Below are 56,861 nucleotides of genomic sequence, written 5' to 3'. Positions count from 1 at the left end.
TGAGCTCGGCCCAGCGCGGCGACCAGCGCCTGATCGCCGTGGTGCTGGGCGGCCAGTCGGAAAAGCAGCGTGCCGATGACAGCCTGGCCCTGCTGAACTGGGGTTTCCGCTTCTTCGAGACCCACCGCCTGTACGAGCCGGGCAAGGCCGTGGCCGAGCACAAGGTCTGGAAGGGCACCACCGACAAGGTGCAGCTGGGCGTGGCCCAGCCGATGCTGGTGAGCGTGCCGCGCGGCCGCTACAACGACCTGAAGCCGAGCATCGACGTGCCCAAGACCCTGGAAGCACCGTTCACCGCCGGCCAGCAGATCGGCACCGTGAAGGTGATGCTGGATGGCAAGCTGGTGGCCGAAGCGCCGCTGGTGGCGGTGGCTGCCGTCGAACAGGCCGGCTTCTTCAAGCGCCTGTGGGACAGCTTCTGGATGTGGTGGGAATCGGAATGATCCACGCCCCGGCGTGGTGAGGGAAAAGGCCGGCAAATGCCGGCCTTTTCTGTTTCGGGATGCCGCTTGCGCATGAATCCTGCCGGATGTGGGTAGTGCCGGCCGCTGGCCGGCTCCTCATGAACCCATCCGGATAAGCCGGCCCCGGTGTGCCGACCAACGGTCGGCACCTACCTACAGCGAGCGGCTGATGGTGAAGCTGCCGAACACCGGCGCTTCTCGCTGGCCGTTGAACTCGCGCGTGCTGTGGTAACGCGCCGCAGCGAACTTCCAGCGTCCGTACATCACCGCCACGCCATAGCCGCCGTAGGCCACCACATGGCGCTTGTCCACACTGTGGCTGTTGCGGAACGTGTTGCCATCCAGCGTGATGTCACGGATCACCCAGGCGGCGTCCGAGGTCGCGAACAGGTGCCAGGACCAGCCATTGCGACGGCCGCCGCGGGTCGGCGCAGTGTTCTCACCGGCCGGGCGCAACGGCGTGCTGCCGAAGTCGTCCGGCAGCTTCCAGCCGAAGCGTACTTCACCGCCAAGGTTGGCCTTGGTTTCCAGGTTGCCGATCGATCCGCCGTAGTGGCTGATCGCGTCCCAACCCCAGCCGTCGGCATTGACGCTGGCATCGCCCGGCCAGCGGCGCATGCGCTCATGGGTCAGCATGAACAGGGGCTCGTTGTGCAGCTGGTTGTCCCAGCCCTTGAATTTCTCGTCGCCCAGCACTTCGTGCACGGCATTCTGCACCTGCTTGCCCTGTGCCCACGGGCCAACCACGCCCAGCGTCAGCTGGGTGGTCTGCAGGCGGTCGCCGCTGCGCGCATTGAAACCGAAGTTTGCGATCAGTACGCCGGCGTAAGGGCGGTCGTCCTCGATCAGGTCCCTGCGGCTGAAATCGGTCGGGGTGAAGATGCCCTGGCCGATGCTGAAGATCATGTTCTGCTGTTCGAACTTGCCCGGATGCAGTCCTTCCAGGTACTGGTTCACCCAGCGGGCCATGCGTGGCAGGCAGGGGTCGTCGGTGTAATCGACCAGATTGGGCGAGACCAGGGTCAACAGTGCACCATTGGTATAGCCCTGGTCCTGGTGGCGGCCGCCGAACAGGTCGTTGTCAACGCGGAAATTGACCTGCGGAGGGTGGTCGCGCATCGCGTCCGGGCCACATTGTTCGGCCGCCTGGGCGGCGAGGGGGAGGGCAGCAGCCAGCAGGCCGGACAGCCCGAGGGCTGCAAGGCGGCGTTGGGAAGGGGGGCTCATGTGGAGGTTTTTTCTGTCTGTCGTTATATGCCGCGACACGGTACTCGTGCGGGCGTGATGGAACGAGCGCGTTCGAATCACTTGTCTGTTCCGAAAACGACATTGTCTCGTGAAGACAATCCTGCACTGTCCTGCGGCGCCCCAAGGGGCAACGGCCAATGCTGAACGGCCGTTCAGCTGCAACGCAGCGACTCACCGGTGCACTGTTTGACGTTGATGAATACTCTTGGGTTTGTTGGCCTGCGGCCCGATAATGGGGACATGGAAATCAAGTCCGACAACCCCGACCACGGCTTCCAGTTCCCCGGCCAGTTCGAGCTCAGTGCCATGGGCCCGGCCAACCGCGGCCTGGAACATGAGCTTCCCCGCCTGCTGCTGGCTGCCGGCATCGATGTGGTGAATGAACGCATCAGCTGGAAGCATTCCTCCAACGGCAAGTACGTGTCCGTGCGCATCGTGTTCAAGGCCGAGAGCCGCGAACAGTACGACCTGGCGCACCAGGCACTGCGCGACCACCCGGAAGTGAAGTGGACGCTGTAGCCGACAGCTGCCCGGCCGAAGCCGCGCCGGAAGACCGCGCGCCGCGCCCGGCGCTGGTCCGCGACCTCGGCCGCCAGGCCTATGAACCGGTGTGGCGCGCCATGCAGCGCTTCACCGACCAGCGCAGCGAGGCCGACGCCGATGAGCTGTGGGTGGTCGAGCACGACCCGGTATTCACCCTGGGCCAGGCCGGCAAGGACGAGCATGTGCTGGCGCCGGGCGAGATCCCGGTGCTGCACGTGGACCGCGGTGGCCAGGTGACCTATCACGGCCCCGGCCAGCTGGTGGTCTATCCGCTGCTGCGCCTGCCACGGCTGGGCATCGGTGTGCGCGACTACGTGTGCCGCATCGAGCAGGCCATCATCGATACCCTGGCCGAGTGGAACATCGGCGCCGAACGCCGCGAGGGCGCCCCGGGCGTCTATGTCGGTGGCGCCAAGATCGCCGCGCTCGGCATCCGCGTGCGCCGCGGCTGTACCTTCCATGGCCTGGCCTTCAACGTGGCCATGGACCTGGAACCTTTCCACCGTATCAACCCCTGTGGCTATCAGGGGTTGCAGGTGACCTCGGTAGTAGACTTGGGCGGGCCCTCCGGGATGGAGGCCGTCAAGCCGGTGCTGCTGGACCACCTGGCCCGCCAGTTCGGCCTGCTGCTGCAGCCCACGCCCGAACTGCCTGATCTTTCTGCGGCCGCCTGACCGCCCCCCGGAACTGCCATGACTGAAACCACCGCCCGTTCCATTCCCCTGCAGATCGTGCAGGGCGACTCTCCGTCCGCCGCGCCGTTGCAGGCCGGGGTCAAGCAGCTGGGCGGTGACAAGATCAACCGCTCGCCGGTGCAGTTCGCCGATGCGCCGGTGCTGCGCAAGCCGTCCTGGATCCGCGTGCGCATTCCCTCGGGCAATGCGGTGCAGAACCTGAAGGCCAAGCTGCGCGAGAACCGCCTGGTGACGGTGTGCGAGGAAGCCAGCTGCCCGAACATCCACGAGTGCTTCGGCCACGGCACGGCAACGTTCATGATCCTCGGCGAGGTCTGCACCCGCCGCTGCTCGTTCTGCGACGTCGCCCACGGCCGCCCGAAGCCGCCGGATGCCAACGAACCGGCCAGCCTCGGCCAGACCGTGGCCGACATGGGGCTGAAGTACGTGGTGGTGACCAGCGTCGACCGCGATGACCTGCGCGACGGCGGTGCCCAGCACTTCGTCGACTGCATCAGTGCCATCCGCGCGAAGTCGCCGGGCACCCGCATCGAAGTGCTGACCCCGGACTTCCGCGGCAAGGGCCGCATGGAGCGCGCGCTGGAGATCCTGGCGCAGAACCCGCCGGACGTGTTCAACCACAACATCGAAACCGTGCCGGACCTGTACCGCAACGTGCGCCCGGGTGCGGACTACCAGTGGTCGCTGAACCTGCTGAAGAACTTCAAGGCGCAGCACCCGGACGTGCCGACCAAGAGCGGCATCATGCTGGGCCTGGGCGAAGAGTTCGAACAGATCAAGGCCACCATGCGCGACCTGCGCGCGCACGACGTGGACATGATCACCATCGGCCAGTACCTGCAGCCGACCGCGCATCACCACCCGGTGCTGAAGTACTGGACCCCCGAGGACTACAAGGCGCTGGAAGACTACGGCTACGAGCTGGGCTTCAGCCACGTGGCCTCCGGCCCGATGGTGCGCTCGTCGTACCACGCCGACGTGCAGGCCAAGGGCGCCGGCGTCCGGTAAGCGGTTGCGCGATGCGCGCTACCGCTTACCACGCTGCGCTGCGCACACCGTGGGCCCCGGCTTACCACCACCCACACCCCCGCCGCTTCGCGGCCGCCCCCTGACTCAGGGGGCTTGCAACCCCATGCCCTCTGCAACCGGACAGACGGCGCCGCTGGGTGCGCCGCTCTTCAGCCATTCACAATTTGCTACACCGGCCCGGCTAGGCTGGTTTTCCACCGAGCGCGGCCGGGTGACAAACCCGGCAACTTTCGGCACTGTCGTGGTGTCTTAACACCCCGCAGTCTCCCCCTTGGCAAGGCGCCTTCGAGCACGTCAATGAAATTCAAAGCCCCCGCATTCCTGATGGCCCTGGCGCTGGTCGCGCCGCTGGCGCTGGCGGCCAAGGCCGATTCGCCGGCATTGCCCGCTGCGGCAACCGCCGATCAGGTGACCACCTCCAAGCTGGTGTACGGCCTGCTGTCCGACAGCCGCTACGCGTACCGCCCGCGTGCGCTGGACGAGGCCACCTCCAAGGACGTGTTCAAGCGCTACCTGGAGACGCTGGACGGCGGCAAGCAGTACTTCACCCAGGCCGACGTGGCGCGCTTCGCGCCGTTCGAAGCCAACATTTCCTCGGCCATCCGTGGCGGCGAGCTGGAGCCGGCGTTCCAGGTGTTCGCGGTCTACAAGCAGCGCGTCGGCGAACGCGTGGCCTATGCGCGCAAGCTGCTCAAGCAGGAGCCGGACTTCACCACCGACGAGCGTTTCGAATACGACCGCAAGAAGGTGCCGTGGGCGGCCAGCAGCGCTGAACTGGATGAGCTGTGGCGCAAGTCGGTCAAGAACGACTGGCTGCGCCTGAAGCTGGCCGGCAAGAAGCCGGACGACATCCGCAAGACGCTGGACAAGCGCTACGCGACGCTGGAGAAGTCGGTCAATGAACTGAAGGGCGAAGACGTCTTCCAGTTCTTCATGAACTCGTACACCAGCGCCGTTGACCCGCACACGGATTACTTCACGCCGCGCACCGCCGAGAACTTCAACCAGGCGATGTCGCTGTCGCTGGAAGGCATTGGTGCGCAGCTGCAGCGCCAGGACGACGTGGTGGTGATCCGCGAGATCATCGCCGGTGGCCCGGCCGCAGTGGATGGCACGCTGAAGCCGGGTGACCGTATCGTCGGCGTCGGCCAGGGCAAGTCCGGCCTGGTCGAGGACGTGATCGGCTGGCGCATCGACGACGTCGTGGCCAAGATCCGCGGCGCCAAGGATACCCAGGTCAAGCTGGAGTTCATCCCGGCTGCTGAGGGCGCCGACGGCAAGCACCACACCCTGGTGCTGACCCGCCAGAAGGTGCGCCTGGCCGAACAGGCCGCCAAGGGCGAGACCATGACCATTCCGGCCGCCAATGGCGAGCCGGCGCGCAAGGTCGGCGTGATCAAGCTGCCGACCTTCTACCAGGACTTCGAAGGCCGTCGCCGCAACGCGGCCGACTACGCCTCGGCCACCCGCGACGTGGCCAAGCTGCTGGCCGGCTTCAAGAACGACAAGCTGGACGGCGTGGTGCTGGACCTGCGCAACAACGGTGGTGGTTCGCTGGATGAAGCCATTGAACTGACCGGTCTGTTCATCGAGCAGGGCCCGGTGGTGCAGGTGCGCGAGTCCGGTGGCCGCGTCACTGTCAACAGCGACCGCAACCAGGGCGTGGCATGGGATGGCCCGCTGGCAGTGCTGATCAACCGCGGTTCGGCCTCGGCTTCGGAAATCTTTGCCGGTGCCATCCAGGATTACGGCCGTGGCCTGGTGATCGGTGAGACCAGCTTCGGCAAGGGCACCGTGCAGAACATCGTCGACCTGGACCGTTGGCCGAGTGGCGAGACCCAGCGCTTCGGTCAGGTGAAGCTGACCATCGCCCAGTTCTTCCGCATCAGCGGCAGCAGCACCCAGCACAAGGGTGTGGTGCCGGACCTGGCGTTCCCGGCCAGCGTCGATGCCACCGAGTTCGGCGAGAGCACCTACGACAACGCGCTGCCGTGGACCCGCATCGCTGCCGTGCCGCACACCCAGTACGGCAACTTCGCGCCGCTGCTGCCGAAGCTGGAAACCCGCCATGACGCGCGCATCGCCGCCGACAAGGAATTCCAGTGGTGGAACGAGGACGTGCAGCAGTTCCGCACCGAGGCCGCGAAGAAGTACATCTCGCTCAACGAGGCCACCCGCCGCGCCGAGCGTGAGCGCCAGGACACCCAGCGCAAGGAGCGCCAGGCGATGCGCAAGGAACTGGGCCTGGCCCTGGACCCGCTGGCCGATGACAGCAACGACGACGGCCTGACTGGCAACGAGCGCGACATCGTCAAGGATGCCGCCCGCGAGAAGGCTGCCGAGAAGCGTCCGGACCCGCTGCTGCGCGAGTCGGCCTCGATCCTGGCCGATGCGGTGAACCTGCTGGCCAATGACCGCCCGCTGTCGGCGCAGGTGCTGCCGCAGTCGACCGGCGCTGGTCGCTGGGCGGACTGAGCCGGCGACGGCATGTGATACCCGAGGGGCCGGCATTGCCGGCCCCTTTCTGTCTGGGGACCTCGTTCACGGTAGCGCCGGGCCATGCCCGGCGAGCGAAGTGCCACAAACGACTTAATCCCCTCCGTCCCCTTTTCTGTGCATGAACCGGCAGCAACGGGGTGGCTCGGTCACGCCGGTTTCAACCTGCCGCACACGGCCGCAGGGCTACCCTTGGCGGTACCGTCCTCGCAGGAGTACCCATGCGGGCCTCCCGTCTTTCCAGTGCTGCCGTGGCGCTCGCCAGCGCCCTGATCCTGTCGGCCTGTGGTGGCCGCGCCGCCGACAGTACGTTGCTGCGCGAATCCTTTGATTCCGGCGACACCTTCTCGCGTACCGTCGATGGCCGCCCCGGTGACGCCTGCGAGGCCGCGCGGCGCACCCTGCTCAGCCAGGGCTACGCCATCGCCCGCTCCGACGAAGCGCAGGTGGAAGGCAACAAGAACTTCCAGCCACGCGAGGATGATCACGAGCAGCTGGTGCTGCGCATCTCCTGTGCGCCGCGTGGCAGCCAGACGCTGGTATTCGTCAGCGCGGTGCAGGACCGCTACGCGCTGAAGAAGAGCCCGACGTCGGCCAGCGTGGGCGTGGGTGCATTGGGCTCGGTGTCGCTGCCGTTCGGCAGCAATGACGATTCGCTGGTGAAAGTGGCCAGCAGTACGGTCACCGATGCCGGGTTCTATCAGCGCTTCTTCCAGCGCCTGCAACAGTATCTACCGGCGGATGCTGGCAAACCCGCACCGCCTGCGCTCGCGCCGCCCGAGCTCACACCGCCCGAGCCTGCATCGTCCGAGCCCGCACCGACCCCCAGCACGGATCAAGGGTGATCGTGCGCGGCAGGTTGATGGGCGTGGCACTCCTGCTGATGCCCGCGCTGGGCATTGCGTCCGCAACACCGGACTGCACGCAGGGCCTGCTGCAGCGGCTGGGATGGCGCTTTGACGTGGTCGCGGCCGGTGCACCACAGGTGCACGGCGGCCCGGTGTGTACACGTGCCTCGCTGGCTGAAGCACAGGCGGCAGGCGATCTGCGCGTGGGGTGGCCGGCCGGAATGTCCCCCGCAGCACGCCAGGCGTTGCTGCAACAATTGCTGGACGATCCAGCCACGGTCTGCGCCTATGCCTTCGAACTGGGCGCGGCCACGCAACGTGCGGCCTCGGCACTGCAGGACAACCCCACCTTCCGCTTCTCCGGCCCGCAGCTGGGCTGGATCGGCTTCGGCCTGCAGGGCCCACGCGCGCAAGGCTGGCAGCGCACACGCAGTTTCGGTCGTGGCTTCGTGCCGAGCGCGGGCAACAGTCATGCACTGGAGGCGTTCTACAGCGGTGCCGTCCGTGCCGAATGCGGGGTCGGCCGCCAGGTCGCGCAGTTGGCCACGCAACGAGAGCTGTATGGCGATGTCGCGTTCGATACGGAGTTCGCAGCGAATGAACTGTCGATCGGCACCTTCCTCGCCCTGCACGATACCGACAGCATCCTGCTCGGCGCACATGCCGGCGATTTCTTCGCCGATGGCAAAGCGGTGCGCACCTCGACGATGGGACGGCAGGCCTTCGTTGGCGTGCCCGGTTTCATCGAGCACGTGTACGACAAAGGCACGCTGGACGACCTGAGCAACCAGGCCGAGAACTTCGTCGTGGTCGAGGTGGGCGAGGGCGCCGCGCAGGCACTGGCTGCGCATGGCGGACTGGCCTGGTACGACCAGCGCAATGTCGAACTCTGGAAACTCGCGCATGGCATCCCGCGCATCGGCCAGCGCTACTTCGAGCGCCTGCTGTTCGAGCGCGATCCCAACCTTCGTGCACGGCTGGAACCGCGCTACCACGACACGCTGGCACGCATGGACCAGCTGCTGGACGATCCGTTCTACCAGCAGTTCGTGATCTATGTGCATCCACGCGGTATACGTCCCATCGGCTACCACATCGCCCGCCTGCTCGATCGCAACCCGCGAACGCCGTTTTCGATCGACCTGGCGGTGCACAATCTGCATACCACGCTCTACCGGCGTTGGCGCGAGGCGCAGCTGCGCCACTGCGCGGCTACCGGCAGGCCAGGCAGCCTGACCCTAGACCCCAACTGAAGGTGAAACAATGGATATTGCAATGATCGGCCTCGGCCGCATGGGCGCCAACATGGCCCAGCGCCTGCATCGCGGCGGCCACCGCGTGGTCGGCTACGACCCGGGCGAAGGCGCCCGCCAGCGCGCCGCCGAGGCCGGCCTGGAGGTGGTCGATTCGCTGGCCGCCGCGGTTGCCGCGCTGCCGGTACCGCGCGTGGTGTGGCTGATGGTGCCGGCCGGCGAAACCGTCGACCAGACCCTGGGCCAGTTGACTCCGCACCTGGCCGAGGGTGACATCGTCATCGATGGCGGCAACTCCAACTACCAGGACTCGATCCGCCGCGCCAAGGCCCTGGCCGAAGACGATCTGGGCTACGTCGACTGCGGCACCAGTGGTGGCGTGTGGGGCCTGCAGGAAGGCTACAGCCTGATGGTTGGTGGCGAAGCATCGGTGGTGGAGCAGATCGCACCGCTGCTGCGCACGCTGGCACCGGCCGAAGATCGTGGCTGGGGTCGTGTCGGCCCGTCCGGCGCTGGCCACTTCACCAAGATGGTCCACAACGGCATCGAGTACGGAATGATGCAGGCCTACGCCGAAGGCTTCGCGCTGATGGAGCGCAAGCAGGAAATGGAACTGGACCTGGCCCAGGTCGCCGAAGTCTGGCGCCACGGCAGCGTGGTGCGTTCGTGGCTGCTGGACCTGAGCACCGAAGCACTCAAGCGCAATCCCTCGCTGGATGGCATCGCCCCGTACGTGGAGGATTCCGGCGAAGGCCGCTGGACCGTGGCCGAAGCGATCGCGCTCGATGTGCCGGCACCGGTGATCACGCTGTCGCTGCTGGAACGCCTGCGTTCGCGTGAGTCGAATTCGTTCACCGACCGCCTGCTGTCGGCGATGCGCAATGAATTCGGCGGCCACGCCATCAAGAAATCGTAAGCACGAAGCCGGGGTCGGATCCCTTTCCGCAGGAAAGGGCTCTGACCCCATGCAGCCAGTCGAGCATGGCTCGACTCTACAGAAAGCCGTCTCCGATCGTTTCCACGTCGATGTGTCGACCAAGGTCGACACCTACCGTCGGACCCACCCCGCCATCTCACGGATAGCTTGCTTTTGACGTTGACGTTGACGTTGATTCTGTAGGTGCAGGGCGCAGCCCTGCCGATCACCCCAACGCGATTCGCCGCCCTTCGCGCGCGCTGTCCATGCCGGCCTGCAGCAACCGCATCAGCTGCAGTGCCTGCACCGGGCTGACCGTCGGCTCGCCATCGCCGTGCATCGCCGCCGAGAACTGCGAATACAGCCGCCGGTAGTCACCCGGCAGGTTGTCTACGGTACTGCGCTGCACATTATCCTCAGCATCGCAGTGCACCAGCTCGCCGTGCCGTGGGTCGATGCCCCAGCTTGGCGCTCCTGGCGCAACACCGCGCCGCAGTTGTGCCTCCTGCACGTCCAGCCCATGCTTGATCCAGCTGCCACGGCTGCCATGCACACTGAAGTGCGGCGTGGGGGCTGCAACCAGCGAACCGGCATGCACGATCGCGCGATGCCTCGGGTAGTGCAGTACCGCGTGGAAGTAATCGATGCCGCTGCCGTCTTCGCGCTGCACGGCCAGATCGGCATCGATCGCCTCGGGCCAGCCGAACAGCACCAGCATCTGGTCGAGCAGGTGCGGGCCGAGGTCGTACCACAGGCCACTACCCGGCCCGTCCTGCTCGCGCCAGCGGTCGCGCACCTGCGGGCGGTAACGATCAAAGTGTGCATGGCACTCGGCCACGTCACCGAGCGTGCCTTCGGCCAGCAGCGCCTGCAGGGTGAGGAAGTCGGCATCGAAGCGCCGGTTCTGGAACACGGTCGCGATGCGTCCGGCATCACGTGCCGCAGCCAGCACCGCTTCGGCTTCAGCGACATCCAGCGCGAACGGCTTGTCGACCAGCACGTGCTTGCCCGCGGCCAATGCCGCGATCGCCAGCGGTGCGTGTTGTGCGTTCGGTGTGGCGATCACCACCGCGTCCACCGCCGGGTCGTCGAACACCTCCTGCGGCGTGGCGCGCACGTGCACGTCGCTGAACGCGCGCAGCAACGTGTCGCGCTGCGAACTGACGATGCTGTGCAGCACCAGGCCCGGCGTGTGCTGGATCAGCGGCGCATGGAAGACGCGGCCGGCGAGGCCGTAGCCGATCAGGGCCAGTTGCAGGTCGGGGCGCATGAGACGGCTCCGGCAATGGGGAAGGGCAGGGTAAACGACACCTGCGTACAGGCCAAAACTGAACCGTTGCCGTTGGAATCGCCTCGATTCACAGCGGCATGACCGCAACGCCACGCCTGCTCTACGGCGGCTTGTCCAGACTGGCAGCACATCCCGAAGGAGTACGACACGATGAGCAATACCACCCGCACGCTGATTGCTTCCGCCCTGACCCTGGGCCTGGCGCTGTCCTCCTCGGCTGCATTCGCCAAGGACCCGGCCGCGAAGAGCCCGCCGACCAGCACCCATCCGGCAAACCATGCTGATCGCCATGACTCCAACGAGCCGGTGACCGATACCTGGATCACCACCAAGGTGAAGGCCGATCTGCTGGCCAGCAGCAACGTTCCCGGCACTGAAATCAAGGTGGAAACCGTGAACGGCGTGGTCAGCCTGAGTGGTGCCGTGGCCACCCAGGCCGAGAAGGACAAGGCGGTCACCACCGCCAAGGGCATCAAGGGCGTGACCCGCGTCGATGCCGCTGCATTGAAGGTCAGCGCTGCTGCCAAGCGCTGACCCCGGAGGGGGCCCCGCATGGGGCCCCCGCTGCCTGGGTAGAGTCGAGCTTGCTCGACTGCCCTTTGGGTTGCAGCCGAGCACGTCCCGGCTCTACCGTGGGTTTCCGCAACCCGTTCAGCCAACCAGGCGGGAAACTCCAGAGTTGTGACCGCCTGCGCTATATTGCCCGTTCCGCCGCAGCCGGGCCGGTATCGGCCTACGCTCCGCGGCTGTGCTGACGAGGAACTATGGCGCTGGTTTTCAGTGATGACATCTGGGACCGTTGGCGGTTGCCGGCCTTGGCGCTGGCTGCTGCCGCGATCATCGTGGTGCCGTGGTTGACCCTGCGCCAACTGCAGCAGGACAGCGAAGATGCGATGGCCTGGGTCAATCATACCCAGGCCGTGGGTGTGGCCCTGCAGCAGCTGCAGGCCGATGTACGCGATGTCGAATCGGCTGCGCTGACCCTGTCCAAGGGTGTGGATGCGCCTGGCCTGCGCGAGCGCATGGCCAAAGCCAATGACCTTCCCGGTCGCCTGGCTGAACTGGGCCGGATGACCCGCGACAATCCTGAGCAGCTGATCCGCATCGGCCGTATCGAGTCGATGCTGGAAGGGCGCATGGCGCTCGCCCGCGAACTGGCAAAGTCCGAACCCAACAGTGATCAGCGCGAGCTGGTGCAGGACCTGAGCACGCGCTATCCGATCCGTGGCCTGGTGGAGGAACTGCAGGCGAGCGAGCAGAAGCTGCTGACACAGCGCGCCGAGCAGGCCGCACGCCAGCGCAAGCAGACCGAGCTGGTGTCGTGGAGTTCGCTGGTGATCCAGCTGGCGCTGCTTGGCCTGGTGCTGTGGCTGCTGCAGCGGCAGATCGGTCGCCGCCTGCATGCCGAACGACAGTCGCTGCGTTCGGCCGCGCGTGCAGCCTCGGTGCTGCAGACCGTGCGTGAGCCGATCGTGCTGCTCGACCGCGACCTGCGTGTACAGCTGCACAACCCTGCCTTCGCCGAGCTGTACGGGCTGCAGGATGAACGCGCCGATGGCCTGTTGCTGGACACTGTCGGCGACGGTGCATGGAAAGACCCCGTGATGCGCCAGCGACTGTCCGATGTGCTGTTGCGCGGCCGCGAACTGTGGGACTTCGAGCATGAACAGCGCGCCGCCGATGGCATGGTGCGCTACATGCTGCTCAACGCGCGGCGCATGCCGCTGCCGGACACCGACGACGAAGTGGTGTTGCTCACGGTCAGCGACGTCACCGTGCAGCGTGCCGTGCAGCTGCGGGTGGAGGAACTGAACCGCCAGCTGGAAGGCAAGGTTGCGCAGGTGTCCGAGGTCAACAGGGAACTGGAAGCCTTCAGCTACTCGGTGTCGCACGACCTGCGTGCACCACTGCGCCACGTGGCCGGTTTCTCCGACAAGCTGTCGCGCCATCTGGGCGACGCCGCCGATGACAAGAGCCGCCATTACCTGGAGGTGATCTCCAGTTCGGCGCGGCGCATGGCGGCACTGATCGACGACCTGCTGGTCTACTCGCGGCTGGGCCGCGCGGCAATGCGCCAGCAGGCGGTGGACATGCAGTCGCTGGTGGCCGATACCCGCGCCATGCTCGATTCCAACCTGCAGGCCGAGGCCGAGAACAGCGGCCATGCGCACCACGTGGAGTGGAGCATCGCGCCGCTGCCGATCGTGGTGGGCGATGAGAACATGATCCGCCAGGTCTGGCTGAACCTGCTCGGCAACGCGGTGAAGTACTCGGGCAACCGCGAACCAGCGAAGATCCGCGTGGACTACCAGCCACAGCCTGACGGCGGTCATCAGTTCACGGTCAGCGACAATGGTGCAGGCTTTGACATGGCCTACGCCGGCAAGCTGTTTGGTGTCTTCCAGCGCCTGCACAAGGCCAGCGACTACCCGGGTACCGGCATCGGCCTGGCCAGCGTGCGCCGCGTGCTGACCCGCCATGGCGGCCGTATCTGGGCCGAGGCCGAACCGGACGTCGGCGCCACCTTCCACTTCTACCTGCCTCCCGCGATCGATGCGGACAAACAAGGGCCTTCTGCATGACCACTCTGCGCACCATTCTTCTCGCCGAAGACAGCCCGGCTGATGCCGAAATGGCGATCGACGCCCTGGAAGAGGCGCGTCTGGCCAACCCCATCGTGCACGTCGAGGATGGCGTGGAAGTGATGGACTACCTGTTGCGCCGTGGTGCCTTCGCCAACCGCGAGGAAGGCCTGCCGGCGGTGCTGCTGCTGGACATCAAGATGCCGCGCATGGATGGCCTGGAGGTGCTGCGGCAGATTCGCGAGCACGAAGAGCTCAAGCGCCTGCCGGTGGTGATCCTGTCGTCCTCGCGCGAGGAAAGCGACCTGGCCCGCAGCTGGGACATGGGCGTGAACGCCTATGTGGTCAAGCCGGTGGACGTGGACCAGTTCTTCGGCGCGGTGCAGACCCTGGGCAAGTTCTGGGCGTTGATCAACCAGGCACCGGAACTCGAGTGAGCCCATGCCCCTGACCGGTCCCGCCCTGGGGGCGCTGCGCATCCTGCTGGTGGAGGACTCACCGGAAGATGCCGAGCTGATGTCCGAACAGATGCTCGACGCGGGCCTGGAGGCCCGTTTCGAGCGTGTCGAAAGCGAGGCCGAACTGCGCCAGGCACTGGTCGCGTTCCAGCCGGACATCGTGCTGTCCGACCTGAGCATGCCGGGGTTCTCCGGTGATGACGCGCTGCGCATCGTGCGCGAGACCTCACCGGAAGTGCCCTTCATCTTCGTCTCCGGCACCATGGGTGAGGAGAATGCGGTGGCGGCGCTGCAGAAGGGCGCCAACGATTACATCATCAAGCACCTGCCGGCGCGCCTGCCGTCGGCGGTGGCGCGTGCGATCCGCGATGCACGCAGCGCCATAGAGCGCGCGCGGGTGGAAACCGAACTGATGCGCGCGCAGCGCCTGGAAAGCCTGTCGCTGCTTGCCGCCGGCCTCAGCCACGACCTGCGCAACATCCTGCAGCCGCTGCTGATCATGCCGGACCTGCTGAAGGCGCGCACCGAGGATCCGCAGCTGCACCACCTGGCCGATGTCATCGCCGAGTGCGGCCGCCGTGGCCACGAGATGGCCGAATCGATGCTGTCGTTCGTGCGCGGCTCGCGCAAGCCGAGCGAGCGCATCGAGATCGATGGCCTGTTCGATGCGGTGGCGCTGCTGTTGCGCAGCAACGTGCCCGATGCGGTGCGCCTGGAGTTGCAGGTGCAGGACGAAGGCTTGGTGGTCGACGCCAACTACACCGAACTGCAGCAGGTGATGCTGAACCTGGCGCTCAACGCGATCCAGGCGATGCCCAACGGCGGTCGCCTGAGCCTGACTGCCAGCCATGCCGGCGAGCGCGATGGCGTGGACTGGATGCAGATCTGCGTGGCCGATGAAGGCATCGGCATGGATGCGGACACGCTGTCACACCTGTTCAATCCGTTCTTCACCACCAAGGCCGATGGCACCGGCCTGGGGCTGATTTCCTGCAAGCGCATCGTTGAAGGCGCCGGTGGCAGCATCCACGTCAACAGCCAGCCGGGGCAGGGCACCTGCTTCGAACTGCGGCTGCCGATGCATGAGGCCATCGATGGCAGCGAGCCGATCGAGCAGCTGGTGGCGCTGGGCAGTGGCCAGTCGATCCTGGTGGTTGACGGCGAAGCCACGCGCCTGTCGCTGCTCGGCAACGCGCTGTCCAGCCAGGGTTACCAGTTGCAGCTGGCCTCCGATGGCCCGGCGGCGTTGCGCTGGATGCAGCAGGAGGCGATGCCGGCGCTGGTGATTGCCGATGCCGGTTCCAAGCTGCTGCCGGCCAGCCAGCTGCTGGGCGAGATGGCCACGCTTGGCTACCGCGGTCCGGCGCTGGTGTTGGAGGACCCGGCGGTGCCAGTCGCGGCGGACGCGTTCCCGGCCGGTGTGGAGGTGCATGTGCTGCACAAGCCGCTGCAGATGCAGCAGGTGTTCCGCGCGGTGGCCGAAGCGCTGGGCTGATGCCGCGGTAGTGCCGGCCGCTGGCCGGCATCGCCGTGCGATGGGATCACTGCGGTTGCCGGCCAGCGGCCGGCACTACCGGTCCAGGGTCTCCCAGGGGAACCGCGGTAGTGCGTCCACCGCCTGTTCCAGCCGCCGCGACCAGTTCTGGTGAATATCGGCATACAACGCCGAATCCGCGCCCAGCCGCAGCTGCTGGCCGATGCGCAGCTCGCCGTCCCGCAGCAGCGCCAGATCGATCGGCAGGCCCACCGACAGGTTGGAACGGATGGTGGAGTCCAGCGAGACGATCGCCGTGCGCGCGGCATCCTCCAGGTGTGTGGCCGGGCTGAGGATGCGGTCGAGGATCGGCTTGCCGTACTTGGACTCACCGATCTGCAGGTAGGGCGTTTCCGGCGAAGCAGCGATGGCGTTGCCGAGCGGGTAGATCATGTACAGCCCGGGCCGCTCGCCGGCGATCTGGCCGCCGAAGATCAGCGTGGCCTGGGTGTTGACCCCGTCATGGCCGTGTTCGCTGTGGCTGCTGTGCACCCGGCTGTCCACCAGCAGCTGGCCGACGTACTCGGCGGCTTCGAACAGATGGGCCATGTCGCGCAGGTTGGGCGTGCGCCGTTCGCCGGCATCGCGCCCCAGGCGCGACACCAGCAGCTGGGTGGTGGCCAGGTTGCCAGCCGCCATCAGCACGTAGGCTGCCTGGCCGGGGTACTCGAACACGTGCAGCTTGCGGTGCACGCGCACATCGTCCAGCGAGGCATTGGTCCGGGTGTCAGCGGCGAAGACCAGGCCCTCGTCCACCTCGATTCCAACGCAATAGGTCATGTCGGTGCCCTATCATGTGCGTCCCGGATTGTAGGCAGGCCGCCGTGACGACGGCATGTCCACGCCCCCCCAAGTGCCGTCACCTGAACCGCATGACCACCGTGCTCCTGAGCCTGGGCAGCAACGTCCAGCCCCGTCGCTACCTCCACGCCGCGGTGGCGGCCCTGCGCGAGCGCTTCGGCGCGCTGCAGGTGTCGCCCGCCTACCGTACCGCCGCGGTCGGCTTCGATGGCCCGGCCTTCCTCAACAATGCGGTGGCGATCGAAACCGACCTGCCGCTGCAGGAACTGGACGACTGGCTGCACGCGCTGGAAGACGCGCACGGGCGCGACCGCAGCGGGCCGCGCTTCTCCGATCGGACCCTGGACATCGACGTAGTGTTCTACGGCGACCTGGTGGTGGAAGGTCCCGGCCACCTGCGCATTCCGCGCCCGGAGCTGAAGCATGCCTTCGTGCTGAAGCCGCTGGCCGACATCGCGCCGGGCTTCATCGACCCGGTCAGCGGGTTGGACCTGGCAACGCTGTGGCGTGCGCACACGCAGTTTGGCGAGGCGTTCGAGGTCGTGGACCTGGAATGAGGGTGGTTGCCGGCCAGCGGTCGGCACTACCTCAACTGACCGTGCGTCCACCATCCACGCGCAGGGTGTGGCCGGTGACGAAGCTGGCTTCGGCCACCAGCCAGTAGACCGCCTCGGCGATCTCCTCGACCGTGCCGATCCGTGCCAGCGGCGTGCGTGCCAGCAGCGCTTCGCGGGCGAAATCGTCCTTGCCCTGTTCCGGCCATAGGATCGCCCCCGGCGCTACCGCATTGACCCGCACTTTCGGCGCCAGCTCCAGCGCCAGCGAGCGGGTGGCCATCTCCAGCGCGGCCTTGGCCATGGTGTAGGCGATGTGGTCGCGCATCGGGTCGGTGCCGTGCAGGTCGGTCAGGTTGACGATGCAGCCCTGCTGGCGGCGCAGGTAGGGCGCCGCCGCCTGTGACAGCAGCAGTGGCGCGCGCGCGTTGACCGCATACAGCTCGTCCATTGCCTCGGCAGTGACCTGTCCGATCGGGGTGGGGAAGAAGTTGGAGGCGTTGTTGACCAGCGCGTCCAGTCGCCCGAAGTGGGTGACGGCCTGTTCCACCAGGTCGGCCAAGGCGTCGGCGTCACGCAGGTCGGCCTGCAGCGCCAGCACGCTGCCCGGGCGCACGTTGTCGAAATCGAACGCGGCCTGCTGCAGCTCCGCGCTGGAGGTGTTGGCGTGCAGCACCACCGACCAGCCACAGGCATGGAACTGGCGGGCGATGGCCGCACCGATCCGGCGCGCGCTGCCGGTGATCAGGACCACGGGGTGGGTGTCGCTCATCGAGGGTCCTCCAAGGCTCGGCTATCCTGTGCACCATTGTCACCGCATTCGAAGACGCCATGCAGCCCACCTTCCCCCTGCCCGAAGCCGATGCCCTGGCCCACAGCGACCAGCTGGCGGCCGCCCTGCGCGCCGAAATCCTTGCGCAGGGCGGGGCGATGCCGTTTTCCCGCTTCATGGAGCTGTGCCTGTACACCCCCGGCTGGGGCTATTACAGCGCCGGCGCCAGCAAATTCGGCGGCAGTGGCGACTTCACCACCGCGCCCGAGCTCGGCAGCCTGTTCGCGGGCAGCGTGGCCAATGCGCTGGCGCCGGTGTTCGCCCAGCTGGGTACGCAGGCGCGCATGCTGGAACTGGGCGGTGGTACCGGCGCCTTCGCCGAGGCGGTGCTGCTGCGCCTGGCCGAGCTCGACGCACTGCCGTCGCGGTACGCCATCCTCGAACCCAGCGCCGACCTGCGCGAGCGCCAGCAGCAGCGCCTGCAGCAGAACCTGCCGGCCGAGCTGGCGGCGCGCGTGGACTGGGTCGACCGCCCGTTCGAGGAGGACTGGGAGGGCGTGGTGTTTGCCAACGAGGTGATCGACGCGCTGCCGACCCCGCGCTTCCTGATCCGGGATGGCGAGGTCTACGAGGAAACCGTCGAGCTGGATGCCGAAGGCAACTTCATCCGCGGCGCGCAGCCGGCCGACATCCTGCTCAATGGCGCGGTACGCCACATCGAGCGCTACCTGGAAAAGCCCTTCGCCGAGGGCTACCGCTCCGAAGTGCTGCCGCAGCTGCCGTACTGGCTGCAGGCGGTCGCCGGTGGCCTGCAGCGTGGCGCGATGCTGTTCGTCGACTACGGTTACAACCGCGGCGAGTTCTACCAGCACGACCGCGACGATGGCACCGTGCGTGCGTTCTACCGCCACCACGTGCACAACGACGTGCATCGCTGGCCGGGCCTGCAGGACATCACGGCGTCGGTGGATTTCACCGCGATGGCCGAGGCCGGCATGCACGGCGGTTTCGAGCTGGCCGGTTACTGCAGCCAGGCCAGTTTCCTGCTTGGCAACGGCCTGGACCAGGTGCTGCTGCTGGCCGAGGAACGCACCGATGAAGTGGGGCGCATCCAGCTGCGCGACCAGGTGAAGAAGTTGACCCTGCCGACGGAGATGGGCGAGCGCTTCCAGGCTATCGGCCTGCAGCGTGGCGTCGACTTCGAACCGGCCTTCGAGCTGGGTGACCTGAGCTGGCGCCTGTGAGCCACGCGTTGCCGGTGATCAAGCCGCTGCGGCGGCCCCGGCTCTGGGCCGCGCTGTGGGCGGCGGCAGTACTGCTGGTGATCGTGGTCTGCCTGATCCCACCACCGCCGATTCCGTTGCCGGAAAACAGCGACAAGGGCGAACACTTCCTCGCCTATTTCATCCTGGCCGGCAGCGCGGTGCAGCTGTTCCGTCGGGGCCGCCCGCTGCTGTGGGTGGGCGTGGGCCTGGTGCTGATGGGCATCGGCATCGAGTTCGCGCAGGGCGCACTGACCAGCAACCGCATGGCCGACCCAATGGATGCGCTGGCCAACACCATTGGCGTGCTGGCCGGCATGGCCACCGCACTGACCCCGCTGCGCGACCTGCTGCTGCGCTGGCGCGGGTGAAGGCGTGCCAACCAAGGTAGGCACCCACCCGTAGATCCACGCCATGCGTGGATGAACTGCCCGGGGTGCCGACCAGGGTCGGCACCCACCAGGACAGACCTGCCGTTACTTCCCCAGCGTGACCTCATCCAGCACCCACATCGCCGGGCGCGTGTCGCCGGTGAAGTTGATGCACAGATCACCCGTGCCCTGGGTGTCCTTCGGCAGCGTCGCACGCAGGGTCACGAAGCCATCGGCATCCGGCTTGGCCGGCAGCGGCACTTCGGCCAGCACCTTGCCGCTGCAGTCCCCACGACGCACCTGCATCTCGCCGTGGGCACGCTTGGCCTTTTCGAAACGGCGCTTGAGTTCGTCGTGGGCCAGCTGGAAATAGTATGGGATGCGGCCGGCACGGACTTCCACGCTGCCGATACCGTCCAGCTGTGCCTGCGGCCAGCGCCAGCACGGCTGGAAGATGTCCACGTTGAACACCGCACGGTTGCCTTCGCGGGGGCCATCGTCTTCCAGGCGCAGCACCAGCCCCTTCTTGCCCACGCAGCTGAGCAGTTCATCACTGCGGCGGCTGAGCAGCGATTGCGCAGTGAAGGCGGCGATGGTCGGCTTCGCGGCCAGCATCTGGCCCTGGTAGAACGCGGCGGCCTGCACGGCGGCGGGCAGCTGCGCCGTCAGCGGCTGCTGGTACAGCGGCGACTGCGCGGTCACCGGCTGTCCGTCGGTGCGGTAGCGCACCTCATAGCCCAGCGGATTGGCCAGCGAAACGGTCACCGTGTTCTTCGCGCGATCATCGGTATAGTCCACGCCTACTTCGAACGGGGTCTGCGCATAGGCCAGGCCCCAGGCACGGTAGCGCTGCAGCTGTGCCGGCAGGCGTGCGAGGAAATCGCGGAAGTCGCGGTGTTCCGGCGTGCTCCAGCCGGTCTCGGCCACGGCGGCCAGGCGCGGGAACAGGTTGTGCTGCAGGCGTGCGTAGTTGCGCGTGTGCTCGGTGAACATGTTGGCCTGCAGGCCGAGAATGTGCCCGCGCTTGTCGGCGGCCAGTTCGGCCGGCACCGGCTCGAAGTTGTACAGCTTGCCGAGGTTGACCTGGGTCGGGCGACCAGGCGGCTCGTTCTGCGAGGCAGTCTGCAGGTAATCCAGGTACAGGTAGCCGACCGGCGACATGATCACGTCATGCCCGGCACTGGCCGCAGCGAGGCCACCTTCGGTGCCCTGCCACGACATCACCGTGGCCTGCGGCGGCAGACCCCCTTCGAGGATCTCATCCCAGCCGATCAGGCGCCGGTCGTGTTCCTCCAGGAACGTCTCCAGGCGCTTGATGATGTGGCTCTGCATGGCCATCTCATCCTTGATGCCCAGTGCACGCATGCGCTGCTGCACCTGCCTGGAGGCTTCCCACTGGTCCTTCACTGCCTCGTCGCCACCCACGTGCACGTACTTGGCCGGGAACAGTTCGATCACTTCCTCCAGCACGTTCTCGAGGAAGCTGACGGTGCTGTCTTCCACGTTGAACAGGTTCGGGAACACGCCCCATTCGCTGATCGGCTTCAGCGGGGTATTGATCGAACCCAGTTCCGGATATGCGGCGATCGCTGCGGTCGCGTGCCCCGGCACATCGATTTCCGGAATCACCTGGATATGCAGCTTCGCGGCATAGGCGATCACTTCGCGGATCTGGTCCTGCGTGTAGAAGCCGCAGTACGGATGCTCCTGGCCGCTGACCGGATCGATGCCGCCATCGCCGGCCGGCAGGCGGCAGCTGCCCACCTCGGTCAGCTTCGGGTAGCGCTTGATCTCCATGCGCCAGCCCTGGTCATCGGTGAGGTGCCAGTGGAAGGTGTTGAGCTTGTGCGCAGCCATTGCGTCGAGCACGCGCTTGATCTCGTCAAGGCTCTGGAAATGCCGTGCCGAGTCGAGCATGAAACCGCGCCAGCTGAAGCGTGGCGCATCCTGGATCTGCACCGCTGGCAGCACCCCATTGCTGCCGCCGGTGGCGAGCTGGGCGAGCGTGGTCGCGCCATAGAACAGGCCGGTTTCGTTGCCGGCCTGCACCAGCACGCCCTGCGCGGTGCTTTCCAGCGTGTAGCTTTCGCCGCTGTCGCGGAAGGTGGGCACGATCTGGAAGCGGATGCTGCCGGTCTTGGCTGCAGCCTTGCCCTTGGCCAGGACCAGGCGCGGGCCACCACTGCGGGCCAGCAGGTCGGCGAACTGGGCGGCGACGCGCTGCGCAGCTTCGCCTTCGGCCTGCAGCACGGTGTCGGCGCGAACGGTGATGCCGCTGCCCTGGCCGGCCTGCACATTGCTGGGGGCGGGAATCAGCATCAGGCTGCCGGCGCGCAGCTGCGGGCCGGGTGCTTCAGCGGCAGGCGTGGGATCGGCGGCGAGTGCCGGCAGTGCCGGCAGCAGAGCGAGCAGGCTGCCCAGCAGCACTGCGCTGCGCATCCGGGCGCGGGAAGGCTTGACCATCGGAACGACTCCTTGGAACGGTGCGATGAACGCTATACATGAAAAACGCCGGGCCCGGAATGACCCAGGCCCGGCGTGCGTGCACGACTCGGCGATGTTGCCGCCGCTGGATCAGTACTTGAAGCGGAAGTTGAGGTAGTACTGGCGGCCGTTGCTGTAGAACGAGGTCGGGATGGCCGCGGTCTGGTAGTACTTGTAGGTCGGGTTGTTGAGGTTGAGCGCATCGAAGCTGATGCTCAGCCAGTCGGTGGCCTTGTAGCTCAGCGATGCCGACAGCGTGCCGAAGTCATCCTGGTAGTACGGGTTGGCACCGGACAGGCCGATCAGGAACGACGAGCGGCGCGTGTAGCTGACGCGTGCACCGAAGGTGTCGTTCTCGAAGTAGGCACCCACGTTGTAGGTGTTCTTCGAGGTGCCGAGCAGGTTGTCGGTTCCATCGGCCCAGGTGTGCTCGGTGCTGCCATCGGCGTAGGTGTAGTTGGCGTTGACGCCGAAGTACTCGCCGATCGGCTGTTCATAGGCCACTTCGATACCGCGCACCTTGCCGTCGGCATTGCGCGGGCGGGAGATGTTGTATTCCTCGAGGCGGTTGGTCAGCTCGCTGAACAGCATTTCCTTCTCGGTGCTGAAGGCCACGTAGTCCTTCAGGCGCATCGAGTACGCACCGATCGACAACATGCCGCGCGGCATGAAGTACCACTCCAGGTTGGCATCGAAGTTGGTCGACACCACCGGCTTCAGCTTCGGATTGCCGCCGCCGCCGGTACGGTTCAGGTCCGAACCGTAGGATGAAGCGCCCAAGGCCGAGAAGTCCGGCAGAGTCTGCGTCTGCGACGCAGCCACGCGCAGCACCAGATCGTCACGCAGGTCGTACTTGAAGTTGGCGCTCGGCAGCACACGGTTGTGCTTGTTCTCGAAGGCCTGGCGGGTCCAGGCACCGAACAGGCTGCTCACGTCCGGCACAGTCGAACCGGTGGCGGCCGCGTAGGTATCGATGTCCTGCTTGATGTTGACGTAGCGCAGGCCGACGTTGCCGCTCCAGCGGTCGCCGCTGAAATTGCCCTGCACGTAGGCAGCGAAGTTCTTCTCCGACACCTTCCATTCGGCGCCGTAGTTGTGGCGGCCAGTCGGGCCGTCATTGCCGGACAGCCAGGTGGAGTTGTTGGTCACTGCATCCTTCAGTGCACCTGGGGTGAAGTACCACAGGTCGCGCGGGAAGCTGCCACCGATGCCGTTGGCGAAGCCACCGGGGAAGTTGGCGGTCGCGCCGTTCTTCAGCGCATTCCAGATCGCGCCCGGGGTTGCGCCTTCCGGCGACTTGGCCTCGCGCTTGTGGTCGCCGAAGCGGGCGCCGAAATCGATCGAGTTCAGTACGCCGGCATCGGCGAAGTACTGGTTGAAATCGAGCGTGGCCCACTTTTCCTTGTCGATCGCGGTGACCTGCTGGTTGCCCCAGGTGCCGAAGTCGGTCACGCCGCCCGGACCGATGTTGCCACCGACGTTCCAGTCGATCGGCGAGCCGTTGCCATGGGTCGACCAGTTGGCGCCGCCACCGCGGGCCAGGTTGACCTCAGCGATGTACTGGCGCGGTGTATCGCCGGTGCCCTTGGTGTTGCCGGCCTGGAACTTCATGCCCAGGTTGTCGCTGATCTGCCAGTCGGCATCGAAGGTGATGTAGTTGGTCTTGGCCTTCGACTCGCGGTAGATCATGTCGTACACCGCGTAGTCGCGGTCGGCCTGGCCGGCGAAGGTGGCGTTGGTCAGTACGCCATCCTTGACGACGTAACCCGGATTGGGGGCCTGGCCCGGAATCAGGATCTTGTTGCCATTGGCATCTTCAACGGTGCGGTCGTTGAGGATGCGGCCGCCCCACAGCATGAAGTTGCGGTTGTAGTTGTTCGCCTTCAGTTCCGAGCTGAAGCCTTCCAGGCCCAGGGTCAGGTTGTCCATCGGCTTGAACTGCAGCGACACCAGGCCGCCCTTGCGCTCGCGGGTCTGTTCGAACAGGGTCGAGCCGAGCAGGCCCGGCGCGTACACGCCGGCCAGGTCCGGGTTGGACTTGGCCACGGTGCCATTCGGATCGATCTGGAAGAAGCCGCCCGGTACTTCCTGCGCTTCGCGGCGCAGCTCGCGCTTCTGGCTGAAGGCCTGCACCATCACGCCGAAGTTGCCTTCATTGTTCTTGTAGTTGAACAGCGCCGACAGCTGCGGGTCGTTCGACTTGGCCTGGTCCGAACGCACCATGCCGACCGAACCTTCTGCTGTGAACTGCTTGGAGAATTCCAGCGGCTTGCGGGTGAGGATGTTGACGGTGCCGGTGGTGCCGCCGTCCTGCAGCTTGGCCTGCGAGGACTTGTTCACTTCCACCGAGCGCACCAGTTCCGACGGCAGCAGCGAGTAGCTGACGCTGCGGCCGACGTTGTTGCCCTGGCTGAGCACGAACCAGTCGGCCGAGCCGACGGTATGGCCGTTGATCAGGGTCTGGGTCAGGCTCGGGCTGGTGCCGCGCAGGCTGACACGGTCGGCTTCGTCGAAGCCGCCTTCGTCGGCGCTGGACGAGCTGATGTTCACACCCGGCAGGCGCTGCAGGGTGTCGGCGACGTTGTGCGCGGGCAGCTTGCCCACGTCTTCGGCGGTGACCACTTCCACGCGCGCATTGGCTTCGCGCTTGGTATCCAGCGATTTTTCCATCGAACCACGGATGCCGGTGACCTGCACGGTATCCAGGTCGGTGGCGGTCTGGGTGGCCTGCTGCGCGTGCGCGCTGAAGGCGAGGCAGCTGACGATGGCGGCCGAAAGCAGGGTCTTGCGGGTGTTCATGATGTCTCTCCTCATCACTCGATTGGATGCCGGCGGCGGTGTTCGATTACGGTTGCGATGACATGCGCGGGGCGGCGGCGAAGTCCCGTGCGTTGGCGTGCCACGTACTGCGTGCTGCGATTGCGTTGAAGCCTGTTGCGGTGTCAGGCGGCCGACTGCTGCAGGTACCAGCCGGCAGCGCCGACCACGCCCAGCTGGCCGTGCTCGACCACCTTCACCGGGATGCGTGCCAGCGCTTCGCCCATCGGTCCCTTCTGCAGGTAGCGTTCGACGAAAGTGCTGGTGTGCAGGTATTCACGGATCTGCGGCAGGATGCCGCCGGCCAGGTAGACGCCACCGTGGGCGCCGTAGAACAGCGCCATGTCGCCGATGGTGCTGCCGAGCAGGCCGCAGAACACATCCAGCGCCTGGCGCGCATGTGCATCGCTGTCGGCCATGGCCGCAGCGGTGACCGCGTCGGGGCTGGCCAGGGTCGGCGCCTGGCCCTGCAGTGCGCACACCGCGCGGTACAGGTTCATCAGGCCCGGGCCGGAGATCGCGTGTTCGATCGACACGTGCGCGCGGTCGCGCTGCATGTGGCGGACGATGGCCATTTCCAGTTCGGTGCTGGCGGCCAGGGTCGGTTGCCCGGCTTCGGTCGGGAGCACGACCGGGCCGTGCGCGGTGGGGATCCACAGCGCGGCGCCGAGGCCGGTGCCGGGGCCGACCACCAGGGTCGGGCCGCGGGCGGCGGTTTCCGGTCCGCACAGGTGCAGCACGCCACTGGCGTCAACCTGCGCGGCGGCGTAGGCCACGGCTTCGAAGTCGTTGACGATGTAGACCCGCTGCAGGCCGACGTCGGCTTCCACCTGGCGCGCCGACAGCGGCCACGGCAGGTTGGCGGTGATCACCGTGCCGTCCTCGCGGGCGTAGCCGGCACTGGCGACCACGCAATGCGTGGGCCGCGGGCCTTCGCCGAGGAAGTCGGACAGGATCGCGCTGAGGCCGGCATGGTCGGCGTTGCGGTATTTGCGGTACTCCAGCACCTGCACCGGATGGGCAGCATCACCGCTGGCCTGGACCCGGGCCACGCGCACATGGGTGCCACCGACGTCGGCGGCCAGGAACGTCGGCGCGACTCGGGACAGGACATGGGCCGGGGCGGGGTGGCTGGCGGTCACGCGGGCTCCTGCTGCAGGTGGGGCCGGCCCCGGGATCGGGGGCGGCGATTGGGGCGGAGTCTGTAACCCCGCTGACAACGATGTCAACGAGTTCGTGACACTTTCGTTGCTGCATCGCAACGAATGCGACATGCAGTAAACGTTTACATGGCGTGAGTGCGGGTTTCACGTGGGAACCGTTGCCGCACATGGGCCAAGGCCTTCGGCGCATTCAGCACGATGCGTTGCGATCGGGTTGCGCAGTGCAGCACGAGGTTCACAGGGCTGCGCGTGGAAGTTGACAAACCGCGGCTGTCCATCGAAAGAATGTGACAACGTTGTTCCCAGCCACTCTCCGACGCCGCGTTCTGCGGCCGTCGCCGCAGGAGCCCTCCTGATGTCCGCCGTCCCCGCTGCAAGCGCGCGCCCGAACGTGGCCACCTCCATCGCCATCGTTGGCGTGTTGTTCTTCCTGATCGGCTTCTTCACCTGGCTCAACGGCCCGCTGATCACCTTCGTCAAGCTCGCCTTTGAACTCAGCGAGGTCGGCGCCTTCCTGGTGCTGATGGTGTTCTACCTGTCCTACTTCTTCCTGGCCCTGCCGGCGTCCTGGATCCTGCGCCGCACCGGCATGAAAAAGGGCCTGAGCCTGAGCCTGCTGGTGATGGCCGGTGGTGCTGCGTTGTTCGGTGAGTTCGCCACCCAGCGCTGGTACCCGGGCGCGCTTGGCGGCCTGTTCGTGATCGGCAGCGGCCTGGCCCTGCTGCAGACTGCGATCAACCCCTACATCTCCATCCTCGGCCCGATCGAGACGGCGGCACGCCGCATCGCGCTGATGGGCATCTGCAACAAGATCGCCGGCATGCTGGCGCCGGTGCTGATCGGCACGCTGGTGCTGCACGGCATCGGTGACCTCGATGCACAGGTGCAGGCCGCAGATGCGGTCACAAAGGCCGCGCTGCTGAACGAGTTTGCCGCCAAGATCCACACCCCGTACCTGGCGATGGCTGCGCTGCTGGTGCTGCTGGCGGTGGCCGTGCTGTTCTCGCCGCTGCCGGAAATCAAGTCGTCCGAAGCCAACGCCACGCCGGCGGCTGCCGGTGCCGCCGAGCGCCGCAGCATCTTCCAGTTCCCGCACCTGTGGCTGGGCGTGCTGTGCCTGTTCGTCTACGTGGGCGTGGAGGTGATGGCCGGTGATGCGATTGGTACTTACGGGCATGGCTTCGACCTGCCGCTGGACCAGACCAAGATGTTCACCTCGCTTACCCTTGGCGCGATGCTGGTCGGCTATGTGGTCGGCCTGCTGTTGATCCCCAAGGTCGTTTCGCAGTCGCGCTACCTGACCATTTCGGCGGTGCTGGGCGTGGTGTTCTGCCTGGGCGCCTGGGCCACCCACGGCTATGTATCGGTGGCCTTCGTGGCCCTGCTGGGCTTCGCCAACGCCATGATGTGGCCGGCGATTTTCCCGCTGGCGATCCGCGGCCTGGGCCGCTTCACCGAGACCGGCTCGGCCCTGCTGGTGATGGGCATTGCCGGTGGCGCGATCATTCCGCAGCTGTTCGCCGTGCTCAAGCAGCACATCGACTTCCAGCTGGTGTTCGTGTTGCTGATGGTGCCGTGCTACCTGTACATCCTGTTCTACTCGGTGGTCGGCCACCGCGCCGGCCTGCCGCAGGACAAGGCCTGATCGGCGATGATGGACGGCAGCCAACCCCAGGGAAAACCCATGCGCAGAGCGACCATCAAGGACGTTGCGGAAAAGGCCAAGGTCTCGCTGAAGACGGTCTCGCGGGTGATCAACAACGAGCCTTCGGTGATGCAGGCCACCCGTGCGCGGGTGCTGCGTGCCATCGCTGAACTCGATTACGAACCCGATCCATCCGCGCGCAACCTGCGCAGCGGCACCACCTTCGTGATCGGGCTGGTCTACGACAACCCGAACCCGTACCACATCATCGGCGTGCAGAACGGCGTGCTGGCCGCGTGCCGCGAGACCGGTTTCGGCCTGCAGATCCATCCCTGCGATTCCAGCTCGCCGCTGCTGGCCGATGAGCTGGCCGACTGGGTGCAGCGTTCGCGCCTGGCCGGGTTGGTGCTGACCGCACCGATGTCCGAGCGCCGCGACCTGATCCAGGCACTGACCGCGCGCGGCATCAAGCTGGTGCGCATCATTGCCGCCACCGAAGACCCGGCCGACGGCGCCTGCGTGTTCGTCGACGACCGCGAGGCCGCCTACGAGATCACCGAGCACCTGATCCAGCTGGGTCACCAGCGCATCGGCTTCCTCTGGGGCGGCATCTCGCACCGCTCATCGGGCGAGCGCTATGCCGGTTACGAAGCCGCACTGAAGGACTACGGCATGACCGTGGACAAGCACCTGGTGGTGCAGGGTGACTACACCTTCGACGACGGTTTCCGGGGCGCACGCCGCCTGCTGGCGCTGCGCGAGCCGCCCACGGCCATCTTCGGTTCCAACGACGAAATCGCCGCCGGTGTGCTGGCCGCCGCCAAGTCGGCCGGCATGAACGTGCCGTATGACCTGTCCATCGCCGGTTTCGAGGACAGCCCGTTCTCGCGCCAGTCGTGGCCGCCGCTGACCACCGCCAAGCAGGCCACCGAAGACATCGCCCGCCACGCCGCGCGCCTGCTGATCGCACAGCTGCGCAGCGACGCCTATGACGATGCGCCGGCACCGCTGCACAACCAGGGCTTCGTGCCGCAGCTGGTGGTGCGCGGTTCGACCGCGCCGATGCGCCCGGCCGGCGCACGCCCCCTTCCTTCCGATCCTGCCTGAGCCTGCCATGTCGCTGTCAGACCCCACGTCCACCCTGATGTTCGCCGAGGCCGCTGAAGCGGCCGACGTGGTCGCGCGCCAGTTCTCGCGCAACCACGCCACCATGGAAACCCTGGCCGCCAGCCTGCGTGCGGCGCCGCCGCCGTTCGTGGTCACCTGCGCACGCGGCAGCTCCGACCATGCCGCCACCTATGGCAAGTACCTGCTGGAAACCCAGCTGGGCCTGGTGGTCGCATCGGCTTCGCCGTCGGTGGGTTCGGTCTATGCCGCACCGCTGCAGCTGCGTGACGCGCTGTTCATCGTCATCTCGCAGTCGGGCAAGAGCCCGGACCTGCTGCGCAACGCGGAAGCTGCCAAGGCCGCCGGCGCGCGCGTGATCGCACTGGTCAACGTCGAGGATTCGCCGCTGGCGCAGCTGGCCGATACGGTCATTCCGCTGCACGCCGGTGCCGAGAAGAGTGTGGCGGCGACCAAGAGCTACCTGGCGTCGCTGGCTGCGCTGCTGCAGCTGGCTGCCTACTGGAAGCAGGACGCAAGCCTGCGTGCGGCGCTGGACCTGCTGCCGGACGCGATGCGCGAGGCCTGGCAGTGCGACTGGACGCCGGTGACCGAGGGCCTGGTCGAGGCGACCAACCTGTTCGTGCTCGGCCGTGGCCTGGGCCTGGGCGCGGCGCAGGAAGCCGCGCTGAAGTTCAAGGAAACCTGCAGCCTGCATGCCGAAGCCTACAGCTCGGCTGAAGTGAAGCATGGCCCGATGGCGCTGGTCGACCGCGGTTTCCCGGTGCTGGCCTTTGCCCAGCCGGATGAAACCGGCGCCGGCACCCGTGCCGTCGTCGAGGAATTCACCGCGCGCGGTGCACAGGTGTGGATGGCCGGTGCCGGTGGCAACCTGCCGGTAGCGGCCGCTCCGCATCCGCTGTGCGCACCGCTGCTGACAGTGCAGAGCTTCTACCGCGCGATCAACGCGCTGGCGCTGCGTCGTGGCTTCAACCCGGATCTGCCGCCGCACCTGAACAAGGTCACGGAGACGGTGTGATGGCCACGGTCCTGCGCAATGCCCGCATCCTGGCAGGCGACGAATTCCGCGATGATCTGGCGGTGGTGATCGAGCACGGCCGCATCAGCGCGCTGCTGCCCGATGCAGCGCCGCAGCTGGGCCAGGCCGCCGAGCAGGTTGATCTGGGCGGTGGCTGGCTGCTGCCCGGTTTCATCGATGTGCAGGTCAATGGTGGCGGCGGCGCGCTGTTCAACAACACGCCGGACGTGGCGGCACTGCGCACTATCGCGCAGGCGCACCGCCGCTTCGGTACCACCGCGATGCTGCCGACGCTGATCAGCGACGACGTGGGCGTGATGCGTGAAGCCATCGATGCGATGCGCGAGGCGATCGCGCAGGGTGTGCCAGGCGTGATCGGCATCCATCTGGAAGGACCGTACATCGCGCCGGCCCGCAAGGGTACGCACGATGCCAGCAAGTTCCGTGTGCCAGACGAAGCAGAGATCGCGCTGGCCGCATCGCTGGACAACGGTGTGACACTGCTGACGCTGGCACCGGAACGCGTGCCGCTGGAGACCATTCGCGCGCTGGTCGAGCGCGGCGTGGTCGTTGCCGCTGGGCATACCGCAGGCACCTACGAAGAGATCCGCGCCGGTCTGGATGCAGGCGTGCGTGGCTTCACCCACCTGTACAACGCGATGTCGCCGCTGCAGGGCCGTGAGCCCGGCGCGGTGGGCGCTGCGCTGGAAGACCGCGACAGCTGGATCGGCATCATCGTCGATGGCGTGCATGTGCATCCGGCCAGCCTGCGCGTGGCGCTGGCAGCCAAACCGCGTGGTCGCCTGCTGCTGGTCACCGATGCGATGCCGCCGGTTGGCGCCGACGATCCCAGGTACGTGCTGTACGGCGAAACCATCACCGCCATCGATGGCGTGGTGCGCAATGCCGCCGGTTCGCTGGCGGGCTCGGCGCTGGACATGGCCACCGCGGTGCGCAACACCGTGCAGCTGCTCGGCCAGCCACTGGCCGAAGCCGCGCGCATGGCCTCGACCTATCCGGCGCAGTTCCTCAACGTCGACGACCGCCTCGGCCACATCGCCGAGGGCTACCAGGCCGACCTGGTGCTGCTGGACGATGCCCTGCAGGTGCGTGGCACCTGGATTGCCGGACAATACGAGGCCGCTTGATGAACAGTATGCCGCCGCGCCGCCTGGGCTCGATCGATGCCCTGCGCGGCATCACCGTGGCGGCAATGCTGCTGGTCAACAACCCGGGTGACTGGAGCGCGGTGTTCGCGCCGCTGCGTCATTCGGAATGGCATGGCTGCACGCCCACCGATCTGGTGTTCCCGTTCTTCCTGTTCCTGGTGGGCGTGTCGATGGCCTTCAGCGTGGCGCCACGCGCGCTGGACACGGCGGCGCGACCCGCGTTGGCGCGCGGCGTTCTGGAGCGCGCACTGCGCATCCTGGTGGCCGGTGCGTTGCTGCACCTGCTGATCTGGTGGGCGCTGGATACCCATCACTTCCGCATCTGGGGCGTGCTGCAGCGGATCGCGGTATGCGCGGCGCTGGTGGGCGTGCTCGCGGTGTATGCGCGTCCGCGCATGCAGGCGGGCGTGCTGGTTACGTTGCTGGTGGGGTACACGGTGCTGCTGCTGGGCATCGGTGACCTGGCGCCATGGACCAACCCGGCCAGCCGCCTGGATACCGCACTGTTCGCACCGTGGATCTATCAATGGCACGCTGACACCGGGCTTGGCCATGACCCGGAAGGGTTGCTGAGCACGCTGGGTGCGCTGGCCAGCACGGTGCTTGGCCTGCTCGCCGGTGGCCTGCTGCGCAACGGGCGTTCGGCGGCATTGGCCGGGCTGGGCGTGGCGACCGCTGTGCTCGGCCTGTTGCTGGCCATCGTGTTGCCGCTGAACAAACAGCTGTGGACGCCCAGTTACGTGCTGTGGACGGGCGGTCTTGCGGCACTGGCGCTGTGGCTGGGCCACGTGCTGATCGACCAGAAGGGCTGGCCCGCGCTGGGCCGGCGCTTCGGGGTCAATGCAATCACCGCCTATCTGGGCGCATCGGTGATGTCGGTGGTGTTGATGGCGACCGGCGCCTGGGGCTGGATCTGGCAGCATCTGGCCACGGCGATGCCGCAGGCGCTGGAACTGGCGTCGATGCTGCAGGCGCTGGTGTTCGTCGCACTGTGGTGGGGCGTGGCGTGGTGGCTGGACCGGCGGAAGATCTATCTGAAGATCTGACCCCATCCGCCAACGGCATCCACGCATGGCGTGGATCTACCAGGTGCCATGAGTGAATCGATTGGCGATGCAGGGTCAGTAGATCCACGCCATGCGTGGATGCTTTGCGCGTGATTCCCAAGTGCCGAAAAAATGAACGATTTCAGCCACGTCACATTGGCGTGAGGACCGGGCGATTTCACATCTGAACTGTGATTCTCCGCACGCAAGTTCACCTGTCGAAACGGTTCACCACACGGCAGACTGCAAGCGCAGTGCCGCACATACGCAGTTCCTGATTTCCCGTCCAGGAGTGCCCCATGTCCCGTGCCGTTCCGCGTGCGTTCCGCCCGCGCCGCCTTGCTGTTTCCGTGTTGCAGGCCCTCGCCGTTCCCTCCCTGCTTCTGACGACCGCCAGCGTCGCCTGGGCCGGCTGTAACAACCCGGCACCGACCGCCGGCCAGACGGTCACCTGTGATGCCAACGCACCGAATCCGCAGATCACTCCCGTTACCGCCAGTGGCGCGGCTGGCGTCACCGTCAACGTCGGCAATGGTGCCCAGTTGCAGCAGAGTGGTGGTGGATCGGCTCTCGCGCTGGTCGGTGCCGGTGGTCACCTGCTGTCAAACCAGGGCGCGATCAGTTCGGTGGGCGGTGTGGCCGTGCAGCTTGGGGGTGGCAGCCGCGTCGACAACACCGGCAGCATCAGCGCCGGCAACAACATTGCCCTGCAGTTCATCGGCGCAAGCGACAGCGTGCTGGTCAATCGGGGAACGATCAGTGGTCAGACCGGCGTGCAGTTCGATGCGGGCAACGATCGCCTCGAGATGCAGGCCGGCAGCATCACCGGAGGCGTACTGCAGGGCGATGGAAACGATGTGCTGCTGCTCAGTGACGGCACGATCGACAGCGTCGACCAGGGCGGTGGCGATGACCAGATGACTGTCACCGGCGGCACCGTCACCGGCGTGGTGGTGCAGGGCAGTGGCCGCGATGATTTCGTCATGAGTGGCGGCACGATCGGCGCGCTGCAGCAGGGCGACAACATCGATACCTTCCGCATGAGCGGTGGCCGCATCGTCGGTGCGTTCGAGGATGGCGACCAGGCCTGGATGACCGCTGGCCGCATCGGCCGCGTCAACATGAAGCTGGACAAGAATCTGTGGGATCAGTCCGGCGGCATCGTTGAGGGCAACGTGGTCACCGGCTTCGACACCGACACCATCATCATCTCGGGTACGGCCTACATCGGCGGCAACATCAGTGTCAGTGGTGGTGCCGACAGCGTGACCATCACCGATGGCACCGTGCGCGGCCAGGTACTGCTCAGTACCGGCAACGACACCTTCAACTGGAACGGCGGCGGCATCGTCTACGGCGCGATCGACATGGGGCCGGACAACGACGTGGCCAACCTCAGCAACCTCAACCAGGGCAACCTTGGTGCAGTGCCGCTGTTCGACGGTGGCAGTGGCATCGATCAGCTCAACTTCAACAACGTCAAGGCTGCGGGCGTGGGACGCTTCCAGAACTGGGAGACAATCAGCCTGGCCAACAGCACCGAGCTGACCTTCGATGGTGATCTGGTGCTGGGTGACAGCGGAACCGGCACCGGCACGCTCACGGTGGATGACACCAGCACTGTCTACGCGGGCAGTGGCGGCTATGCCGTCCGTCCGTTCAACAGTGGCACACTGGTGGAGATGGTCAATGCCGGGCGCATCGACCTGACCGGTACCGGCGCTGGCGACGTGTTCACAGTGCGTGGCAACTACCGCGGTGACGGCGGTGGCCTGTACCTGCGTACCGTGCTCGGCGCGGACAATTCCACCAGCGACCGCCTGGTGATCGATGGCGGTACCGCCACCGGCACCACCGGCATCGGCGTGCTCAATGCCGGCGGCAGCGGCGCGGCCACGCTGGCCGATGGCATCCTGGTAGTGCAGGCGTTGAATGGTGGCCGTACCGCGCCGGGCGCGTTCTCGCTGTTCGCACCGGTCGCAGCCGGTGCCTACGAGTACTTCCTGTTCAAGGGCGGTGTCAGTGCCGGTACCAGCGAGAACTGGTACCTGCGCTCGACCGTGGTGGCCGGCCCGGCACCGGCGCCCAACGGAAGCGGTATCAATGGCGTGCCGCCGCCGCCGACGCCACCCGTCGCACCCCCACCACCGATCACCCCGGCACCGCCACCGCCGCCCGAAGGTGCCACCGATCCGGATCTGACCGCAGGCGAGACCGCGCCGCCACCACCGCCGCCGGAACCCGTGCCGGTGGCGCCGCCCAGTGATCCGGCGGTGCCGGACGTACCGGTGGCGGGTGGCAGCCTGCCCGGTACCGGTGCGCCGCCGACGCCGGGTGCACGCCCCGCCGAGGGCGCAGTGGTGCCGCTGTACCGCGTGGAAACCGCCACCTACGCCGTGGTGCCGCCGCTGCTGCGCGAGACCTCGCTGGCCAGCCTCGGCACGTTCCATGAGCGGCAGGGCGAACAACGCCTGCTGTACAACCAGGGCGCATTCCGCACCGCGTGGGGCCGGTTGGTGGGGCAGAGCAGCGAGATCCACTGGAAGGGTGATGCGAAGCCCGGCTTCGATGGCGATGTGATGGGCCTGCAGGCCGGTCTGGATGTGTGGGCCGCAGCGTCTGACAATCATCGCAACCAGATCGGCGTGTTCGTCGGCCGCACCCGCGCGCAGGGCAAGACCACCGGCCTGGCACTCGGCTGGGAGAACGTGCAGGTGGGGCAGAACCGCTTGGACGACAAGCACGTGGGCCTGTACTGGACGTTCACCGACAGCAGCGGGGGTTACATCGACGCCGTGGCGATGCAGAGCCGCTACGACGGCCGCGTGCGTTCTTCGCGTGGACTCGGCTTCGGGATCAAGGGCGATGGCACCAGTGTGTCGGTGGAGGCGGGCAAGCCGCTGCTGCACCTCGGTCAGTCCGTATGGTGGCTGGAACCGCAGGTACAGGTGATCTGGCAACGCACCGCGCTGGACGACCGCCGCGATGAAGTATCGAGCGTGCGTTTCGACAACGACAATGCCTGGACCGGCCGCATCGGCCTGCGCCTGGCCGGCGACTACCAGTTGGCCGACAACGGCTGGCAACCGTACTTCAAGCTCAACTACTGGCATGGCCGTTCCGGCGAGGACCGCGTCAGCTTCGACAACGACACGATCATCAATTCGCAGCGCTCGCGTGCACTGGAAGCCGGCGTAGGTGTGGTCGGGCGCTTCAACCGCACCATCAGCGCGTACGCCGTGGCCGACTACACGCGCGAACTGGGCAGTGACCGCAACGAGAAGCGCCGCATCATCGAAGGCAACATCGGGCTGCGCGCGGACTGGTAGCGCCGGGTAGGGATTTCATGACCCGCTCTGCGAGGTGTCGACCTTGGTCGGCACAGATTCCACCGGCGCCATGACCTTGCTCTGGTAGGTGCCGACCTTGGTCGGCACGACTCTCTCCGCTGCCATGACCCTGTAGAGCCGAGCCATGCTCGGCTGCTTCGGTCCACTCCCACAGAGCCGAGCATGGGCTCGGCTCTATAGAACAACGGTGCGTGGCGAGATCGATCCCGCCACGGCTATCCTATGGCTTCGATACATGACAAGGAGTCGTCGATGCTGGATCTAAGGAATGTTCGTGCCGCCATGCTCGCCACGCTGCTGCTTTCATCTGCGGCCGCTGTTGCAGAGGAAACAGTGGAGCTGCCGTCGCCCGAAGCGCGTGAGCAGATGCTGCAATTGTTGGAAACCCAGTCCTTGTACCGTGGCCGCGTCGATTGGAACGACGTGCGCGCACGCCTGAACGCCGCAGGCGATGACCGCGCACAACAGCGCCGTGTTCTGGATGAGGCCGCCGCACGCAGCAGCGGAGGCCACGGCCGTTGGTTTTCACCAAGCGAGCAGCGTCAGCGCTCCGAACGTGCTCAGCGCTTGAATGCCGCTCAGGCGACCGACCTCGCTGCCCCCAGACACGCCAATCCCCGCATCGGCGTGCTGCGGGTGAGCCCCTTCGTGGAAGACCTGCAACGCAGCGAAGCGGAACGTTATGAAGCACGCAAGGTCTACGCGCTGGCGTTGCAGGAGCGTATCGCTGGCCTGGATGACGGCATGCGGTGCGGCTGGGTAGTGGATGTAAGCAGCAATGGCGGCGGCAACATGTGGCCGATGTTGTTTGGTTTGTTGCCATTGCTGCATGGAACGCCGGATACGCAGGGAGCGTTGATCGGCGCTTTCCGTAGTGCCAATGGATTGCTGTGGTGGCGGCAGGCGGAAGGTGAAGTCGTGCAAGGCAACGCATCGATGCTGCGTTCACGACAGGGCGCGTATCGGCTGCGTGCGGGCACGGCACCGGTGGCGGTGGTGATGGGGGCAGGCACTGCCAGCTCCGGCGAAGCAGTGGCACTCGCGTTTCGAGGGCAACCAGGGAGTCGTAGTTTCGGTCAGCCGAGCGCGGGCTTTTCTACCGGCAATCGACCGACGACGCTGGTGGACGGTACCACCTTGCTGTTGACCCACAACGTCATGACCGACCGTAACGGCCAGGGCGACGGTGGCAGGATGCAGCCGGATCAGGCTACCCCCAGCGGACCGGCCACCCTTGCCGCCGCCCAAGCCTGGCTGCTGGTCCAGCCTGCCTGCCAGGGCAGCTGATCCATGATCCTGATCGGCCAGCAGGAGCGGGTGGTGGTGGTCGGGCCAGCCGAAGCCCACCACTGCCTGCGCTGCCAGACGGAAACCGAGTTCGCGCCCCAGCTGCGCTACAAGATGGCGCGCATCGACCTGCTGTTTGGCCTTGCCTACCATCGCCGCTACGAGACCCGCTCTGGTAGGTGTCGACCTTGGTCGGCACAGATTCCACCGGCGCCATGACCCTGTAGAGCCGAGCCATGCTCGGCTGCTTTGATCGTGTCCCATGCAGCCGAGCATGGGCTCGGCTCTACAACGGCTATCCGCGTAATGGCGCGGCATGATTCGCCACGGTTATGCTGTGAACCTGACCCAACGACAAGGAAACGTCGCATGCAGATGTGCAAGGGAGTTCTTGGGAATGGCGCGCTCATACTGACCCTTCTGGCAGCCAACGCAACGGCCGCCATCGCGTCCACCACCGAAGTACCTTCGCCGGAAGCGCAGGTACAGATCCTGGATCTGCTCGAGCATGAAGCCTTGTACCGCGACAAAGTGGACTGGCCTGCCGCTCGTAAGCGACTGGCGTCGTTGCAGGCGTACCCGGGTGCGTTGCATACCGCCCTGCGTGAAATCATCGTGGAGAGCACCGGGGGGCATGGTGTCTGGATGACGCTTGCACGCAAGCGTGAAGCCACGGAGCGCTCGAAGCAGGTCGGCGCTGAGGCCGTTGCCAAGGCGAAAGTGGCTGGTGCCGTCGATGCACGCATTGGCTGGGTGGTCATCGAAGGCTATGCCGCCACGCCGGGGGCTACGCGGCAGGACGAGTTTAATCAGGACATCCAGCGCGCGCTGCAATGGCAGGATGTCATCCGTGGCAAGGACAGCGGCGATCGCTGTGGCTGGATTGTCGATCTGCGCAGCAACCGTGGGGGCAACATGTGGCCGATGCTGCTGGGTGTTGCGCCGTTGCTACGCACGTCGTCGACAGGCGTGGAAGAGGTCGGGTCGTTTGCTACTGCCCACGGGCCGCGGCGCTGGAGTCTGGCGCCGACCATGGTGCAGGTCGATGGTCGTCCCAGGCTGGGATTCGGTCGACCGGGGTATTCCCTCAAGCAGCCCGGCGCGCCCGTCGCCGTTCTGGTCGGGTCGAATACCGCCAGCTCTGGCGAAGCGACGATGCTGTCATTCAGGGGGCGCCCACAGACGCGGAGTTTCGGGCAGTCGACAGCGGGCTTCTCGACAAGCAACGATACGCGGCCCCTGGTGGATGGCAGCGTGTTGGCGGTGACGACCGCGGTGATGAAAGACCGCACTGGCGCTGGCGCCGGTGCCAGGATTACTCCGGATGAATTGACGACAGGCGATGCGGCCACCCTTGCCGCCGCCCAAGCCTGGCTGCTGGCCCAACCCGCCTGCCAGGGCCGCTGATCCATGATCCTGATCGGCCAGCAGGAACGGGTGATGGTGGTCGGCCCAACCGAAGCCCACCACTGCCTGCGCTGCCAGACGGAAACCGAGTTCGCGCCCCAGCTGCGCTACAAGATGGCGCGCATCGACCTGCTGTTCGGCCTCACCTACCATCGCCGCTACGAGCTGGCCTGCACCCGGTGCGAGCACGGCTGGGTGCTGGATACCGAGACCATGGACCAGCAGCTGGGTGGGGTGCCGATCCCGTGGCGGCACCGCTTCGGCCTGCCGTTGATGCTGGTGGGGGTGGCCGGGCTCGCCGCGCTGGGCTGGCTGTGGCGGCACGGATACATCGGTTGAGGGCCGGGCCTGCTAAAGTCTGCCCTGCAATCACGTACCGGAACCGACCATGGACCACGACACCCCGTTCGAACCCCTCAACGACCTCGAGGTGCGCCTGCTGCAGGCCCAGGACGGCACGCTGACCGCAGCGCAGTTCCTCGACGGCCTGCTGACCTCGACGGCGTTCGTGCTGCTGGACAAGGCCATTGGCGAAGACGGCGCCTGGGACGAGAGCATCTCGCCGCTGGTGCTGACCAGCGAGAGCGGCGAGCCGATGTTCGCGGTGTTCACCGCACCCGAGCGCGCCGGCCTGTGGCACGAGCAGCTGCCGCAGTTTGCCCATGCCATGCCGATCGCGGTGCACGCGCTGCTGGCCGGTATCGGCGACGGCGTCGGCCTGGTGCTGAACCCGGGCCTGGACGTGGGCATGGAGATGATTCCCGATGCCGTGGCCCAGCTGAAGCAGCGTGCGGCGGCGATCACCCGCGGCATGGCGCACTGAATCCAGGGATTGTCTGGTTGCCGGCCAGCGGCCGGCACTATCCATAGCATTGCGCGCGCGGCCGGTACGGCCGCTGCGGATCAGCGGGCGGCGGCGATGGCTTTCACCCGCGCCTTGGCCAGTGCTTCACCGATGGCCGGGCCCTTCAGATGCGTGGTATCCAGATCGCGTGCCTGCACTGACAGCGCCGCCTGGTGCAGGCGCTTGAGCGTCTCGCCCTGCGGGTAGTCGCTGTCCTCGAAACCGAGCCGGCCGCGCTTGTCGGCCTCGCAGCACAGCGCGATGCGGGCCACGCGTTCCGGCCGGCGCAATGCATCGCAGCGACCCAGCAGTTCCAGGATGGTGGCATCGCGCAGTTCGTCGATGCGGTGCACGTTCAAGTGCTCGCGGCAGACCGCTTCGGCCAGTTGCTGGTGCTCGGTGGGAATCTTCAACCGCGCGCACAATGCCTTCAGCGGTTTGATGCCGCGCTGCTCGTGCATGATGTGGCGCGGCCATTCCTCCGGCGGGGTCAGGCCCTTGCCGAGGTCGTGGGTGAGGGCAGCGAAGCCGACCAGGTCATCGCCCGGCGCCAGTTTCGCGGCCATGTCGCTGACCATCTCCTGGTGGATGCCGGTGTCGACTTCCGGGTGGAATTCGGCACGCTGCGGTACGCCATACAGCGCTTCCAGTTCGGGCAGGATCGGGCCCAGTGCCTGCGCATCGTGCAGCGTGCGCAGGAAGGCGGAGGGCCGTTCACTGACCAGCGCCTTGCGCAGTTCCTGCCAGACGCGTTCCGGCACCAGCGCGTCCAGCTCGCCACTGGCGGCGACCTCGCGCATCAGCGCCATGGTCTCTTCGGCGACGGTGAAGCCCAGTGGCGCGAAGCGCGCCATGAAGCGCGCCGCACGCAGCACGCGCAGCGGGTCTTCCACGAACGCAGGACCGACGTGGCGCAACACACGGTGCTCAATATCGCGAACGCCACCGTAAGGATCGACCAGCGTGCCGGTTTCCTCATCGCAGGCGATCGCGTTGATGGTGAAGTCACGGCGCTGCAGGTCCTCTTCCAGCGTCACCGCCGGATCGGCATCGACCACGAAGCCGCGATAGCCACGGCCGGATTTGCGCTCGGTGCGCGCCAGCGCGTATTCCTCGCCGGTCTTCGGGTGCAGGAACACCGGGAAATCGCGGCCGACGGCGGTGTAGCCCTGCGCTTCCATCTGCGCGGGCGTGGCGCCAACCACCACCCAGTCACGGTCGCCGGCAGGGCGCTGCAGCAGGCGGTCGCGTACGGCGCCGCCGACAAGATAGATCTTCATGGGGGGATGATCGCACGGTAGGTGCATGAGCATCGGTAGTGCCGGCCGCTGGCCGGCAACCCCTGGGCAAATAGCGGTTGCCGGCCAGCGGCCGGCACTACCGACGCAGCGGCATCACGGCAGGCCGCGCCACTCCGGCACGAACAGGCCGGCCAGGAACCACAGGCCGTAGACGATCCACAGGCAGAGGAAGTACAGCTTGATCTGCGATTCGTCCCACAGGCTGCCCCAGCTGTCGACGAAGGCCAGCGACTTCCAGCCTTCCATCCAGGCCGCGCCACCCCAGCGCAGCACCCAGGTGGCGAACAGGCTCCAGGCGGCGAATATCCCGATCCAGGCCAGCAGGCTCATCGCTTTCCCCTCCCCGGGAAACGGATGCCGGGTAGTGCCGGCCGCTGGCCGGCAACCCTTGGATAATGGCCGAAGTCGGCCAGCGGCCGGCACGACCGCAGTGCGATCAATCGCCGCCCTGGTCAGCGTTGGCGGCGCAGCTGAAGCTCTTGCGCTTGTCCACCAGGCGGCCCATCAGGCGGTCGCTCAGCGGCAATGCATCGCCATTGAGGCGCCAGTCGTAGATCACGCTGAAGGCCAGCACGCGTGCGACGTACTCGCGGGTTTCCTTGTAGCTGATGGTCTCGATCCACAGGTCCGGGTCATAACCCGGGCGCTGGCCCTGCCAGCGCGCGGTCGGGGTCGGGCCGGCGTTGTAGGCGGCGATGGTCACGTACGGCAGACCGTCGTACTTGTTCATCAGCTGGCGCAGATAGGCGGTACCGATGGCGATGTTGGTGTCCGGGTCGTACAGGCTGTCGGCGCCGCCGTAGCCGGTCAGGCCGATCGACTTGGCCACGCCGGCACCGGTGGCCGGCAGCACCTGCATCAGGCCCATGGCGTTGGCAGGCGAGCGCGCGCGCGGGGTGAAGGTGCTCTCGGCGCGGATCTCTGCCGCCACCCAGGCCGGATCGATCGCGTTGCGTGCCGATTCGCGGCGGATGGTGGCGTCGTGGTGCAGCGGGAAACGCAGGTCATACAGGCGCTGTTCCTGCGGCTGCTTGCCGAGTGCGAACACGGCGCGGTCGAACCAGCCATTGTCCTGCGCCACGCGAACGGCGAGGCGGCGCTGGGTGTCATCGAAGCGCGACAGCGCACTGTTCCATTCGGCCACGGCCCAGCCGGCGCGGTCGATCTGGTACAGCGCCATCGCGCGCTGGATGGCTGGGTCGCGCGCGATCACCGCCTGTGCCTGCGCGCTGTCGTTCGGCTTCCACGGGCACAGCGTGTAGCCCTGCTGCAGTTTGTCGGCGGCGAGGAAACCATGGAAGGTCGGTGCGCGCGCGGCCTCGCGGAACAGCGGCTGCGCCTGTTGGGCCTGGCCGGTCTTCTCCAGCATGCGGCCTTCGAAGTAGCGCCAGCGCGGGTCGCTGCGCTGCTTGCTGCCCATCTTGCGGATCGCGGTCAGCGCTGCCGGCCAGTCGCCGCGCGACATCGCTTCGCGCACGCGCCATTCGTGCAGGCGTTCGTCGTACGCCGATTCCGGCACCGCATTGAGACGGCGCGCCGAATCGGGCAGGTAGGACGCCACCGTCCACAGTGCGATCTGGTACAGCACCTGGCCCTGCTGGTCGGCACTCAGGCCCAGTGCCTGCGCGTACTGAGGCAGCTGCTGTTCGGTGGCGCCGGGATCGGCCTTGGCCAGCTTGGCCAGGCCATCAGTGGCGATGCGCCGGCTGCGCTCGTTGTGCGGCCAGTTCAATGCGCTGGCATTGGGCTTGTCGACAAAGGCGGCGTAATTGTTGGCCAGCGCCAGGTCGGTGGCAGGCAGGCCCCGTGCGGCGCTGCGCATCACAGCGGGTTGCTGGGCGTCGGCGGCAGCGTCGATGCGTTCCCAGCGCAGGGCGTCGCTCAGGCCACCCTGTGCCTGCAGCACGGCGAAAACGGCATCACAGCCGTCCGGCAGCGACTTGCCGTTCTTGCGCCACAGATCCTGCGCTTCACTGATCCACTGCGGATCAACCTTGCCGGTCACCTGCCGTGCGGTCAGCTGCGCACAGCGCAGCCCGGCGTTGTCGCTGGGAACCCAGTTGGCGAGCAGGGTGGGCCAGTCCTGGCGGCGTGCGACCGAGGGCAGCCACACGCTGCGGAAGGTGGTGGCCACGGCCTGGCCGTCGTAGCGCTTGAGGAAGGCCTGCGCCTGCGCGGTATCGACGGTGTCGATGTTGCGGCGCAGGTTGGCGTACTCCAGCCAGCCGTAAGCCGGATGGCGGCTGAGTGCAGCGGCCTGGCCGGGATCGAACTGGCCGCGTTCGGCGGCAGCGATCGCGGCCTTCAGCTGCGCGTTCTGGGCGTCGAGGGACTGGGCATTGGCGCAGCCGATCAGCAGCGTGGTGGCCAAGGGCAGCAGGGACAGGGCGGTCGAAGAGCGTCGGGTCATGGCGGGAAGCATAGCGGGCAATGGCTGAATTCAGTTTCGCATTGCGTGCACGCGATGGGTCGGCAACGGCAGCTGAATGCTCGTGCTGCAGGCACTGCCTCGCGAGCCTGCGGGCGACGTAGTGTCGAGCTTGGGCGAACGGCCCGGCTGCAGGGAGCGGCACATGGCGTTCAGTAGCGCAGGAAGAAGCGGCCCGCTGGCGGACATCAATGTCACGCCACTGGTGGATGTGATGCTGGTGCTGTTGATCATCTTCATCGTGACCGCGCCGATCGTGGCCCGGCCGATTGCCGTGCAGTTGCCACAGGCCACCGATCGCGTGGTCGACCGTCCCGAACCGCCACCGCCGATCGAGCTGCGCCTGGACGCTGCCAACCAGCTCAGCTGGAATGGCCAGCCGATGGCGATCAGTGAGCTGCAGGCGCGTCTGCAGGCACAGGCGGGCGAACATGCCGGCAACCTGCCGGAGCTGCGTATCGCCACCGATCCGGCGGCCGAATACGAAGGCATGGCGAGGATTCTGGCCGCAGCCGAGGCGACCGGCATGGAGCGGATTGCGTTCGTGCGGTGAGATGGGTGGGGCGCTGTTGCGGGGGGCGGTGTACCCTCAACAGCGCCCACCTTTAGTCAGTATTGCTGGCAATAGACTGTGCGGCCGTCCCAGCTGCAGGAAATCCGACTGCTGGACCCGCGTTGGACCGGCACGCCATACATCTGAGCAGAGCGGGCCCATTTATCGACATCGCCGTCGTGGCGGAAGTAATACTGTCCAGCGTAAGAAGGAGCCGTGACAGGATCTGCAATGGTCTCATCTGGGACCTTGTTTCCAGTGCCGTCCCGGCTCTCACCTTTCTGGTATTTGGCCTCTGCTACGTTATCAGGGGTGATTCGATAGAGGGTTTTTGATCCGTCTCTCCAGGTAATTACTATATTGACTGATCCGCCCCCTTTGATGCTTGCCCAGTTGAGCGAAAATTGCTGTATGGAAAGCGCGAAGCTGTTCCACGCTGGGTTGCTTGTATTGGCTCCTGCGATTTCCAAGGCTAAATACTGGCCTAGTCGCGTCCTCATGGTCGCAGAGCTGACGATCTCGAACGCGTCGGACGATTTGTACGATTCTGGAAATCGCATCCCATTGGAATTCCCCGGGTTGTCGGGGTGGAGAGGGACCATTGCGCCTCCCCCCGCATTTGGAAGAGCGTGGCTCGGCTGATCACTGACGCCAGATACACTTTCCACAATCCGGAGAAATGCCATTTGGATCTGGCTGGGTACGGGGGTCGGAAGGGCTCTCCATTTTCTCATTTCCCGATCATATTCAACATCGAATGCAGTCAGTTGTGCTTTTTCGAAGTCAATTATCACTGTGAGGCCAGATCCAGACTGTAGAGCGACGGATTTGGGCGATACACAATTGTTGCACTCGATGAGGCCGCCTGCTTCGGATTCACCTGCAAATGAAAAGAAGAAAAGTGCGAAGGTCGCTGCTTGCAGTCTGGCAGTAGTTGCTTTCACGATTGGACCTCGCTTTGAGCGTCGGAGGTCTGAGTCTCTGCCGGATTCGTGGTTCAATCTGGCAAAAATCTGGAATTTAAAATAATTCCTAGATGTTGAACCAATTGCGGATGCCGATGGATCATTCGTCAGGATTGCGTGAAAGGGTGTCGCCGGTCACGCCGCGATTTTTACCACTTGTTTACAAAGGAGACGGCGCCGCCATGCAGGGAGGGAGTGCGGCAGCCCATGTCCCGACATTCCTTTGGAGAGAGAGCGAATGAATCACCTGCACCACCGCCCTTTGGCGGTTGCCGTCGCGCTGTGCGTGATGACCCTGGCACCGTTGGGTGCCGCTGCACAATCCACCACCAACCTCGATGCGGTGGAAGTCACCGGTACCCGCATCAAGCGCGCTGAAGTCGAAGGCCAGGTGCCGATCCAGACGCTTACCCGCGGTGATATCGAACGCACCGGCCTGACCTCGATCGGCGAAGTGCTGCAGCAGCTCACCGGTTCCGGTTCCGCGCTCAATGCCAAGTTCAATTCGTCCGGCAACTTCGGCTTCCCGCCCGATGGCAGTGGTGTAGGTGCTGGCTCGGCGCAGGTGGACCTGCGCCATCTGGGCGCCAAGCGCGTGCTGGTGCTGGTTGACGGCATCCGCTGGGTCAATGAGTCGTCCGCCTCCGGTGTGGGCTCGGCCACCGACCTCAATACCATTCCGCTGGCCATCGTCGAGCGCATCGAAGTGCTCGAAGATGGCGCGTCGTCGCTGTACGGCTCCGATGCCATTGCCGGCGTGGTCAACATCATCACCCGTCGTGATTTCGATGGCGGCCAGGTGACCCTGAACTACGGCGAGTACAGCAAGGGCGATGGCACGCAGAAGGGCGTGGACCTGGCCTGGGGCAAGAGCGGTGATCGCTTCAGCCTGTTCCTCGGCGCCAGCTGGACCAAGCAGGATCCGGTGTTCGCCAAGGACCGCGAGCAGTCGCGCTTCCCGATTCCCGGCACCGGCCTGGCCTTCGGCAGCGGTGGCATTCCGCAGGGCCGTTTCATGTTCACCGACCCGAACACCGGTGCGGTGCAGAACATCGTGCCCAATACCGGCGTGAGCAACCCGCGCTACGACGGCAGTGCCGGCTGCGCGCGCACCGATGACTATCACTGCTTCACCAGTGCTGATCGCTTCAACTTCGCCGAATACAACATGGTGCTGACACCGTCGGAGCGTAAGGGCCTGTTCGGTCAGTTCCGCTTCGACATCACCGACAACGTGCAGTGGTACGTCAAGGCACTGGGCAACCGCCGTGAGTCGACCAACCAGGCCGGCCCCGAGCCGCTGTTCTTCGGCCCCGATGGCGCCACCGGCAATCCGCTGGCCGACAACATCACCGTGTCTGCGCTCAACCCGTACAACCCGTTCGGCTTCGACCTGGTCTCGGGTGACAACCTGAGCCTGATCGGTCGCCGTCCGGTGGAAGGCGGCGCGCGCGTGTTCAAGCAGGAAGTGGACACCACGTATTTCGCCACCGGCTTCGTCGGCAACTTCCAGGCGGCTGACCGCAGCTGGTACTGGGACGTCAACGGCATGTACAGCAAGAACAAGGCCGAACAGACCAACTACGGCAGCTACAACATCTACAACGTCAACATGGCGCTGGGCGATCCGTCCGTCTGTGCGGCGACGCCGGGCTGCGTGCCGCTGAACATCTTCGGCGGTGCCGGTTCGATCACTCCGGACATGCTGAAGTGGATCCAGCCGGTGGTGCGTGACCGCAGCCAGAACGAGCTGAGCCTGTTCACCGCCAACCTGTCCAGCGACCTGTTCACGCTGCCGGCCGGCCCGGTGTCGTTCGCTACCGGCTTCGAGTATCGCAAGTACGAGGGTTCGTACCAGCCCGACCCGCTGACGGTGGCGGGCCACTACAACGGCGTGCCTTCGCAGCCGACGTCCGGCTCGTATGACGTCAACGAGGCCTATCTGGAGTTGAGCGTGCCGATCTTCGCCGACTCTTCATTCGGCAAGAAGCTGGACCTCAGCCTGGCCGGCCGCTATTCGGACTACTCCACCTTCGGTGGCGAGTTCACGCCCAAGTACGGCCTGCGCTGGCAGGTGACCGATGACTTCGTGCTGCGCACGACCTATGCGGAAGGCTTCCGAGCGCCGTCGATCGGCGAACTGTATGGCTCGGCGGCGCGTGCCGACCTGCAGCTGTTCGATCCATGCTCGGTGGGCCTGGGCGGTACGCCGCCGCGCGGCAGTGCGGCCAACTGCGCTGCGCTGGGCGTGCCGGCCGGCTTCCAGCAGGCCAACTCGCAGATCTCGGTGACCACCGGCGGCAACCGCGAGCTGGACCCGGAGCGTTCGCGCAGCTTCAGTGCCGGCTTCGTCTGGAGCCCGTGGTTCGGCAACAACACCTCGTGGTCGGAACGCTTCGACGTGGAAGTGACCTTCTACCGCCACGCCATCGACGGCGCTATCCAAGCGATCAACGCGCAGACCCAGCTGGACCTGTGCGTGGATACGTTGGACCCGATTTACTGCGAGGGCATCACCCGTGCCAATACCGGTGCGGTCAGCAGCTTCAACAATCGCCTGACCAACCTCGGTTCCATCAAGACCGACGGCTGGGACGTGGATCTGTTCTGGACGTTGCCGCAGTCGTCCATCGGCCAGTTCAAGCTGGGCTGGAAGAACACCTTCGTCGGCCGCTATGAGGCCACCGGCGCGGCTGGCCAGAAGCAGCCGCAGAAGCCGGGCGTGGAAGTGGCCGACAGCTCGATTCCGGAATGGACCAGCAATGCCAGCATCGGCTGGACACTGGACCGCTGGAGCGCCAACTGGACGGTGCGCCACATCTCCGAGCTGACCGAGAATTGTGGAGATGCCGCTGCGTTCCCGGTGTGCAGCAACCAGGCCGCCGGTACCAATACGCTCTCGGCCACCACCTTCCACGACATGCAGGTGGGCTACAAGATCGACTGGATGAAGGGGCTGCAGCTGACCGCTGGCCTGAACAACGTGTTCGACAAGGATCCGCCGATCTGCCTGTCGTGCTCGTTGAACGGCTACGACGCTTCGACCTATGACATCCCGCGTGGCCGTTACTGGTACCTGCGCGCGGATTTGCGCTTCTGATGTGACGTGGCAGCGCCGGTCAGTTCCGGCGCTGCCTTGCTAGTGTGGAGCCGAGCCCACGCTCGGCTGATTCTCTGATCCGGGCATGGGCTCGGCTCTACAGGAGCGGGGCGGTTGTGCCCCGCAGCTGATCAGAACGCCCAGGTAAACGTCAGCGAGCCGTTGCGGCCATCGCCGTACGCACCGTAACCGGTGATCTGCGAGTAGTACTTCTTGTCCAGCAGGTTGTTGAGGTTGGCCTGCACGCTGAACTCCGGCGAGATGCGGTAGCGCAAGAAGGCACTCACCAGCGCGTAGCCTTCCTGTTCGAAACGGCCCACCACCGGCGCAGCGTAGTAGATGCGGTTCTGCCAGTTGGCGCCGCCGCCGACGGTCAGTGCCTGCAGCGACTGCGGGGTGTAGCTGGTGAACAGTTTCAGCGCGGTCTGCGGCAGGTTGGTGTTGATGTCGGCATCGTTGATGTCCTTGGCCACATAGCGCGAAGCACCGAAGGTGGCATTCCAGCCCGGTGCCAGTTCGCCGTTCACTTCGAACTCGAAGCCGCGGCTGACGGTGCCACGTGCGGCGATCGATGCGAACTCGCCTGGACGGCCGATGATCGGTTCGCTGGTGGCCTGGGCCACGTTGTCCTGTTCGATACGGAACACCGCCAGCGAAGCGTTCAGGCGGTTGTCGAACCAGGCACCCTTGACGCCCACCTCGTAGCTCTTGCCGTCAACCGGATCGAGGTAGCGGTCGTTGCGGTCGCGTGCGGTCTGCGGCTGGAAGATCTCGGTGTAGCTGGCGTAGGCCGAGTAGGTGTCGTTGATGTCATACACCAGGCCGGCGTACGGGGTGGTCACCTTGTGCTCGCGGTCGTCGTTCTCGCCTTCGCTCTTCCAGTTGGTGTAACGCGCACCGAGGATCAGCTTCAGCGGATCGGCCAGGGACAGGCGTGCGGCCGCGTAGCCGGCCTTCTGGGTGATGGTGCCCTGGCTGGCGAGCGCCAGCGGATTCCAGTTCGGCTGGGCGATGTTGCCGGTCCAGTTGAGATAGCTGTCGAACGGTTTCCAATTGGGACCGCCCATCTGGAAGTCACCGTAGTTGGCGAACTGGCGCTTGTTGTAGCTCAGGCCGGCCATGAACTGGTGCTCGCGGCCGAACAGCTGGAACGGCCCATCGATGTAGCCATCGATACCATCAACCTTGCGTTCGGTGTTGTAGAAACCGGCCATCGGCGTGACGCCAGCACCGGTATTCTTGTCGAACGCAGTGTAGGACGGATAGAACAGCTTGTCGTCGGCCTTGGTGCGGTCATGGGTGGCGCCGATCTTGAACTTCCAGCCATTGCTGAAGGCGTGCTGCAGGGTGGCGAACGCACGCTTGCTGGTGGTATCCCAGTAGGTCCAGTCCGGCGACGGATTGAACGAGGTCGGGTAGTTGGTCGGGCTACCGTCGGCGTACCACATCGGGAAGCCGCCCCAGGTCGCGCCGTTGGCACGCTTCTGCTGATAGTCGTAGCCCACGCTGAGCTGCGTGTCCGGGGTCAGGTCGGCGTCGATCACCGCATAGCCCAGTGTCTTGCGCTGGTTGTAGCGGTCCATCTGGCCATCGGTATCCAGGTAGCTGCCGATCACGCGGCCACGCACCGTGCCACTGGCATTCAGCGCACTGCCCACGTCCACGGTGGTGCGGGTGCGGCCCCAGCTGCCCACGTTCACCGAGACGCTGCCGGTCAGCTCGGCGCTGTCGGCGTGCTTGCGGATCAGGTTCACCGATGCGGATGGATTGCCGGCGCCGCTGAGCAGGCCGGTGGCGCCGCGCACGACTTCCACGCGGTCATACAGGGCCAGGTCCAGGCCGGAATCGCCGTAGCTCCAGTTCTGCACCATCTGCGTCGGCAGGCCGTCGAACTGGTAGGCATCGATGTAGAAGCCGCGCGCGTAGAACTCGGTGCGCTCGCTGTCGGACTGGGTGCTGGTCACGCCGGTGGTGTTGGCCAGCACGTCGATGATGTCGTCCAGCTTCTGATCTTCGATGCGCTGGTGGCTGATGATGCTGACCGACTGCGGGATCTCGCGCGGTGCCAGATCGAAGCGGGTGCCGGCCGAGGTGCGGCGCACCGAATAGCCTTCGGCACGTTCGCCCTTCACCACGACCTTGTCCAGCGTGGTCGGGTCGGCGGCAGTGTCGGCGAAGGCGGCCGGGGCCACGGCACAGAGAACAGCAAGCACGGCAACGGACAGCCGCTGCGGCTGCAGGGTAAGGAAGGCGGGACGGGTCATGGGGTTCCTGGACGAGCACGCGCGTTCGGCCGGCATCCAGGAGGCGAGGCGCTACGGGTAGGGGAAGGGCGGGCAGGCCGTCCTGGCACCACCGGAATCGAAAGAAATGGTAATACGAACTATTCCTATTTACAAATCATGAACGAGGAAGGCAGTCGAACATGCTTGACGCCACGAAATGGGTCAGCGCAGCAGGGGCAGTGGATCGCGTACGCCGTCGGCGCCGTAGATGCCCCAGTGCAGGTGCGGCGGCGTGCCCTTGGCGTTGCCGCTGTCGCCGACGTGGCCGAGCAGGTCGCCGGGCTGGACCACCTGGCCGCGCGCCAGGCCCTCGGCCCAGCCTTCCAGATGCGCGTAGTAGTAGCGCTCGCGCCCGGGCCCGATCACCCAGACCTGGCGGCCGCCGAGCCCGCGTTCGCTGACATCCGCGATGACGCCGGCAGTGACGCTGCGCACCGGCGTGCCGCGCTTGGCGAAGATGTCGATGCCGGCGTGGGAGCGGTCACGGCCTCGCGGCGCGCCGAAGGTGTCGGCAATCTGCCGGGGGCGTACACCCTCCACCGGCACCGGCAGTTCGGTGGCCGGCGGCATCCGCGATAGTGCCCACAGCATTTTCGGCGCGGCCGCCCATGGGCTGTTCCACAGCGTCATCGCGGCAACGATGGCAATGCCCAGCCACAGGCCGCGCAGCAGCCAGCGGCGCAGGCGGTGGGCAGGAGAGGGGAATGTGCTCATGGTCTCCGGCTGTAGCGTCGAGCCATGCTCGACGGCTGTTGCTTTGCGGTAGTAAGGCAGTCGTGCATGGCTCGACGCTATGGAACTGGCAGCAGCGGCACTTCGAAACTCCGCTTCAACGTGCCCAGTGCCACCGAGGTGCGGAAGCGCTCGATGTTGTCGTCGCCGCCGAACAACCGCTCAGTGATCGCTTCGTATTCTTCCATCGACGCCGCCGAAAGCAGCAGCAGGAAATCGCCGTCACCGGTAATTGAATAGCACTGCTGCACGGCCGGGTCGTCCTGCACGCGGCGCTTGAACGGCGCCACGCGTTCGCGTTGCTCGCTGACCACGCGCACCTCGACAATGATGGTCAGCGGCCGCCCCACCTTGGCCGCGGCAACCACGGCCACATTGGCCGCGATCACGCCACTGTCCTGGAGGCGCTTGATCCGGCGCTGCACCGCAGGAGTGGACAGGTGCACGGCCTCGGCGATCTCGCGCTGCGGCAGGGTGTTGTCCCGCTGCAGCAGGTCGAGGATGGCGCGGTCGAAACTGTCGAGCACGGGGGCGATGGCCATGGTGAGCAGAAATTGCATGAACGGGCTGTCAATTGAGCCAAGTGCTCGGCGCCGGCGCAATAGACTTTGCGCATGCAGACTTCACGATTCGCGCCGATGTTGCCGGCGCTGGCAGTGCTCGGTTCGGTCACTTCGCTGGCCATCGGCACGTCCTACGCCAAACACCTGTTCCCGCTGATCGGCGCCCAGGGCACCAGCGCACTGCGGGTGGGCTTCTCGGCGCTGTTGCTGCTGCTGTTCTGGAGGCCATGGCGCTGGAAGACCAGCCGCGTGGATGCGATCACCATCCTGCGCTACGGGCTCACCCTGGGCCTGATGAACCTGCTGTTCTACATGGCCCTGCGCACGATTCCTTTCGGCATCGCGGTGGCCATCGAGTTCACCGGCCCGCTGACGGTAGCGATGCTGTCATCACGACGACCGATCGACTTCCTGTGGGTGGGCTGCGCGGCGGTGGGGCTGCTGTTGCTGTTGCCGATCGGTGGCGGCCCGGCGCTGGATCCGGCCGGCGTGCTGTATGCGATGGGTGCGGCGGCGTGCTGGGGCCTGTACATCGTGTTCGGCAAGCGCGCCGGTCACCTGCATGCCGGGCATTCGGTGTCGCTGGGCCTGCTGGCCGCGTCGCTGGTGGTGGTGCCGGTGGGCGTGGTGCATGCCGGCGCCGCGCTGCTCGATCCGAAGATTCTGGCGGCAGGCCTGCTGGTGGCGCTGGTGTCCAGCGCGATCCCGATGTCGCTGGAGATGATGGCGCTCAAACGCCTGCCGAAGGAGACCTTCGGCATCCTGATCAGCATGGAGCCAGCGGTGGCCGCTCTGTGGGCGATGCTGCTGCTGCACGAGCACCTGCATGGACTGCAGTGGCTGGCCATCGGCTGCACGGTGCTGGCCTCGGTGGGCAGCACGATGACGGCACGACGGCTGAAGGTGCCGGTGGTGCAGGCGGGATAGCGCCGGGCCGTGACCGGCGGAGAGCGTGCGGACCAACGGTCCTCACCCACCAGGGCAGCGTGCCAACCAAGGTTGGCACCCACCAGGGCAGTGGTCCGCACCCACCAGGGCAACGTGCCAACCAAGGTTGGCCCCTGCCAGGGTCGGTAGCGCCGGGCCATGCCCGGCGAGCGCAGCGGCAGCGCGTCAGCGCAGGGCGTTGGCCGGTACGTCGATCGCCATCGCCAGCGCGAGGTGATCGGAGAACGCCGCCGGTACGGCTTCCACGGTCCGGGTCTGCAGGCCGCTGCTGACCAGGATGTGGTCGATGGCGCGGTCGGGGCGCCAGCTGGGGAAGGTCGGCACGATGCAGCCGGGTGGCTGCAGCCGGGTCTTCTGGTACAGCACCTGCATTTCCGGGCGTTCGGCCAGGCAGTTGAAGTCGCCCATCAGTACGGCGTTGGGGTGGTCGGACAGCAGCTCGGCGATGAAGCCCAGCTGCGACATCCGCGAACCCGCCCCCAGCGACAGATGGGCCACCGCCACCGCCAGGCCGTCCTCGCCATCCCCGAACTTGGCCAGCAGTACGCCGCGCCCGCCGATGCGGCCGGGCAGGGCGTGGTCCTGTACTTCCACCGGTTCCAGTTTGCTCAGCAGGCCATTGGCGCTGGAGGCAACCCCGCCCATGCGCCGGTTCGGCTGGTGGCTCCAGTAGTTGAAGCCGGCGCGCTGGGCCAGGTAGTGGGTCTGGTTGGTGAAGCCCGAGCGCAGGCTGCCCGGGTCGGCCTCCTGCAGGCCGACGATGTCGTGTTCGCGTGCCAATGTGGCGATCGCGTCAAGACTGCTGCGCTTGCGACCCGCCGGCAGTGCATGTGACCAGCTGCGGGTCACATAGTCACTGTAGCGGCGGGTACTTGAGCCGGCCTGGATGTTGGCCGTCAGCAAGCGCAGGGTCCGTGTGTGGGGGGAAGTCACGGCCGGGAACAGCTTCTCTTGGATCAGTGAGCCTGGGCCGCACCGCGCTCGCGGGCGATCAGGTGGTCGGCGATGCGCAGCATGTCCGGGAAGCTCTTGCCCTTCACCAGGTACTTGCCGTTGACGATGATCGACGGGGTGCCGCTGATCTGGCTGCGCTGGGCGAACTGCTTGGCCGAGTTGGTCTTGGCGTTCACCGCGAAGCTGCCCATGGTGGCGGCGAACTGCTTCGGATCCACGCCATAGGCGCCGTAGAACTTGGCGATGTCGTCCACCGAGTCACGGCCGCGCTCGCCCTTCAGGGTCTTCTGCGAGTGGATGGCGGCGTACAGCGCTTCGTGGGTCTTTTCCTGCACGCCCAGGGTCTGCGCGGCGTAGAAGGCACGGGCGTAGTCATCCCAGGTGCCGCCGAACATGGCCGGCACGTAGACGAAGTTCACATCGCTCGGCAGGCCGGCCTTCCACGGGCCGACCAGCGGCTGGAACGCTGCGCAGGCCGGGCAGACATAGCCGAAGATCTCGGTCACTTCGATCTTGCCGGCGGCCGGCTGGAACGGCTGGCCGTTCGGGATCACCTGGTAGTCGGCGCCTTCCACCGGGGCCGGGCCGGTCAGTGCGGTGGTGGTCGGGGCCGGTGCAGCGGCCGGGGCGGATTCAGCCGCGGCCTTCTCGCCTTCGGCAGCGGCCGGGGCGGCGCCTTCGGTACCCGCTGCCGGAGCGGCCGGTTCGGTGGTCGCCGGAGCTGCAGCCGGTTCGGCCGGGGCCGCGGTGGTGTTGGTGCTGCCGTCGTCGGCCTTGCAGGCCGCCAGGATCGGCAGCAGCGCTGCGAGGGCGAGGGCGTAACGGATCTTCATGGAAACGTCTCCAGCATCTGGAAAGGTGGGGCCGGCGTCATGCGCCGGCCAAGGGGAAATGATGACACGCGGCGGCGACAGCGCCGTGTCGGTGGTGGGTGTTGGTTCAGCGGCCGCGGGCGACGCGGGCCTGGGCGATCAGCGCCGAGGCGATGCGCAGCTGGTCGTCGAAGCTGTCGCCACGGACCAGGTACTGGCCGTTGATGATCAGCGCCGGGGTCCCGGGGATCTTGGTGCGCTGGGCGAACGCGCGGGCGGCATCGACCTTCTTCTGTACGGCATCGCCGCGCAGGGCCTGCAGGTAACGGTCCGGGGTCACGCCGTAGGCCTTGTAGAAGGTGGCGAGCTCATCGGCCGAGACGTTCTGCATCGGCAGCGAGCCGTCCTGGTGCAGTGCCTTGAACACGGCGGCATGGCTGCGCTTGGCCACGCCGACTTCGTCGGCGGCGTAGTAGGCCAGTGCCCAGGCATCCCAGGCGCCGCCGAAGGCTGCCGGTACCGGAGTGAAGCGCACATCGGCCGGCAGCTTGGCTGCCCAGGCCTCCAGCTGCGGTTCGAAACGGGCGCAGTGCGGGCAGGTGTAGCCGAAAACCTCGACCACCTCGATCTTGCCGGCCAGCGGCTGGAACGGGCCTGGCTGGGCGATGCGCTCGTAGTCCTTGCCTTCGACCAGCGGGGCATTGGCGGGGGTGGCGGCGCAGGCTACCAGCGGCAGCAGCACCAGCACAGACAACAGCAGGCGGGAAATCAACCTCATCGACACGCATCTCCGTTGAAAAAAGCAACGCCGGCGCGGTCGCCGGCGTGAAGGAAACATACCGCAGCCGCGGGCCGGCGTGGCGACCCGGGCCGACCAGTGGTGGTCAGGGGGCGGCAGCCGGTTGTGCCGGCGCGGTGGCAACGGCCACGTCGTCGGCCTTGTTGTGCAGGCCCTGCAGGTAGCTCGACAGCGCCTGCACCTCCTGCTCGCTCAGCTTCTGCGCAACCGCAGCCATGATCTGGAAGTGCGCCTTGTCGGTCTCGTTGGTCTGGCCGGCCTGGTATTCCTGCAGGCGGCGCGCGACATAGCTGGCGTGCTGGCCGCCGATGTGCGGATAGGCCGGGCCCGGATTACCGGCGCCACTGGGGCCGTGGCAGGCCATGCAGGCCGGCAGGCCGCGTTTGGCGTCACCGCCACGGTACAGCTGCTGGCCGATCTCGTAGAACTTCATGCCCTTGTAGGGGCCGTCGGTGACCGCCGTGTCATCGGCGATGCCGGCAGTGGCCTTCTGCGTGGCGAAGAACGCGCCGATGTCGCGCATGTCCTGCGGGGTGAGGTTCTGCACGAACGGCACCATCGCCACCGCCGCGCCGGAGCTGCGCTGCCCATTGGCGATCAGGGCCATCTGCTGGGCGACGTAGCGTTCGCTCTGGCCGGCGATGGACGGGTACATCTCCACCGTGGAATTGCCGTCGGCGCCATGGCAGGCTGCGCAGGCCGAGGCCTTGGTCTGGCCGGCCTTGGCATCGCCCCAGTGGGTCTTGCTGAAATCGACCTCCAGCGAGGCGGTGTTGATCGGCCCGTTGTCGGGCAGCGGGGTCAACGTGGTCTGCGCGAACGCAGCAGCGGCAACAACTACGGCAGTGGCAAGGGCGGATACGGCAAGAACGCGAGCGTGGCGCATGCTAAAGCTCCGTATGGACCGGGCCGGGCGGTGGCCGCCGGCATCGCCCGGATTATCAACGCCGTTTCCGCGCACGGTCAACGCAGCAGTGCAGCAAAATGCCCGCAAAGGCCGCCGGCACGGGCGCGCGGTGCCGCAACATGCGATCCTATGCACATGTCATTGCTCATCGAACGCGCTCAATACCACCTCTCTGCCCACAACATGGGGCAGCTGCCGCCCGATGAGGGGGCCGAAGTGGCCTTTGCGGGCCGCTCCAACGCCGGCAAGTCCAGTGCTCTCAACGCATTGACCCGCCAGAACAGCCTGGCTCGGGTCTCCAAGACCCCCGGCCGCACCCAGCAGCTGGTGTTCTTCCAGGTGACCCCGGAAGCCCATCTGGTCGATCTGCCCGGTTACGGCTACGCCAAGGTGCCGCTGGACCTGCAGGCGCACTGGCAGGCCTTCATCGACCGCTACTTCCGCACCCGCAATGCGCTGAGGGGCCTGGTGGTGGTGATGGATATCCGCCACCCGCTGAAGGACTACGACCGGCAGATGCTGGCCTATGCCGTGCAGCGTGGCCTGCCGGCGCATGCGTTGCTGACCAAGGCCGACAAGCTGAGCCGCAGCCAGCAGATGCAGACCCTGCAGAAGGTGCGCAAGGAACTGCACTCCTCCTTCGGTGATACGGTCAGCGTGCAGGTGTTCTCCGGCGCCGCCCGCACCGGTGTGGACGAAGCCCGCGGCATCATCGGCGGCTGGCTGGGGCTGGAATAAGGCATTTCCGGTCGCCCGGCTGGCAGCCGGGCGCTACCGGATCGGGTGGGTGCCGACCTTGGTCGGCACACCCTCACAACGGCGAATACTCCGCCGGCACCCACGCATAGGCCTTGCCCTCGCCACGCACATGGCCCAGACCGGGGAACGGCAGGTGCGCACCGGCCACCCACCAACCGTTGGCGGTTGCCTGCTGCAGCAGGCCGCGACGGCTGGCGATGGCCGCTTTGCGGTCCGAATCGGCCTCGAAGGCCGCCTCCGGGTGCGCGAACTGCACCGCGTGGAAGTGCAGCACATCGCCCCACACCAGCAGTGACTGGCCCTGGCTGTCGAACCGGTAAGAGACATGGCCGGGCGTATGGCCATGGGTGTCCATCGCCACCGCGCCACCGGGCAGGGCATCGCCGGGACTGAAGGTGCGCAGGTGGCCGCTGGCCTGATAGGGCGCTACCGCGTTGCGCGCCAGCGGGAAGGCAAAGCGCACGCCCTTCGGCGCGGTGGCCTCGCTGGCCGGGTTGAGCCAGTAGTCGGCATCGGCCTTGGACAGCCACACCGTGGCATTCGGGTAGGCCGGCTTGCCCTGCGCGTCGAGCACGCCGCACAGATGGTCCGGATGGGCGTGGGTCAGCAGCACCTCATCCACCTCGGCCGGGTCCACGCCGGAGGCGCGCAGGTTGCCCAGCACCTGGCCCAGGCCGGGGCCGAAGCACTGCGCGGTACCGGTATCGACCAGGGTCAGGTGGTTGCCCTGGCGCACAAGGAAAGCGTTGATCGCGGTCTGCAGGCCCTTCTTGTCTTCGGGCACGTAACGGCCTTCCAGCAGGCGGCTGACCAGTGTCGGCGGCACGTCCACGACTTCCTGCCGGCCCAGCGCGACCACGCCATCGAACAGGGCGGTGACCTGCAGCGCACCGACGCGCTGGTGGTAGACGCCTGGGACCTGCTGGGTGGGGGCAGGCGAAGTGGCTTCGGCCAGCGCGGCCAGCGGCAGGGACGACAGGGCCAACAGCAGGGCGCGGTGCAGCGGCAGGGGACGCAGGGACATGGTGGTTCTCGGTGGACGACGGGTGGTTCCGTTGCCGTATAGCGTGCCGTGGTCGACGTGTGTGCGGCGCTCAAACCACTACGCGGAATGCTCAGGGAAGGGGTGTTGTCTGCAGGGCTGCGCCCTGCACCCGCAGAGGCAACGGCAACGGCAACGGCCGAAGCAACAGCAACAGCCGAAGCAACAGCAACAGCAACAACCGAGGCAACAGCAACAGCGGGCTATCCGTGGGATGGCGGGGTGGGTCCGGTTGCGGGGG

The 56,861-nt window shown here is 66.5% G+C and carries 48 protein-coding genes and 1 pseudogene (1 of these 49 running past the window's edge); 30 read left to right on the top strand and 19 right to left on the bottom strand.

Annotated elements, in window-relative coordinates:
* Positions 1-443, top strand: the final stretch of a protein-coding gene (locus R1L06_RS13560) for a D-alanyl-D-alanine carboxypeptidase family protein (RefSeq protein WP_317217951.1). It extends 781 nt beyond the left edge of the window; only the last 443 of its 1,224 coding nucleotides appear in the window; its start codon lies off the left edge, out of view; it ends in the stop codon at positions 441-443.
* 174 nt (positions 444-617) lie between these two features.
* On the opposite strand, the gene R1L06_RS13555 is transcribed toward R1L06_RS13560, so the two are convergent.
* A complete protein-coding gene (locus R1L06_RS13555) occupies positions 618-1,691 on the bottom strand; it encodes a lipid A deacylase LpxR family protein (RefSeq protein WP_317217950.1) in 1,074 nt (357 codons plus the stop codon).
* Between the two features lie 261 nt (positions 1,692-1,952).
* On the opposite strand from R1L06_RS13555, the gene R1L06_RS13550 reads away from it, so the two are divergent.
* From R1L06_RS13550 to gnd, 7 genes are all read left to right on the top strand, one after another.
* Positions 1,953-2,231: a YbeD family protein gene (locus R1L06_RS13550; RefSeq protein ID WP_005411067.1), complete on the top strand. Its 279-nt coding sequence runs from the start codon at positions 1,953-1,955 to the stop codon at positions 2,229-2,231.
* The gene (gene lipB, locus R1L06_RS13545; protein WP_032130311.1) at positions 2,219-2,929 is read left to right on the top strand and encodes a lipoyl(octanoyl) transferase LipB; all 711 of its coding nucleotides are present in this window, start codon (positions 2,219-2,221) and stop codon (positions 2,927-2,929) included. Before R1L06_RS13550 ends, lipB begins: the two co-directional genes overlap by 13 nt.
* A gap of 18 nt (positions 2,930-2,947) precedes the next feature.
* Positions 2,948-3,958: a lipoyl synthase gene (gene lipA / locus R1L06_RS13540; RefSeq protein WP_032130310.1), complete on the top strand. Its 1,011-nt coding sequence runs from the start codon at positions 2,948-2,950 to the stop codon at positions 3,956-3,958.
* Positions 3,959-4,276: 318 nt separating this feature from the next.
* Positions 4,277-6,454: a carboxy terminal-processing peptidase gene (locus tag R1L06_RS13535; RefSeq protein ID WP_032130309.1), complete on the top strand. Its 2,178-nt coding sequence runs from the start codon at positions 4,277-4,279 to the stop codon at positions 6,452-6,454.
* Between the two features lie 242 nt (positions 6,455-6,696).
* Positions 6,697-7,320 (top strand): DUF2242 domain-containing protein, encoded by a 624-nt coding sequence (locus R1L06_RS13530; RefSeq protein WP_317217949.1) that lies wholly within the window; start codon positions 6,697-6,699, stop codon positions 7,318-7,320.
* Between the two features lie 17 nt (positions 7,321-7,337).
* Entirely contained in the window at positions 7,338-8,576 is a 1,239-nt protein-coding gene (locus tag R1L06_RS13525) for a hypothetical protein (protein WP_317217954.1), read from the top strand.
* Between the two features lie 10 nt (positions 8,577-8,586).
* On the top strand, positions 8,587-9,492 hold the full coding sequence (gene gnd, locus R1L06_RS13520) for a phosphogluconate dehydrogenase (NAD(+)-dependent, decarboxylating) (protein WP_014648435.1): 906 nt from the start codon (positions 8,587-8,589) through the stop codon (positions 9,490-9,492).
* 226 nt (positions 9,493-9,718) lie between these two features.
* On the opposite strand, the gene R1L06_RS13515 is transcribed toward gnd, so the two are convergent.
* A complete protein-coding gene (locus R1L06_RS13515; protein ID WP_317217948.1) occupies positions 9,719-10,762 on the bottom strand; it encodes an oxidoreductase in 1,044 nt (347 codons plus the stop codon).
* Between the two features lie 171 nt (positions 10,763-10,933).
* On the opposite strand from R1L06_RS13515, the gene R1L06_RS13510 reads away from it, so the two are divergent.
* The 4 genes from R1L06_RS13510 (at position 10,934) to R1L06_RS13495 (ending at position 15,318) form a co-directional block, all read left to right on the top strand.
* Positions 10,934-11,317 (top strand): BON domain-containing protein, encoded by a 384-nt coding sequence (locus R1L06_RS13510; RefSeq protein WP_317217947.1) that lies wholly within the window; start codon positions 10,934-10,936, stop codon positions 11,315-11,317.
* 230 nt (positions 11,318-11,547) lie between these two features.
* The gene (locus R1L06_RS13505; RefSeq protein WP_032130516.1) at positions 11,548-13,365 is read left to right on the top strand and encodes a sensor histidine kinase; all 1,818 of its coding nucleotides are present in this window, start codon (positions 11,548-11,550) and stop codon (positions 13,363-13,365) included.
* Positions 13,362-13,802: a response regulator gene (locus R1L06_RS13500; protein ID WP_005411057.1), complete on the top strand. Its 441-nt coding sequence runs from the start codon at positions 13,362-13,364 to the stop codon at positions 13,800-13,802. The genes R1L06_RS13505 and R1L06_RS13500 overlap by 4 nt, the downstream gene beginning before the upstream one ends.
* 4 nt (positions 13,803-13,806) lie before the next feature.
* The gene (locus R1L06_RS13495; RefSeq protein ID WP_071229507.1) at positions 13,807-15,318 is read left to right on the top strand and encodes a hybrid sensor histidine kinase/response regulator; all 1,512 of its coding nucleotides are present in this window, start codon (positions 13,807-13,809) and stop codon (positions 15,316-15,318) included.
* A 75-nt stretch (positions 15,319-15,393) separates the two neighbouring features.
* On the opposite strand, the gene R1L06_RS13490 is transcribed toward R1L06_RS13495, so the two are convergent.
* Positions 15,394-16,137 carry a proteasome-type protease gene (locus R1L06_RS13490; RefSeq protein ID WP_317217946.1) on the bottom strand — a complete coding sequence of 248 codons (744 nt, stop codon included), beginning with the start codon at positions 16,135-16,137 and terminating at the stop codon, positions 15,394-15,396.
* A gap of 92 nt (positions 16,138-16,229) precedes the next feature.
* Between R1L06_RS13490 and folK the strand changes: the two genes are divergently transcribed.
* Positions 16,230-16,715 carry a 2-amino-4-hydroxy-6-hydroxymethyldihydropteridine diphosphokinase gene (gene folK, locus R1L06_RS13485; protein ID WP_279913957.1) on the top strand — a complete coding sequence of 162 codons (486 nt, stop codon included), beginning with the start codon at positions 16,230-16,232 and terminating at the stop codon, positions 16,713-16,715.
* Between the two features lie 31 nt (positions 16,716-16,746).
* Here the strand turns inward: folK and R1L06_RS13480 are convergent, their stop codons facing one another.
* Entirely contained in the window at positions 16,747-17,484 is a 738-nt protein-coding gene (locus R1L06_RS13480) for a pteridine reductase (RefSeq protein ID WP_107432622.1), read from the bottom strand.
* A gap of 59 nt (positions 17,485-17,543) precedes the next feature.
* On the opposite strand from R1L06_RS13480, the gene R1L06_RS13475 reads away from it, so the two are divergent.
* Together R1L06_RS13475 and R1L06_RS13470 are read left to right on the top strand one after the other, a co-directional pair.
* The gene (locus R1L06_RS13475; protein WP_071229509.1) at positions 17,544-18,728 is read left to right on the top strand and encodes a class I SAM-dependent methyltransferase; all 1,185 of its coding nucleotides are present in this window, start codon (positions 17,544-17,546) and stop codon (positions 18,726-18,728) included.
* A complete protein-coding gene (locus tag R1L06_RS13470; protein WP_317217945.1) occupies positions 18,725-19,117 on the top strand; it encodes a VanZ family protein in 393 nt (130 codons plus the stop codon). Before R1L06_RS13475 ends, R1L06_RS13470 begins: the two co-directional genes overlap by 4 nt.
* 105 nt (positions 19,118-19,222) lie before the next feature.
* Here R1L06_RS13470 and R1L06_RS13465 read toward each other — a convergent pair whose 3' ends face one another.
* The 3 genes from R1L06_RS13465 to R1L06_RS13455 form a co-directional block, all read right to left on the bottom strand.
* Positions 19,223-21,580, bottom strand: a complete 2,358-nt coding sequence (locus R1L06_RS13465; RefSeq protein WP_317217944.1) for a beta-N-acetylhexosaminidase — start codon at positions 21,578-21,580, stop codon at positions 19,223-19,225.
* A gap of 111 nt (positions 21,581-21,691) precedes the next feature.
* Entirely contained in the window at positions 21,692-24,400 is a 2,709-nt protein-coding gene (locus tag R1L06_RS13460; protein ID WP_317217943.1) for a TonB-dependent receptor, read from the bottom strand.
* Between the two features lie 143 nt (positions 24,401-24,543).
* Complete coding sequence (locus R1L06_RS13455; protein ID WP_317217942.1) at positions 24,544-25,560, bottom strand: glucokinase family protein; 1,017 nt, start codon at positions 25,558-25,560, stop codon at positions 24,544-24,546.
* A 376-nt stretch (positions 25,561-25,936) separates the two neighbouring features.
* On the opposite strand from R1L06_RS13455, the gene R1L06_RS13450 reads away from it, so the two are divergent.
* From R1L06_RS13450 to R1L06_RS13400, 11 genes and pseudogenes are all read left to right on the top strand, one after another.
* On the top strand, positions 25,937-27,226 hold the full coding sequence (locus R1L06_RS13450; protein ID WP_071229512.1) for a sugar MFS transporter: 1,290 nt from the start codon (positions 25,937-25,939) through the stop codon (positions 27,224-27,226).
* 39 nt (positions 27,227-27,265) lie between these two features.
* Positions 27,266-28,333, top strand: coding sequence for a LacI family DNA-binding transcriptional regulator (locus R1L06_RS13445; protein WP_006391719.1), 1,068 nt, complete (start codon positions 27,266-27,268; stop codon positions 28,331-28,333).
* Positions 28,334-28,340: 7 nt separating this feature from the next.
* A complete protein-coding gene (locus tag R1L06_RS13440) occupies positions 28,341-29,369 on the top strand; it encodes an SIS domain-containing protein (RefSeq protein ID WP_317217941.1) in 1,029 nt (342 codons plus the stop codon).
* Positions 29,369-30,517, top strand: a complete 1,149-nt coding sequence (nagA, locus tag R1L06_RS13435) for an N-acetylglucosamine-6-phosphate deacetylase (protein WP_317217940.1) — start codon at positions 29,369-29,371, stop codon at positions 30,515-30,517. Before R1L06_RS13440 ends, nagA begins: the two co-directional genes overlap by 1 nt.
* Positions 30,517-31,584, top strand: a complete 1,068-nt coding sequence (locus R1L06_RS13430) for an acyltransferase family protein (protein ID WP_317217939.1) — start codon at positions 30,517-30,519, stop codon at positions 31,582-31,584. The genes nagA and R1L06_RS13430 overlap by 1 nt, the downstream gene beginning before the upstream one ends.
* Before the next feature lie 299 nt (positions 31,585-31,883).
* A complete protein-coding gene (locus R1L06_RS13425) occupies positions 31,884-34,913 on the top strand; it encodes an autotransporter family protein (RefSeq protein ID WP_317217938.1) in 3,030 nt (1,009 codons plus the stop codon).
* A gap of 273 nt (positions 34,914-35,186) precedes the next feature.
* Positions 35,187-36,221: a S41 family peptidase gene (locus R1L06_RS13420; protein ID WP_317217937.1), complete on the top strand. Its 1,035-nt coding sequence runs from the start codon at positions 35,187-35,189 to the stop codon at positions 36,219-36,221.
* 3 nt (positions 36,222-36,224) lie between these two features.
* A pseudogene (locus tag R1L06_RS13415) lies at positions 36,225-36,404 on the top strand (hypothetical protein); the annotation flags it as partial.
* Positions 36,405-36,590: 186 nt separating this feature from the next.
* On the top strand, positions 36,591-37,628 hold the full coding sequence (locus tag R1L06_RS13410) for a S41 family peptidase (RefSeq protein WP_317217936.1): 1,038 nt from the start codon (positions 36,591-36,593) through the stop codon (positions 37,626-37,628).
* A 3-nt stretch (positions 37,629-37,631) separates the two neighbouring features.
* The gene (locus R1L06_RS13405; RefSeq protein WP_317217935.1) at positions 37,632-37,967 is read left to right on the top strand and encodes a hypothetical protein; all 336 of its coding nucleotides are present in this window, start codon (positions 37,632-37,634) and stop codon (positions 37,965-37,967) included.
* A 49-nt stretch (positions 37,968-38,016) separates the two neighbouring features.
* Positions 38,017-38,451 carry an SseB family protein gene (locus R1L06_RS13400; protein WP_005419309.1) on the top strand — a complete coding sequence of 145 codons (435 nt, stop codon included), beginning with the start codon at positions 38,017-38,019 and terminating at the stop codon, positions 38,449-38,451.
* A gap of 80 nt (positions 38,452-38,531) precedes the next feature.
* Here the strand turns inward: R1L06_RS13400 and R1L06_RS13395 are convergent, their stop codons facing one another.
* From R1L06_RS13395 to R1L06_RS13385, 3 genes are all read right to left on the bottom strand, one after another.
* Positions 38,532-39,752 (bottom strand): multifunctional CCA addition/repair protein, encoded by a 1,221-nt coding sequence (locus R1L06_RS13395; protein WP_317217934.1) that lies wholly within the window; start codon positions 39,750-39,752, stop codon positions 38,532-38,534.
* A 114-nt stretch (positions 39,753-39,866) separates the two neighbouring features.
* Complete coding sequence (locus tag R1L06_RS13390) at positions 39,867-40,103, bottom strand: hypothetical protein (protein WP_317217933.1); 237 nt, start codon at positions 40,101-40,103, stop codon at positions 39,867-39,869.
* Between the two features lie 106 nt (positions 40,104-40,209).
* The gene (locus tag R1L06_RS13385) at positions 40,210-42,195 is read right to left on the bottom strand and encodes a transglycosylase SLT domain-containing protein (RefSeq protein ID WP_317217953.1); all 1,986 of its coding nucleotides are present in this window, start codon (positions 42,193-42,195) and stop codon (positions 40,210-40,212) included.
* 151 nt (positions 42,196-42,346) lie between these two features.
* Between R1L06_RS13385 and R1L06_RS13380 the strand changes: the two genes are divergently transcribed.
* A complete protein-coding gene (locus R1L06_RS13380; RefSeq protein WP_032128960.1) occupies positions 42,347-42,754 on the top strand; it encodes an ExbD/TolR family protein in 408 nt (135 codons plus the stop codon).
* Between the two features lie 56 nt (positions 42,755-42,810).
* Here the strand turns inward: R1L06_RS13380 and R1L06_RS13375 are convergent, their stop codons facing one another.
* The gene (locus tag R1L06_RS13375; protein ID WP_317217932.1) at positions 42,811-43,698 is read right to left on the bottom strand and encodes a hypothetical protein; all 888 of its coding nucleotides are present in this window, start codon (positions 43,696-43,698) and stop codon (positions 42,811-42,813) included.
* Between the two features lie 259 nt (positions 43,699-43,957).
* Here R1L06_RS13375 and R1L06_RS13370 point away from each other — a divergent pair, with 259 nt between their 5' ends.
* Positions 43,958-46,819 (top strand): TonB-dependent receptor, encoded by a 2,862-nt coding sequence (locus R1L06_RS13370; protein ID WP_317217931.1) that lies wholly within the window; start codon positions 43,958-43,960, stop codon positions 46,817-46,819.
* A gap of 131 nt (positions 46,820-46,950) precedes the next feature.
* Here R1L06_RS13370 and fhuE read toward each other — a convergent pair whose 3' ends face one another.
* From fhuE to R1L06_RS13355, 3 genes are all read right to left on the bottom strand, one after another.
* The gene (gene fhuE, locus R1L06_RS13365; protein ID WP_317217930.1) at positions 46,951-49,083 is read right to left on the bottom strand and encodes a ferric-rhodotorulic acid/ferric-coprogen receptor FhuE; all 2,133 of its coding nucleotides are present in this window, start codon (positions 49,081-49,083) and stop codon (positions 46,951-46,953) included.
* Positions 49,084-49,266: 183 nt separating this feature from the next.
* Positions 49,267-49,818 carry a M23 family metallopeptidase gene (locus R1L06_RS13360; RefSeq protein ID WP_317217929.1) on the bottom strand — a complete coding sequence of 184 codons (552 nt, stop codon included), beginning with the start codon at positions 49,816-49,818 and terminating at the stop codon, positions 49,267-49,269.
* Between the two features lie 77 nt (positions 49,819-49,895).
* On the bottom strand, positions 49,896-50,378 hold the full coding sequence (locus R1L06_RS13355; protein WP_253078714.1) for an Lrp/AsnC family transcriptional regulator: 483 nt from the start codon (positions 50,376-50,378) through the stop codon (positions 49,896-49,898).
* A 72-nt stretch (positions 50,379-50,450) separates the two neighbouring features.
* Between R1L06_RS13355 and R1L06_RS13350 the strand changes: the two genes are divergently transcribed.
* Positions 50,451-51,326, top strand: a complete 876-nt coding sequence (locus R1L06_RS13350; RefSeq protein WP_012512098.1) for an EamA family transporter — start codon at positions 50,451-50,453, stop codon at positions 51,324-51,326.
* Positions 51,327-51,512: 186 nt separating this feature from the next.
* Here the strand turns inward: R1L06_RS13350 and R1L06_RS13345 are convergent, their stop codons facing one another.
* From R1L06_RS13345 to R1L06_RS13330, 4 genes are all read right to left on the bottom strand, one after another.
* Positions 51,513-52,250: an endonuclease/exonuclease/phosphatase family protein gene (locus R1L06_RS13345; protein WP_012512097.1), complete on the bottom strand. Its 738-nt coding sequence runs from the start codon at positions 52,248-52,250 to the stop codon at positions 51,513-51,515.
* A gap of 53 nt (positions 52,251-52,303) precedes the next feature.
* A complete protein-coding gene (locus tag R1L06_RS13340; RefSeq protein ID WP_317217928.1) occupies positions 52,304-53,134 on the bottom strand; it encodes a thiol:disulfide interchange protein DsbA/DsbL in 831 nt (276 codons plus the stop codon).
* Positions 53,135-53,240: 106 nt separating this feature from the next.
* Positions 53,241-53,891: a thiol:disulfide interchange protein DsbA/DsbL gene (locus R1L06_RS13335; protein ID WP_317217927.1), complete on the bottom strand. Its 651-nt coding sequence runs from the start codon at positions 53,889-53,891 to the stop codon at positions 53,241-53,243.
* A gap of 106 nt (positions 53,892-53,997) precedes the next feature.
* Positions 53,998-54,798, bottom strand: coding sequence for a c-type cytochrome (locus tag R1L06_RS13330; RefSeq protein WP_032128969.1), 801 nt, complete (start codon positions 54,796-54,798; stop codon positions 53,998-54,000).
* Positions 54,799-54,954: 156 nt separating this feature from the next.
* Between R1L06_RS13330 and yihA the strand changes: the two genes are divergently transcribed.
* Positions 54,955-55,557, top strand: a complete 603-nt coding sequence (gene yihA, locus R1L06_RS13325) for a ribosome biogenesis GTP-binding protein YihA/YsxC (RefSeq protein WP_041864681.1) — start codon at positions 54,955-54,957, stop codon at positions 55,555-55,557.
* A 73-nt stretch (positions 55,558-55,630) separates the two neighbouring features.
* On the opposite strand, the gene R1L06_RS13320 is transcribed toward yihA, so the two are convergent.
* Positions 55,631-56,602, bottom strand: a complete 972-nt coding sequence (locus R1L06_RS13320; RefSeq protein WP_317217926.1) for an MBL fold metallo-hydrolase — start codon at positions 56,600-56,602, stop codon at positions 55,631-55,633.
* Positions 56,603-56,861: the final 259 nt, after the last annotated feature.

It is taken from the genome of Stenotrophomonas mexicanensis (assembly GCF_032911605.1).
Taxonomy (GTDB): domain Bacteria; phylum Pseudomonadota; class Gammaproteobacteria; order Xanthomonadales; family Xanthomonadaceae; genus Stenotrophomonas; species Stenotrophomonas maltophilia_A.
The sequence above is the reverse complement of the archived record's forward strand: the minus strand, read 5'-3'. Positions and strand labels throughout refer to the sequence as shown.

Excerpts from the sequence above, each read along its gene's own strand:
- R1L06_RS13555 (WP_317217950.1), bottom strand. The coding sequence starts at position 1,691 with ATGAGCCCCCCTTCCCAACGCCGCCTTGCAGCCCTCGGGCTGTCCGGC.
- R1L06_RS13425 (WP_317217938.1), top strand. The coding sequence starts at position 31,884 with ATGTCCCGTGCCGTTCCGCGTGCGTTCCGCCCGCGCCGCCTTGCTGTT.
- R1L06_RS13500 (WP_005411057.1), top strand. The coding sequence starts at position 13,362 with ATGACCACTCTGCGCACCATTCTTCTCGCCGAAGACAGCCCGGCTGAT.
- R1L06_RS13385 (WP_317217953.1), bottom strand. The coding sequence starts at position 42,195 with ATGCTTCCCGCCATGACCCGACGCTCTTCGACCGCCCTGTCCCTGCTG.
- R1L06_RS13440 (WP_317217941.1), top strand. The coding sequence starts at position 28,341 with ATGTCGCTGTCAGACCCCACGTCCACCCTGATGTTCGCCGAGGCCGCT.
- R1L06_RS13380 (WP_032128960.1), top strand. The coding sequence starts at position 42,347 with ATGGCGTTCAGTAGCGCAGGAAGAAGCGGCCCGCTGGCGGACATCAAT.
- R1L06_RS13420 (WP_317217937.1), top strand. The coding sequence starts at position 35,187 with ATGCTGGATCTAAGGAATGTTCGTGCCGCCATGCTCGCCACGCTGCTG.
- R1L06_RS13450 (WP_071229512.1), top strand. The coding sequence starts at position 25,937 with ATGTCCGCCGTCCCCGCTGCAAGCGCGCGCCCGAACGTGGCCACCTCC.
- R1L06_RS13370 (WP_317217931.1), top strand. The coding sequence starts at position 43,958 with ATGAATCACCTGCACCACCGCCCTTTGGCGGTTGCCGTCGCGCTGTGC.
- R1L06_RS13335 (WP_317217927.1), bottom strand. The coding sequence starts at position 53,891 with ATGAGGTTGATTTCCCGCCTGCTGTTGTCTGTGCTGGTGCTGCTGCCG.
- R1L06_RS13505 (WP_032130516.1), top strand. The coding sequence starts at position 11,548 with ATGGCGCTGGTTTTCAGTGATGACATCTGGGACCGTTGGCGGTTGCCG.
- R1L06_RS13405 (WP_317217935.1), top strand. The coding sequence starts at position 37,632 with ATGATCCTGATCGGCCAGCAGGAACGGGTGATGGTGGTCGGCCCAACC.
- R1L06_RS13535 (WP_032130309.1), top strand. The coding sequence starts at position 4,277 with ATGAAATTCAAAGCCCCCGCATTCCTGATGGCCCTGGCGCTGGTCGCG.
- R1L06_RS13360 (WP_317217929.1), bottom strand. The coding sequence starts at position 49,818 with ATGAGCACATTCCCCTCTCCTGCCCACCGCCTGCGCCGCTGGCTGCTG.
- R1L06_RS13330 (WP_032128969.1), bottom strand. The coding sequence starts at position 54,798 with ATGCGCCACGCTCGCGTTCTTGCCGTATCCGCCCTTGCCACTGCCGTA.
- R1L06_RS13465 (WP_317217944.1), bottom strand. The coding sequence starts at position 21,580 with ATGGTCAAGCCTTCCCGCGCCCGGATGCGCAGCGCAGTGCTGCTGGGC.
- R1L06_RS13350 (WP_012512098.1), top strand. The coding sequence starts at position 50,451 with ATGCAGACTTCACGATTCGCGCCGATGTTGCCGGCGCTGGCAGTGCTC.
- R1L06_RS13460 (WP_317217943.1), bottom strand. The coding sequence starts at position 24,400 with ATGAACACCCGCAAGACCCTGCTTTCGGCCGCCATCGTCAGCTGCCTC.
- yihA (WP_041864681.1), top strand. The coding sequence starts at position 54,955 with ATGTCATTGCTCATCGAACGCGCTCAATACCACCTCTCTGCCCACAAC.
- R1L06_RS13530 (WP_317217949.1), top strand. The coding sequence starts at position 6,697 with ATGCGGGCCTCCCGTCTTTCCAGTGCTGCCGTGGCGCTCGCCAGCGCC.
- R1L06_RS13515 (WP_317217948.1), bottom strand. The coding sequence starts at position 10,762 with ATGCGCCCCGACCTGCAACTGGCCCTGATCGGCTACGGCCTCGCCGGC.
- R1L06_RS13490 (WP_317217946.1), bottom strand. The coding sequence starts at position 16,137 with ATGACCTATTGCGTTGGAATCGAGGTGGACGAGGGCCTGGTCTTCGCC.
- R1L06_RS13410 (WP_317217936.1), top strand. The coding sequence starts at position 36,591 with ATGCAGATGTGCAAGGGAGTTCTTGGGAATGGCGCGCTCATACTGACC.
- folK (WP_279913957.1), top strand. The coding sequence starts at position 16,230 with ATGACCACCGTGCTCCTGAGCCTGGGCAGCAACGTCCAGCCCCGTCGC.
- R1L06_RS13445 (WP_006391719.1), top strand. The coding sequence starts at position 27,266 with ATGCGCAGAGCGACCATCAAGGACGTTGCGGAAAAGGCCAAGGTCTCG.
- lipA (WP_032130310.1), top strand. The coding sequence starts at position 2,948 with ATGACTGAAACCACCGCCCGTTCCATTCCCCTGCAGATCGTGCAGGGC.
- R1L06_RS13340 (WP_317217928.1), bottom strand. The coding sequence starts at position 53,134 with ATGAAGATCCGTTACGCCCTCGCCCTCGCAGCGCTGCTGCCGATCCTG.
- gnd (WP_014648435.1), top strand. The coding sequence starts at position 8,587 with ATGGATATTGCAATGATCGGCCTCGGCCGCATGGGCGCCAACATGGCC.
- R1L06_RS13525 (WP_317217954.1), top strand. The coding sequence starts at position 7,338 with ATGGGCGTGGCACTCCTGCTGATGCCCGCGCTGGGCATTGCGTCCGCA.
- R1L06_RS13495 (WP_071229507.1), top strand. The coding sequence starts at position 13,807 with ATGCCCCTGACCGGTCCCGCCCTGGGGGCGCTGCGCATCCTGCTGGTG.
- R1L06_RS13510 (WP_317217947.1), top strand. The coding sequence starts at position 10,934 with ATGAGCAATACCACCCGCACGCTGATTGCTTCCGCCCTGACCCTGGGC.
- R1L06_RS13390 (WP_317217933.1), bottom strand. The coding sequence starts at position 40,103 with ATGAGCCTGCTGGCCTGGATCGGGATATTCGCCGCCTGGAGCCTGTTC.
- R1L06_RS13395 (WP_317217934.1), bottom strand. The coding sequence starts at position 39,752 with ATGAAGATCTATCTTGTCGGCGGCGCCGTACGCGACCGCCTGCTGCAG.
- R1L06_RS13430 (WP_317217939.1), top strand. The coding sequence starts at position 30,517 with ATGAACAGTATGCCGCCGCGCCGCCTGGGCTCGATCGATGCCCTGCGC.
- R1L06_RS13320 (WP_317217926.1), bottom strand. The coding sequence starts at position 56,602 with ATGTCCCTGCGTCCCCTGCCGCTGCACCGCGCCCTGCTGTTGGCCCTG.
- R1L06_RS13550 (WP_005411067.1), top strand. The coding sequence starts at position 1,953 with ATGGAAATCAAGTCCGACAACCCCGACCACGGCTTCCAGTTCCCCGGC.
- R1L06_RS13400 (WP_005419309.1), top strand. The coding sequence starts at position 38,017 with ATGGACCACGACACCCCGTTCGAACCCCTCAACGACCTCGAGGTGCGC.
- fhuE (WP_317217930.1), bottom strand. The coding sequence starts at position 49,083 with ATGACCCGTCCCGCCTTCCTTACCCTGCAGCCGCAGCGGCTGTCCGTT.
- R1L06_RS13480 (WP_107432622.1), bottom strand. The coding sequence starts at position 17,484 with ATGAGCGACACCCACCCCGTGGTCCTGATCACCGGCAGCGCGCGCCGG.
- R1L06_RS13355 (WP_253078714.1), bottom strand. The coding sequence starts at position 50,378 with ATGGCCATCGCCCCCGTGCTCGACAGTTTCGACCGCGCCATCCTCGAC.
- R1L06_RS13475 (WP_071229509.1), top strand. The coding sequence starts at position 17,544 with ATGCAGCCCACCTTCCCCCTGCCCGAAGCCGATGCCCTGGCCCACAGC.
- nagA (WP_317217940.1), top strand. The coding sequence starts at position 29,369 with ATGGCCACGGTCCTGCGCAATGCCCGCATCCTGGCAGGCGACGAATTC.